The sequence below is a fragment of the Dermatophilaceae bacterium Soc4.6 genome, from assembly GCA_039889245.1.
GTDB lineage: Bacteria > Actinomycetota > Actinomycetes > Actinomycetales > Dermatophilaceae > Lapillicoccus.
Genome location: JAZGVH010000002.1, coordinates 1 through 55,756, shown reverse-complemented (window position 1 = coordinate 55,756; position 55,756 = coordinate 1). Strand labels below are relative to the sequence as shown.

At 72.1% G+C, this 55,756-nt stretch carries 58 protein-coding genes, 1 tRNA gene and 2 pseudogenes (1 of these 61 cut by a window edge); 13 read left to right on the top strand and 48 right to left on the bottom strand.

Features of this window, described 5'->3' with window-relative positions; all coding sequences use genetic code 11:
* The 3 genes from V3N99_00315 to V3N99_00305 all read right to left on the bottom strand — a co-directional run.
* Positions 1 to 488, bottom strand: the 5' portion of a protein-coding gene (locus tag V3N99_00315) for a CDP-alcohol phosphatidyltransferase family protein (protein ID MEO3935177.1). Its footprint begins 160 nt before the window's first position; only the first 488 of its 648 coding nucleotides appear in the window; it begins with the start codon at positions 486 to 488; its stop codon lies beyond the left edge, outside the window.
* Positions 489 to 515: 27 nt separating this feature from the next.
* A complete protein-coding gene (locus V3N99_00310) occupies positions 516 to 1,067 on the bottom strand; it encodes a DoxX family membrane protein (protein ID MEO3935176.1) in 552 nt (183 codons plus the stop codon).
* A gap of 87 nt (positions 1,068 to 1,154) precedes the next feature.
* A tRNA-Pro gene (locus V3N99_00305) sits at positions 1,155 to 1,228 on the bottom strand.
* 235 nt (positions 1,229 to 1,463) lie between these two features.
* Between V3N99_00305 and V3N99_00300 the strand changes: the two genes are divergently transcribed.
* Positions 1,464 to 1,847: a hypothetical protein gene (locus V3N99_00300; protein ID MEO3935175.1), complete on the top strand. Its 384-nt coding sequence runs from the start codon at positions 1,464 to 1,466 to the stop codon at positions 1,845 to 1,847.
* On the opposite strand, the gene der is transcribed toward V3N99_00300, so the two are convergent.
* From der to V3N99_00255, 9 genes are all read right to left on the bottom strand, one after another.
* Entirely contained in the window at positions 1,816 to 3,282 is a 1,467-nt protein-coding gene (der, locus tag V3N99_00295) for a ribosome biogenesis GTPase Der (GenBank protein ID MEO3935174.1), read from the bottom strand. The genes V3N99_00300 and der overlap by 32 nt on opposite strands.
* Before the next feature lie 191 nt (positions 3,283 to 3,473).
* On the bottom strand, positions 3,474 to 4,157 hold the full coding sequence (locus tag V3N99_00290) for a lysophospholipid acyltransferase family protein (protein ID MEO3935173.1): 684 nt from the start codon (positions 4,155 to 4,157) through the stop codon (positions 3,474 to 3,476).
* The gene (gene cmk, locus V3N99_00285; GenBank protein ID MEO3935172.1) at positions 4,144 to 4,851 is read right to left on the bottom strand and encodes a (d)CMP kinase; all 708 of its coding nucleotides are present in this window, start codon (positions 4,849 to 4,851) and stop codon (positions 4,144 to 4,146) included. Before cmk ends, V3N99_00290 begins: the two co-directional genes overlap by 14 nt.
* 64 nt (positions 4,852 to 4,915) lie before the next feature.
* Positions 4,916 to 6,034, bottom strand: a complete 1,119-nt coding sequence (locus V3N99_00280; protein MEO3935171.1) for a prephenate dehydrogenase — start codon at positions 6,032 to 6,034, stop codon at positions 4,916 to 4,918.
* Positions 6,035 to 6,038: 4 nt separating this feature from the next.
* A complete protein-coding gene (locus V3N99_00275; GenBank protein MEO3935170.1) occupies positions 6,039 to 7,064 on the bottom strand; it encodes a pseudouridine synthase in 1,026 nt (341 codons plus the stop codon).
* Positions 7,061 to 7,723: an SMC-Scp complex subunit ScpB gene (gene scpB, locus V3N99_00270; protein MEO3935169.1), complete on the bottom strand. Its 663-nt coding sequence runs from the start codon at positions 7,721 to 7,723 to the stop codon at positions 7,061 to 7,063. Before scpB ends, V3N99_00275 begins: the two co-directional genes overlap by 4 nt.
* On the bottom strand, positions 7,716 to 8,684 hold the full coding sequence (locus tag V3N99_00265) for a segregation/condensation protein A (protein MEO3935168.1): 969 nt from the start codon (positions 8,682 to 8,684) through the stop codon (positions 7,716 to 7,718). The genes scpB and V3N99_00265 overlap by 8 nt, the downstream gene beginning before the upstream one ends.
* A gap of 4 nt (positions 8,685 to 8,688) precedes the next feature.
* Positions 8,689 to 9,657 carry an AAA family ATPase gene (locus V3N99_00260; protein MEO3935167.1) on the bottom strand — a complete coding sequence of 323 codons (969 nt, stop codon included), beginning with the start codon at positions 9,655 to 9,657 and terminating at the stop codon, positions 8,689 to 8,691.
* Between the two features lie 127 nt (positions 9,658 to 9,784).
* Positions 9,785 to 10,795 carry a site-specific tyrosine recombinase XerD gene (locus tag V3N99_00255; protein ID MEO3935166.1) on the bottom strand — a complete coding sequence of 337 codons (1,011 nt, stop codon included), beginning with the start codon at positions 10,793 to 10,795 and terminating at the stop codon, positions 9,785 to 9,787.
* Positions 10,796 to 10,857: 62 nt separating this feature from the next.
* On the opposite strand from V3N99_00255, the gene V3N99_00250 reads away from it, so the two are divergent.
* Positions 10,858 to 11,343 carry a nuclear transport factor 2 family protein gene (locus tag V3N99_00250; GenBank protein ID MEO3935165.1) on the top strand — a complete coding sequence of 162 codons (486 nt, stop codon included), beginning with the start codon at positions 10,858 to 10,860 and terminating at the stop codon, positions 11,341 to 11,343.
* On the top strand, positions 11,340 to 11,963 hold the full coding sequence (locus V3N99_00245; GenBank protein MEO3935164.1) for a hypothetical protein: 624 nt from the start codon (positions 11,340 to 11,342) through the stop codon (positions 11,961 to 11,963). Before V3N99_00250 ends, V3N99_00245 begins: the two co-directional genes overlap by 4 nt.
* On the opposite strand, the gene hisS is transcribed toward V3N99_00245, so the two are convergent.
* On the bottom strand, positions 11,890 to 13,356 hold the full coding sequence (gene hisS / locus V3N99_00240) for a histidine--tRNA ligase (protein MEO3935163.1): 1,467 nt from the start codon (positions 13,354 to 13,356) through the stop codon (positions 11,890 to 11,892). The genes V3N99_00245 and hisS overlap by 74 nt on opposite strands.
* Positions 13,353 to 14,051: an MBL fold metallo-hydrolase gene (locus V3N99_00235; protein ID MEO3935162.1), complete on the bottom strand. Its 699-nt coding sequence runs from the start codon at positions 14,049 to 14,051 to the stop codon at positions 13,353 to 13,355. Before V3N99_00235 ends, hisS begins: the two co-directional genes overlap by 4 nt.
* Before the next feature lie 274 nt (positions 14,052 to 14,325).
* On the opposite strand from V3N99_00235, the gene V3N99_00230 reads away from it, so the two are divergent.
* Both V3N99_00230 and V3N99_00225 read left to right on the top strand, forming a co-directional pair.
* Positions 14,326 to 15,111: a peptidylprolyl isomerase gene (locus tag V3N99_00230; GenBank protein MEO3935161.1), complete on the top strand. Its 786-nt coding sequence runs from the start codon at positions 14,326 to 14,328 to the stop codon at positions 15,109 to 15,111.
* Between the two features lie 3 nt (positions 15,112 to 15,114).
* Positions 15,115 to 16,773, top strand: coding sequence for a DUF349 domain-containing protein (locus V3N99_00225; protein MEO3935160.1), 1,659 nt, complete (start codon positions 15,115 to 15,117; stop codon positions 16,771 to 16,773).
* Between the two features lie 26 nt (positions 16,774 to 16,799).
* Here the strand turns inward: V3N99_00225 and V3N99_00220 are convergent, their stop codons facing one another.
* The 10 genes from V3N99_00220 to pdxT form a co-directional block, all read right to left on the bottom strand.
* Complete coding sequence (locus tag V3N99_00220; GenBank protein MEO3935159.1) at positions 16,800 to 19,103, bottom strand: bifunctional (p)ppGpp synthetase/guanosine-3',5'-bis(diphosphate) 3'-pyrophosphohydrolase; 2,304 nt, start codon at positions 19,101 to 19,103, stop codon at positions 16,800 to 16,802.
* 44 nt (positions 19,104 to 19,147) lie between these two features.
* The gene (locus V3N99_00215; GenBank protein MEO3935158.1) at positions 19,148 to 19,696 is read right to left on the bottom strand and encodes an adenine phosphoribosyltransferase; all 549 of its coding nucleotides are present in this window, start codon (positions 19,694 to 19,696) and stop codon (positions 19,148 to 19,150) included.
* A complete protein-coding gene (gene secF / locus V3N99_00210) occupies positions 19,693 to 20,940 on the bottom strand; it encodes a protein translocase subunit SecF (protein MEO3935157.1) in 1,248 nt (415 codons plus the stop codon). Before secF ends, V3N99_00215 begins: the two co-directional genes overlap by 4 nt.
* Before the next feature lie 3 nt (positions 20,941 to 20,943).
* Positions 20,944 to 22,857: a protein translocase subunit SecD gene (gene secD / locus V3N99_00205; protein ID MEO3935156.1), complete on the bottom strand. Its 1,914-nt coding sequence runs from the start codon at positions 22,855 to 22,857 to the stop codon at positions 20,944 to 20,946.
* Between the two features lie 7 nt (positions 22,858 to 22,864).
* Positions 22,865 to 23,167 (bottom strand): preprotein translocase subunit YajC, encoded by a 303-nt coding sequence (gene yajC, locus V3N99_00200; protein MEO3935155.1) that lies wholly within the window; start codon positions 23,165 to 23,167, stop codon positions 22,865 to 22,867.
* Positions 23,168 to 23,389: 222 nt separating this feature from the next.
* Positions 23,390 to 24,523: a Holliday junction branch migration DNA helicase RuvB gene (gene ruvB, locus V3N99_00195; protein ID MEO3935154.1), complete on the bottom strand. Its 1,134-nt coding sequence runs from the start codon at positions 24,521 to 24,523 to the stop codon at positions 23,390 to 23,392.
* Between the two features lie 5 nt (positions 24,524 to 24,528).
* Positions 24,529 to 25,128, bottom strand: a complete 600-nt coding sequence (gene ruvA / locus V3N99_00190) for a Holliday junction branch migration protein RuvA (GenBank protein MEO3935153.1) — start codon at positions 25,126 to 25,128, stop codon at positions 24,529 to 24,531.
* Complete coding sequence (ruvC, locus tag V3N99_00185) at positions 25,125 to 25,673, bottom strand: crossover junction endodeoxyribonuclease RuvC (protein MEO3935152.1); 549 nt, start codon at positions 25,671 to 25,673, stop codon at positions 25,125 to 25,127. Before ruvC ends, ruvA begins: the two co-directional genes overlap by 4 nt.
* Before the next feature lie 148 nt (positions 25,674 to 25,821).
* Complete coding sequence (locus V3N99_00180; protein MEO3935151.1) at positions 25,822 to 26,583, bottom strand: YebC/PmpR family DNA-binding transcriptional regulator; 762 nt, start codon at positions 26,581 to 26,583, stop codon at positions 25,822 to 25,824.
* A 43-nt stretch (positions 26,584 to 26,626) separates the two neighbouring features.
* Positions 26,627 to 27,259, bottom strand: coding sequence for a pyridoxal 5'-phosphate synthase glutaminase subunit PdxT (pdxT, locus tag V3N99_00175; protein ID MEO3935150.1), 633 nt, complete (start codon positions 27,257 to 27,259; stop codon positions 26,627 to 26,629).
* A 53-nt stretch (positions 27,260 to 27,312) separates the two neighbouring features.
* On the opposite strand from pdxT, the gene kynU reads away from it, so the two are divergent.
* Entirely contained in the window at positions 27,313 to 28,557 is a 1,245-nt protein-coding gene (kynU, locus tag V3N99_00170) for a kynureninase (protein MEO3935149.1), read from the top strand.
* Positions 28,558 to 28,567: 10 nt separating this feature from the next.
* On the opposite strand, the gene V3N99_00165 is transcribed toward kynU, so the two are convergent.
* Positions 28,568 to 28,990: a MarR family transcriptional regulator gene (locus V3N99_00165; GenBank protein ID MEO3935148.1), complete on the bottom strand. Its 423-nt coding sequence runs from the start codon at positions 28,988 to 28,990 to the stop codon at positions 28,568 to 28,570.
* 131 nt (positions 28,991 to 29,121) lie between these two features.
* On the opposite strand from V3N99_00165, the gene V3N99_00160 reads away from it, so the two are divergent.
* The gene (locus V3N99_00160) at positions 29,122 to 29,298 is read left to right on the top strand and encodes a hypothetical protein (protein ID MEO3935147.1); all 177 of its coding nucleotides are present in this window, start codon (positions 29,122 to 29,124) and stop codon (positions 29,296 to 29,298) included.
* A gap of 155 nt (positions 29,299 to 29,453) precedes the next feature.
* Here V3N99_00160 and pdxS read toward each other — a convergent pair whose 3' ends face one another.
* The 17 genes and pseudogenes from pdxS to V3N99_00075 form a co-directional block, all read right to left on the bottom strand.
* Positions 29,454 to 30,362, bottom strand: a complete 909-nt coding sequence (gene pdxS / locus V3N99_00155; GenBank protein ID MEO3935146.1) for a pyridoxal 5'-phosphate synthase lyase subunit PdxS — start codon at positions 30,360 to 30,362, stop codon at positions 29,454 to 29,456.
* A gap of 115 nt (positions 30,363 to 30,477) precedes the next feature.
* Positions 30,478 to 31,029, bottom strand: coding sequence for a hypothetical protein (locus tag V3N99_00150; protein MEO3935145.1), 552 nt, complete (start codon positions 31,027 to 31,029; stop codon positions 30,478 to 30,480).
* Positions 31,026 to 32,207, bottom strand: coding sequence for a glycosyltransferase family 4 protein (locus tag V3N99_00145; protein ID MEO3935144.1), 1,182 nt, complete (start codon positions 32,205 to 32,207; stop codon positions 31,026 to 31,028). Before V3N99_00145 ends, V3N99_00150 begins: the two co-directional genes overlap by 4 nt.
* Entirely contained in the window at positions 32,207 to 33,184 is a 978-nt protein-coding gene (locus V3N99_00140; protein MEO3935143.1) for a phosphatidylinositol mannoside acyltransferase, read from the bottom strand. Before V3N99_00140 ends, V3N99_00145 begins: the two co-directional genes overlap by 1 nt.
* Positions 33,181 to 33,813 (bottom strand): CDP-alcohol phosphatidyltransferase family protein, encoded by a 633-nt coding sequence (locus V3N99_00135; GenBank protein MEO3935142.1) that lies wholly within the window; start codon positions 33,811 to 33,813, stop codon positions 33,181 to 33,183. The genes V3N99_00140 and V3N99_00135 overlap by 4 nt, the downstream gene beginning before the upstream one ends.
* 12 nt (positions 33,814 to 33,825) lie before the next feature.
* Positions 33,826 to 34,437, bottom strand: a complete 612-nt coding sequence (locus tag V3N99_00130) for an HIT domain-containing protein (protein MEO3935141.1) — start codon at positions 34,435 to 34,437, stop codon at positions 33,826 to 33,828.
* Positions 34,434 to 34,943 (bottom strand): XdhC family protein, encoded by a 510-nt coding sequence (locus tag V3N99_00125; GenBank protein ID MEO3935140.1) that lies wholly within the window; start codon positions 34,941 to 34,943, stop codon positions 34,434 to 34,436. Before V3N99_00125 ends, V3N99_00130 begins: the two co-directional genes overlap by 4 nt.
* A gap of 10 nt (positions 34,944 to 34,953) precedes the next feature.
* A complete protein-coding gene (mmuM, locus tag V3N99_00120) occupies positions 34,954 to 35,886 on the bottom strand; it encodes a homocysteine S-methyltransferase (protein ID MEO3935139.1) in 933 nt (310 codons plus the stop codon).
* On the bottom strand, positions 35,873 to 38,338 hold the full coding sequence (ppsA, locus tag V3N99_00115; protein ID MEO3935138.1) for a phosphoenolpyruvate synthase: 2,466 nt from the start codon (positions 38,336 to 38,338) through the stop codon (positions 35,873 to 35,875). Before ppsA ends, mmuM begins: the two co-directional genes overlap by 14 nt.
* Positions 38,335 to 39,219: a pyruvate, water dikinase regulatory protein gene (locus V3N99_00110; GenBank protein ID MEO3935137.1), complete on the bottom strand. Its 885-nt coding sequence runs from the start codon at positions 39,217 to 39,219 to the stop codon at positions 38,335 to 38,337. The genes ppsA and V3N99_00110 overlap by 4 nt, the downstream gene beginning before the upstream one ends.
* Before the next feature lie 108 nt (positions 39,220 to 39,327).
* A complete protein-coding gene (locus tag V3N99_00105; GenBank protein ID MEO3935136.1) occupies positions 39,328 to 40,368 on the bottom strand; it encodes an SGNH/GDSL hydrolase family protein in 1,041 nt (346 codons plus the stop codon).
* Positions 40,369 to 40,492: 124 nt separating this feature from the next.
* Complete coding sequence (locus V3N99_00100) at positions 40,493 to 41,221, bottom strand: peptidoglycan DD-metalloendopeptidase family protein (protein ID MEO3935135.1); 729 nt, start codon at positions 41,219 to 41,221, stop codon at positions 40,493 to 40,495.
* A 73-nt stretch (positions 41,222 to 41,294) separates the two neighbouring features.
* A complete protein-coding gene (gene thrS / locus V3N99_00095) occupies positions 41,295 to 43,328 on the bottom strand; it encodes a threonine--tRNA ligase (GenBank protein MEO3935134.1) in 2,034 nt (677 codons plus the stop codon).
* Between the two features lie 379 nt (positions 43,329 to 43,707).
* Positions 43,708 to 43,980, bottom strand: a pseudogene (locus tag V3N99_00090) (MaoC/PaaZ C-terminal domain-containing protein).
* 12 nt (positions 43,981 to 43,992) lie between these two features.
* Entirely contained in the window at positions 43,993 to 44,568 is a 576-nt protein-coding gene (locus V3N99_00085; protein ID MEO3935133.1) for a hypothetical protein, read from the bottom strand.
* Positions 44,561 to 45,916 carry a 3-oxoacyl-ACP reductase gene (locus V3N99_00080; protein ID MEO3935132.1) on the bottom strand — a complete coding sequence of 452 codons (1,356 nt, stop codon included), beginning with the start codon at positions 45,914 to 45,916 and terminating at the stop codon, positions 44,561 to 44,563. Before V3N99_00080 ends, V3N99_00085 begins: the two co-directional genes overlap by 8 nt.
* A gap of 58 nt (positions 45,917 to 45,974) precedes the next feature.
* Positions 45,975 to 47,284 (bottom strand): annotated as a pseudogene (locus V3N99_00075) (acetyl-CoA C-acetyltransferase).
* Between the two features lie 101 nt (positions 47,285 to 47,385).
* Between V3N99_00075 and V3N99_00070 the strand changes: the two are divergent.
* Positions 47,386 to 48,120: a TetR/AcrR family transcriptional regulator gene (locus V3N99_00070; protein ID MEO3935131.1), complete on the top strand. Its 735-nt coding sequence runs from the start codon at positions 47,386 to 47,388 to the stop codon at positions 48,118 to 48,120.
* Here the strand turns inward: V3N99_00070 and V3N99_00065 are convergent.
* A complete protein-coding gene (locus V3N99_00065; GenBank protein MEO3935130.1) occupies positions 48,048 to 48,398 on the bottom strand; it encodes a hypothetical protein in 351 nt (116 codons plus the stop codon). The genes V3N99_00070 and V3N99_00065 overlap by 73 nt on opposite strands.
* Positions 48,399 to 48,408: 10 nt before the next feature.
* Positions 48,409 to 49,047, bottom strand: a complete 639-nt coding sequence (locus V3N99_00060; GenBank protein ID MEO3935129.1) for a DedA family protein — start codon at positions 49,045 to 49,047, stop codon at positions 48,409 to 48,411.
* A gap of 324 nt (positions 49,048 to 49,371) precedes the next feature.
* Here V3N99_00060 and V3N99_00055 point away from each other — a divergent pair, with 324 nt between their 5' ends.
* The gene (locus V3N99_00055; GenBank protein ID MEO3935128.1) at positions 49,372 to 49,848 is read left to right on the top strand and encodes a hypothetical protein; all 477 of its coding nucleotides are present in this window, start codon (positions 49,372 to 49,374) and stop codon (positions 49,846 to 49,848) included.
* Between the two features lie 75 nt (positions 49,849 to 49,923).
* Positions 49,924 to 50,250 carry a hypothetical protein gene (locus V3N99_00050; GenBank protein MEO3935127.1) on the top strand — a complete coding sequence of 109 codons (327 nt, stop codon included), beginning with the start codon at positions 49,924 to 49,926 and terminating at the stop codon, positions 50,248 to 50,250.
* On the opposite strand, the gene V3N99_00045 is transcribed toward V3N99_00050, so the two are convergent.
* The 4 genes from V3N99_00045 to V3N99_00030 form a co-directional block, all read right to left on the bottom strand.
* Positions 50,154 to 50,504: a histidine kinase dimerization/phospho-acceptor domain-containing protein gene (locus V3N99_00045; GenBank protein MEO3935126.1), complete on the bottom strand. Its 351-nt coding sequence runs from the start codon at positions 50,502 to 50,504 to the stop codon at positions 50,154 to 50,156. The two genes, V3N99_00050 and V3N99_00045, sit on opposite strands and share 97 nt — an antisense overlap.
* A gap of 116 nt (positions 50,505 to 50,620) precedes the next feature.
* A complete protein-coding gene (locus tag V3N99_00040; protein ID MEO3935125.1) occupies positions 50,621 to 51,142 on the bottom strand; it encodes a hypothetical protein in 522 nt (173 codons plus the stop codon).
* A gap of 126 nt (positions 51,143 to 51,268) precedes the next feature.
* Entirely contained in the window at positions 51,269 to 51,436 is a 168-nt protein-coding gene (locus tag V3N99_00035; protein ID MEO3935124.1) for a hypothetical protein, read from the bottom strand.
* Positions 51,437 to 51,755: 319 nt separating this feature from the next.
* Entirely contained in the window at positions 51,756 to 53,225 is a 1,470-nt protein-coding gene (locus V3N99_00030) for a YncE family protein (protein ID MEO3935123.1), read from the bottom strand.
* Positions 53,226 to 53,486: 261 nt separating this feature from the next.
* Between V3N99_00030 and V3N99_00025 the strand changes: the two genes are divergently transcribed.
* The 3 genes from V3N99_00025 to V3N99_00015 all read left to right on the top strand — a co-directional run bounded on the left by V3N99_00025 (position 53,487) and on the right by V3N99_00015 (position 55,454).
* Positions 53,487 to 53,975 (top strand): sigma-70 family RNA polymerase sigma factor, encoded by a 489-nt coding sequence (locus V3N99_00025; GenBank protein ID MEO3935122.1) that lies wholly within the window; start codon positions 53,487 to 53,489, stop codon positions 53,973 to 53,975.
* A complete protein-coding gene (locus V3N99_00020; GenBank protein MEO3935121.1) occupies positions 53,972 to 54,631 on the top strand; it encodes a zf-HC2 domain-containing protein in 660 nt (219 codons plus the stop codon). Before V3N99_00025 ends, V3N99_00020 begins: the two co-directional genes overlap by 4 nt.
* 91 nt (positions 54,632 to 54,722) lie before the next feature.
* Positions 54,723 to 55,454 carry a hypothetical protein gene (locus V3N99_00015; protein ID MEO3935120.1) on the top strand — a complete coding sequence of 244 codons (732 nt, stop codon included), beginning with the start codon at positions 54,723 to 54,725 and terminating at the stop codon, positions 55,452 to 55,454.
* The last annotated feature ends 302 nt before the right edge of the window (positions 55,455 to 55,756 follow it).

The window sequence follows — 55,756 nt, the reverse complement described above, 5'->3', positions numbered from 1 at the left end:
AGCAGCAGGATCGGGAAGGCGTAGAGCAGGTTGAACGTCGCGGCCTTGCCGATGAAGCTGACGGGCAGACCCGTCTGGCCGACGCGCTTGAGCGCGAGCACGACCACCAGCATGACCAGGTCACGGGCCAGCAGGGCGACCAGCAACCACACGGGGATGATGTCGCGCCACGCGAAGGCCACGATGGTCGTCAGGGTGTAGAGCCGGTCGGCCGCCGGGTCGAGCAGCTCACCGACCCGGGACTCCAGACCGTAGCGTCGCGCGATCTTGCCGTCGAGGTAGTCGGTGGCGCCTGCGACGACGAGCACCGTGATCGCCCAGGCGTCGTGGCGCTGGAGCAGCAGCCACAGGAACAGCGGCACCCCGAGCAGCCGCAGGGCGGAGAGGGCGTTGGGCACCGTGAGCACCCGGTCGCTGACCGCGGCGCGGCCTGGTCCGGAGGGCGAGGGCCCACCGGTCGGCTGCCCCACCCCCACGTCGTCCACCACGGCCCCGACCCTATCCCGGTGCACCGGTCAGTCGGCCGAGGTGCCTCGGTGGCGCACGGCCCGGTCCAGCCCGAGGCCTCCACCGCCGAGACCGAGCAGGGCCACCCCGGCCCCCGCGAGGAGCAGCTGGAAGTCACCGTCGAAGCCCGGCACGTCCGCGACGAAGATCTGGGAGCCCGACGACCAGTTGACCAGCACCAGTGCGGTGACCGCGCTCGCGGCCACCCCGGCCCCCGCGACCCGCACCGCGAGACCCAGGACGAGCGCGACGGCCATGGCCAGCTGCACCGGCCCGAAGAGCATGCCGAGCACGTCGTAGGCCGGGAGCCGCACCGCCCGCAGCATCTGCGCCGTCTCGTCGCGGTGAGCGATCTTCTGCACACCGCGGGTGCCCACGACGGCCGCGACGACCAGGCGCAGCAGCAGCAGGCCGAGCGCGCCGTCGAACCGGTCGACGACGTGGTGGGTCCGGATGCGGGTCTGGGCGTCGCCGAGGGCCGCGAACGGCTCCCGCTCGTCGGTCTCGAACCCCGCAGGGCTCTCCACCGGGCTCTCGTGGGGGCTGGCTGCGGGTGTCATGCCTCCCATGCTGCCCCAGGCACCCGCGCCACCGGCAGCAGGAAGGCCGCCCCCGCGTGTCGCGGGGACGGCCTGCTGCCTGCTCTGTCGGGATGACAGGATTCGAACCTGCGACCCCTTGACCCCCAGTCAAGTGCGCTACCAAGCTGCGCCACATCCCGTGCCGATCACCCCAGGGCCGGTGAAGCCATCCCGCGGAGCGAACGAAACCTTATCGCACGCGTGACGGGGCACCGAAATCGGTGGCTCCCGGCGGGTGGTCCACGCGTCCGCACCGGGCTGGGCCGAGGCGCGCGAGGGTGGCGTCCCGAGCCCTCGCCCCCCAGTGTGGGAGAGGCACCGGCCTCGCGCCGCAACGCCAGACCCTCTCAGGAACGACGACGAAGGAGGCCCCCGATGGGGCACGACGGCGACAAGACCGAGCAGCCGACGGGCGGTGACGACCGGGGCGCGAGTGAGAACGGTCTCGTCGGCCCGGCCGACGAGACCGTGGACGCCGTCGATGTCGTCGATGTCGACGAGCCCCGCGTGCAGCGCCAGCAGGCGGTCGGTGAGCTGATCGAGGAGGCGATCGTGGCGGTCGCCCGGACCCACGCCGGCACCCACTCGCGCGAGATCGTGCGCGACGCCCTGCGCCGCGAGCTCGAGGCCCGCGGGCGCTGGCCGCAGCCCGAGACCTGGCTCGACGCCGTGGCCACCGAGCTGGAGGCCGGCAGCGTCTACACCATGGGCACCGAAACGCCCGGCGTCAGCGCCGGCGCCGCTTCTCCTTCACCCTGACCGACACCTCGATGGGCGTGCCCTCGAAGCCGAACTGCTCCCGCAGTCGGCGCTCGAGGAACCGGCGGTAGCCCGCCTCGATGAACCCCGAGGCGAAGATGACGAAGCGAGGTGGGCGGGTCGAGGCCTGGGTGGCGAAGAGGATGCGCGGCTGCTTGCCGCCACGCACCGGGTGCGGGTGCCCGGCCACGACCTCGCCGAGGAAGGAGTTGAGGCGTCCCGTCGAGATGCGCAGGTCCCACGACGCCAGCGCCACCTCGAGGGAGGGGACCAGCCGGTCCATGTGGCGCCCGGTGCGAGCGGAGATGTTGACTCTCGGCGCCCACGGGATCTGCACGAGGTCGCGCTCGATCTCGCGCTCGAGGAAGTGGCGGCGCTCGTCGTCGACGTTGTCCCACTTGTTGTAGGCCACGACCAGTGCCCGGCCCGCGTCGATGACCTGCTGGATGACGCGCACGTCCTGCTCCGCGATGCTCTCGCTGGCATCGACGAGGACGACGGCCACCTCCGCCTTCTCCAGCGCGGTCTGGGTGCGCAGGGAGGCATAGAAGTCGGCTCCCCTGGTCTGGTGCACCCGGCGGCGGATGCCGGCGGTGTCGACGAAGCGCCAGGTCTTGCCGCCCAGGTCGATCATCTCGTCGACGGGATCGCGGGTCGTGCCCGCCACCTCGTCGACGACGACGCGGTCGGTGCCGGCGAGCTGGTTGAGCAGGCTGGACTTGCCGACGTTGGGTCGGCCGAGCAGGGCGACCCGCCGCGGGCCGCCTCGCCGGTAGGCGTCCCCCACGGCGGACACGTCGGGGAGCACGGCGAGGACGGCGTCGAGCACGTCACCGCTGCCCCGCCCGTGCAGCGCCGAGACCGGGTAGGGCTCACCGAGCCCGAGGTTCCACAGGGAGGTCGCGTCGGCCTCGAAGCGCTGGTCGTCCACCTTGTTGGCCACGAGGACGACCGGCTTGCCGCTGCGTCGCAGCAGGCGCACGACGCCCTCGTCGGTGTCGGTCGCCCCGACGACCGCGTCGACGACGAACATGACGACGTCGGCGAGCTCGACGGCGATCTCGGCCTGCTCGGCCACGCGCAGGTGGATGCCCGTCGCGTCGACTTCCCAGCCTCCCGTGTCGACCAGGGTGAAGCGGCGGCCGGCCCAGTCGGCGTCGTAGGCGACGCGGTCGCGGGTGACCCCCGGCACGTCCTCGACGACCGCCTCGCGGCGACCGAGGATGCGGTTGACCAGGGTCGACTTGCCGACGTTGGGGCGGCCGACGACAGCGACCACGGGCAGCGGGCCCTGCTGGTCGTCCTCGCCGTCGTCCCCCTCGCCGCGCTCGAGCAGGTGCAGGTCGTCGTCGTCGAGCTCGAAGTCGTCGAGGCCGGCGCGCAGGGCCCGCTCGACCGTGAGGTCGTCGTCGTGCCCCGCCTCGGTCGTGGAGATGACGTCGGAGTCGGTGGAGATGACGTCGGAGTCGGTGGAGTGGGTCGGGTCGGTCACGAGATCGCCTGTCGCTGCTGGAGTTCGGTGCGCAGGTGATGGTGGTGGATGGCACCCGCAGCCACCCATTGTCCCCCAGTGCGGGCCCGGTCTGCGCCACACCGTGCCGAGCAGGGCCCGCGTCGTCCCCGAGCTCAGCCCTGGGGCTCGGCCTGCGACCGGACCCCGTCGCGCAGGCTCGCCGCGGCAACCTGGCCCGCCAGCCGGTCGCGCAGCAGGTCGGTGGCGGCTGCGAGCCGGGCCCGACCGGGCACGGCGCGGTCGCTCTCGAGCTCGAACGGCTCTCCGAAGTCGATCACGACCCGCGACCGCAGCCGCGGCAGCGCGTCGGCGCTCCGGTCGGGCACCCTCGTGCCGAGGACGCACACGGGCACGATGCGGGCTCCGGTCTGCAGGGCGAGCCAGGCGGCCCCCTGGTTGACCTGCTGCACGTCGCCCCGACCCCTGGTGCCCTCGGGAAAGACCCCGACCACACCGCCGTGGGCGAGGACGGCCCGAGCTGCCGCGAGCGCGTGACGGTCGCCCGTGGTGCGGTCGATCGGGATCTGCCCGACGCCTCGCAGCACCGACCCCACGAAGCCGTGGAACAGCTCTTGCTTGACCAGGAAGGTCACCGGTCGCGGGGTGACCGACATGACGAGTGGCCCGTCGAGCAGCCCGCTGTGGTTGGCGACGAGCACCAGCGGCCCGTGGCCGGGCACCCGCTCCACCCCTCGGACCACACAGCGGTAGGCCGCGGGAACGACCACGCGTCCGACCCGCCGCCCGAGGGCTGCGCGCCACGCTGGCGCCGGGAGGATGGGCTCAGCGGCGGGCACCGACGACCGCCTCGACCACATCGAGGACTGCGGCGACCGAGCCTCCGAAGTCGAGCTCGGAGGTGTCGACGGTGACGACACCCTCACCCGCGGTCAGGAACGTCGACACCGTCGAGTCGTCGCGGTCACGGCGGACGACCTGGTCGTGGGTGGCGGCGAGGGCCTCGTCGTCGGCCGCCCCGTGCAGCTGCGTGGCCCGTCGGGCCAGCCGGGCCTCCACGCTGGCGGTGAGCAGGATGCGCACGTCGGCGTCGGGCTGCACGACGGTGGTCACGTCACGCCCCTCGGCGACGCACCCGCCCCTGGCCGCGACCGTGTCGCGGATCAGCTCGCGCTGACGCCGCACGAGGATCTCGCGCACGTCGAGGTTGGTGGCGACGGTGGAGACCGCCTCGGAGACCCGCGACTCGCGGATCGCCGCCGTGACGTCGGTGCCGTCGACGACGACGGTCACCCCCTCGGGGTCGGTCGAGAGCTCGAGTGGCAGCGCGAGCGCCGCAGCGGCGACCGACCGCCGGTCCTCGAGGTCGATGCCGCGGTCGAGGCACCACCACGTGACAGCCCGGTAGGTGGCGCCCGTGTCGACGAACCCCACCCCCAGCTCGCGGGCGACCGCGCGCGAGACGCTCGACTTGCCCGAGCCCGAGGGCCCGTCGATCGCGACGACGAGGGCAGGTCCGGCAGGCTCAGTCACGGGAGCACACCCTACCGAGCCCCCGGCTCTCCGTGCGTCGCCACCCCGCGGGCCGCATGGGGCGTCAGTCGTGGACGCGCCAGCCGCGCGCCGCCAGCGCCGTCTGCAGGTGCTCGACCGCCGTCGGCAGCACGAAGACCTCGGCCAGTCCGAAGGGCAGCCCCAAGCCGTGGTCGAGGCGCAGGTCCTCGAGGTTGACGCCCGCAGCACCGACGTCGGACAGCAGGTCCGCCAGGGCCCCTGGGGTGTCAGGAACGACCACCACGACCGTGGCGTATGCCGTCGGGCCCCCGCCGTGCTTCCCGGGGATCCGGGCATGCCCGGTGTTGCCGTCGCTGATGGCCCTCGACACCGCGGCGAGCGCACCAGGGGCGTCGCCGCCGGCCGAGTCGTGCCCCTGCTCCGGCTGCCCCTGCTCCACCAGGCCGGACAGCGCCGCGATGACGGCGTCGAGGTCGGTGCGCACCTGGTGCAGCACCTCGCGGACGGCCTCGGCGTTGCCGGCAAGGATCTGGGTCCACAGCCCGGGGTCGCTCGCAGCGATGCGGGTGACGTCGCGCAGTCCCTGGCCGGCCAGGGCCACGGCGTCGTCGCTGAGGTCGCGCAGGCGACCGGCCACGAGGCTGGCGACCACCTGGGGCACGTGCGACACGACCGCGACCGCGGCGTCGTGCTCGTCCGCGTCCATCACGGTCACGACCGACCCGACGGCTCTGGCGACCTCACGGGTGAGCTCCACGGCATACGGGCTGCTCTCGGGGGTGGGCACGACGACCCACGCGCGCCCCTCGAAGAGGTCGGCGCGCGCAGCCATCGCGCCGCTGCGCTCGCGCCCCGCCATGGGGTGCGAGCCGACGTAGCGCGAGAGGTCACCCCCCTGCTGCCGCACGGCCCGGACGACCGCCCCCTTGACCGACGACACGTCGGTGACCACGGCGTCGGTCCACCGGCGCAGCGCGTGCGCCACCACCGAGCCGGCCACGTCGGGTGGGGCGGCGACGACGACGAGCTGCGGCGGCTGGCCGGCCTCGTCGGCCAGAACCCCTGCGCCCAGGTCACGAGCCAGGCGCATCGCCGTAGGGGACGGGTCGCTCAGGGTCACCTCGAAACCCTTGCGGGACAGGGCGATCCCGAGACTCGTCCCGATGAGCCCGGTGCCCACCACCCGCACCCTCGGCGTCATCGCCTCACATCCCGGCGGCGCCGTAGAGCTGCCCGACTTCCGCGGGGGTCAGGCGCCGAGTGCGGCCCGACTTCAGGCTGCCGAGGTGGATCGGGCCGACCTGGGTGCGCACGAGCGTGATGACGGGGTGCCCCACAGCCTCGAGCATCCGCCGCACGACGTGCTTGCGACCCTCGTGCAGCACCACCTCGACCATCGCGCGGCCGGGCTGGCTGTCGACGAGGCGGAAGGAGTCGACCGACACCGGCCCGTCGTCGAGCTCGATGCCCTCGCGGAGACGACGACCGAGGTCGCGCGGCACCGGCGCGGGGATCTGTGCGAGATAGGTCTTGAGCACCCCGTAAGCCGGGTGCTGCAGCCGGTGCGCCAGGTCACCGTCGTTGGTCAGCAGCAGCAGGCCCTCGGTGTCGGCGTCGAGGCGCCCGACGTGGAAGAGCCGCTCGGGACGGTCGCCGACGTAGTCGGCCAACGAGATCCGGCCGAGCTCGTCACTCATGGTGGAGACCACCTTGAGCGGCTTGTTGAAGGCGAGGTAGACCCGTGACTCGTCGAGGTTGACCCGTGTGCCGTCCACGTGGACGACCTGTCGGGTCGGGTCGACCCGCACCCCGAGCTCGGTCACGAGGTGGTCGTCGACCGTGACCCGGCCCTGGGTGATGAGGTTCTCGCAGGTGCGGCGCGAGCCCACCCCGGCCCCGGCGAGCAGCTTCTGCAACCGCACGCCGTCGGGGTCGTGCACGTCGACCTTGGGCGCCGTGGGGCGCTGCGGCAGGCGGGTCGGCTGCCCGGGCCGGGTCGACCCCGCGAAGCTCGGACCCTTGCTGCGGCTGCGACCCGTCGGCGCCTCACCCTGGCCTGCTCTGCCGTCGCGGGCATCGCGCCCCTCGCGGCCAGCTGGCTTACCGCGACCAGCAGGCTTGCCGCTCGACCCGGCGCCGCGACCGCCACCGGCGGAGCCGCCCCGGCCGCTGCCGCCCCGGCCACCGGAGCCACCTGAGCCGCCGGAGCCGCCGCGTTGCGCGGGGCTCATGACCGCCCCTGCTCGACGAGCTCGTCGAGGGTGTCGACCTCGGGCAGGAACGGCGCGAGGGCGGGCAGGTCGTCGAGCGACCCGAGACCCATCCGCTGGAGGAAGTACGGGGTCGTGCCGTAGAGGATCGCCCCCGACTCCCCCGCCTCGTCGACCTCGGTGACCAGGCCGCGCGACAGCAGCGTGCGCACCACGCCGTCGACGTTGACCCCCCGCACCGCACTGACCCGGGCCCGGGAGACGGGCTGCCGGTAGGCGATGACCGCGAGGGTCTCGAGGGCGGCCTGGGTCAGCTTGGCCTGCTGCCCGTCGAGGAGGAACTTCTCGACGACGCCGGCGTGGTCCCCGCGGCTGTAGAAGCGCCACCCACCGCCGAGGCTGCGCAGGGTGAAGCCGCGGTCGGCGGCGGCATACTGCTCCTCGAGGGCGATGAGGTGGCCGACGACCTCGTCGACCGGCAGCTCGAGGGCCGACGCGAGGGTGACCTCGCTGATCGGCTCGTCGACGACCATCAGTACCGCCTCGAGGGCTGCGGCGGCGCCGCCGGGCAGGTCGGCGACCGAGAAGCCGCGGCTCTCCGGCTCTGCCGGGTCGCCGGGTGGGTCGCCGGGGAGGACGCCCGCGGGCGCCTCCGTCGTGAGGGTGTCGTGGTCAGCCATCGTGCGCTCCTGGCTCGGGTCCTGCGTCGGTCGGTGCTTCGGGGTCGGGCTGCTGCCCGGGTGGGGGGTCGCTGGTCGCGGCCAGCTCGTCGAACTCGTCGAACTCGTCGACCAGCACCACGTCACCGTCGTCGCGGCCGGTCCACCTCACGGTGAGCTCGCCGAGGGCCTCGGTCTGCTCGAAGACGATCGCCGCGTCCTTGAAGAGCTCGAGGAGCGCGAGGAATCTCGCGACGATGACCAGGGTGCTGTCGGCGTCCGCGACGAGCGAGCGGAAGGTGGCCGTGCGGTCGGCCCTCAGCCGCTCGACGATCAGCGCAGCCTGCTCGCGCACGCTCACCTGCACCGAGTGCAGGTGCTCGAGCCCGACCGTGGGAGCCACCTTGGGCGCGAGGGCGCGGGCCGCGACCATCGCCAGCTGGTCCGGGGTGATGCCCATGATGAGCTCGGGTAGCAGGGCGGCGAAGTGGGGCTCGAGACCGGCCTGGCGGGGCGTGAGCCGGCCCGCCGTCAGCATCTGCGCGGCGAACGCGCCGGCGACGTCCTTGTACGCGCGATACTGCAGGAGACGGGCGAAGAGCAGGTCGCGGGCCTCGATGAGGGCAAGGTCCTCCTCGTCCTCCGGCCCGCTGTGCGGCAGCAGCCGCGAGGCCTTGAGGTCGAGCAGGGTGGCGGCGACGAGGAGGAAATCGGAGGCCTGCCCGAGGTCCCACTCCGTGCCGGACCCCTGCGCCGCCTTGAGGTGGGCGATGAACTCGTCGGTTACCTTCGCGAGGGCGATCTCGGTGATGTCGAGCTTGTGCTTCGAGATCAGCCCGAGCAGCAGGTCGAAGGGACCGGAGAACACGTCGAGGTGCACCTCGAAGGTGGTCGACACCGTCCGACGCGTGAGGATGCCGCCCGGCACGGCAGCCGGGGCTGCCCCGTCGACGTCGAGGTCGACGGGCCCTGCCTGAGCCATGGCCTCAGGCCGCCCCGCCCCGCGCAATGAGCTCGCGGGCCAGCTGGCGGTAGGCCATGGACCCACCGTGCGTCGGGGCGTAGGTCGTGATCGGCTCGGCCGCCAGCGTCGCGTCGGGGAACTTGACGGTGCGGCTGATGACGGTGTGGAAGACCAGCTCGCCGAAGTGGTCGACGACCGAGCGCACCACCTCGCGGCTGTGCAGGGTGCGGCTGTCGTACATCGTGGCGAGGATGCCGTCGGTCTGGAGCCGCGGATTGAGCCGGTCGGTGATCTTCTCGATCGTCTCGACGAGCAGGGCCACACCACGCATCGCGAAGAACTCGCACTCGAGCGGGATGAGCACCCCGTGGGCGGCCGTGAGCGCGTTGACCGTGAGCAGGCCCAGCGAGGGCTGGCAGTCGATCAGGATGAGGTCGTAGTCGTCGAGGACCGGGCGCAGCACCCGGGCCAGGATCTGCTCCCGGGCGACCTCTCCGACGAGCTGCACCTCGGCGGCCGAGAGATCGATGTTGGCCGGGACGAGGTCGAGGTTGGGGGTGGCGGTATGCACGATGATCTCGCGGATGTCGCGGCGGCGGCCCGGCGGCTCGACCAGCAGGTCGTAGATGGTGGTGTCGAGCTCCTGGGCGCGCACGCCGACCCCGACGGACAGCGCCCCCTGCGGGTCGAAGTCGACGAGCAGCACCTTGCGCCCCAGCTCGGCCAGGGCCGCACCCAGGTTGATGGTGGTGGTCGTCTTGCCGACCCCGCCCTTCTGGTTGCACATCGCGATGATGCGCGCCGGACCGTGGGTCGCGAGCACCGCCGGCTCGGGGAAGTGCGGCGTCGGGCGACCGGTCGGGCCGAGCTCGCCGAGACCGACCCGCTCGGTGCCGGGCAGGACCGACCCGTGGTCACCACGGTCGTCGCCCCGCTCACCGAGGCCCTCGTCAGTCAGGGCCTCGTGCGTGGGGTTCACCTCGGCGGTCACGTGCTGGTCAGCTCTCGGTCGTCGGTCGCGCGGTCGGTCAGCATCACGCTGATCACCTCGACACTATCAGCGGCAGGGCCCCCCGCCGGGACGTCACGGCGTGCGCGCCATCGGGTCGACCAGCGGGTCAGCGGGCCCGGGGGTGGGACACGGCATACACCTCGCGCAGTCTCTGGACCGAGACCATCGTGTAGATCTGGGTGGTCGTCACCGACGCGTGCCCCAGCAGCTCCTGCACCACCCGCACGTCGGCCCCGCCGTCGAGCAGGTGCGTGGCGAAGGAGTGGCGCAGCGTGTGGGGAGACAGGTGACCCGCGAGGCCGGCGCGGGCGGCCGCCGACTGGATCACCGCCCAGGCGCTCTGGCGAGACAGCCGGTCACCGCGCTGGTTGACGAAGAGGGCTGGTGTCCCGCGGCCCCGGCGCACGAGCTCGGGTCGGCCTCGGACGCGGTACGCCGCCACGGCCTCCTGCGCGTAGCGGCCGACGGGCACGATGCGCTGCTTGTCGCCCTTGCCGTGCAGGCGGACCGAGCCCGTGCCGGCTGCTGGTGCGGGGTCGTCGAGCTGGTGAAGCTGGTCGAGCGGGTCAAGCTGGTCGAGGTCGTCGAGGTCGAGGCCCACGGCCTCGCTGATCCGGGCCCCCACGCCGTAGAGCACCTCGATCAGCGCCCGGTCGCGCAGCGCGAGCGTGGGCTCTCCCCCGGACGCCCCCTCGAGCAGGCGCTCGACGTCGTGCAGCGGGATGGCCTTCGGCAGGCGCGACGGGGGGCGAGGGGGGCTGACGTCGCCCGCGGGGTCGGTGCTCGTGGTCCCCTCGAGGGCGAGGAAGCGGTGCAGCCCGCGCACCGCGACCAGGGTGCGTCCCGCCGACGCGGTCGACAGCGGAGCCCGGTCGGGCGACCCCTCCCGCAGCGAGGCCAGGAAGTCCGTGACGTCGCGCTCGGTGACCCCTGCGGCCACGACGATGCCGCGCTCGGCGAGGAACGCGGCATACCGGCGCAGGTCGCGGCGGTAGGAGCTGAGGGTGTTGACCGCGGCCCCCCGCTCCACCTCCAGGTGGTCGAGCCAGCCTCGTACCTCACGCTCCAGGGCTGTGGGGACGGAGGCCTCGACGGGCACGGGTCGCGTCGAGGGCACCTCTCGAGGCTAGCGTGACGGCTGCGGCCCCGACCGCTCCCCCACCACACCGAGGAGCCCCGATGACCCCCCTCTCGCAGGAGACCGACGCGGTGCACGAGATCCCGGCGCCGGTGCGTGCCTGGCACGCCGTGGTCGACGCCGTGGACCCGACCACCCGCGACGCCCTGCTCGCTCGGCTGCTCGCCCCCGAGGTCGTCTTCCGGTCGCCGGCGGTGCACGCACCGGCGCAGGGCCGTGACCTCGCCACGGCCTACCTGAGGGCGGCGATGACCGTGCTCGGCCCCACCCTGCACTACGGGCGGCAGCTGCTCGGTCCGCGCAGTGCGTGCCTCGAGTTCCGCGCCGACCTCGACGGCGTGCAGGTGCACGGGGTCGACCTGCTGGCCTGGGACGAGGGCGGTCGACTCGTCGAGTTCACCGTGATGGTGCGCCCGCTGCGCGGTCTGCAGGCGCTCGTCTCCCGGATGCAGACCCAGCTGAGCGCCGGTCCCGACGCCTCCGAGGCCCCCGGGGCCCACGACGCCCGCCGGGAGGGCCCCGCGTGAAGGTCTACTCCGACCTGCCCCGGCGCCGGGCCGCGCAGGTCGCGTCCGATGCGCTCACCCTCGGGTGGGTCGCGGTCTGGGTCGAGGTGGGGCGCACCGTCCACACCAACATCCTGTCGCTGCAGGGCACCGCCGACCAGCTCACTGGCGCCGGGACCTCCTTCGGCGCGAACATGAGCGGTGCGGCCGAGCAGCTGGCCAGGGTGCCCTTGCTCGGCGACGGGGCGCGCAGACCCTTCGACGGGGCCGCCACCAGCGCCGCACAGCTCGCACAGGCGGGACGCGACATGCACACGGCCGTCGACCGGATGGCCGTCGTCCTCGGTCTGACCGTCGCGCTGGTGCCGATCCTGCTGGTCGTCGGCACCTGGCTGGCCCTGCGCGGGCGCTTCGTCTGCCGGGCGAGCGCCGCCCAGCGCCTCATCGACGCCGACGCCGACCTCGACCTCTTCGCCCTGCGGGCGATGGCGCGCCAGCCCATGCACAGGCTGGCGGCCATCAGCGACGACCCCGCAGGAGCGTGGCGCGCTGCCGACCCCGAGGTCGTCAGGCGCCTGGCTCTGCTGGAGCTGCGCTCGGCGGGTCTGCGCCCGCCGGCCCCGGCGCCGGGGCGCGGATGACCTCGGGGCGCAGGTCTGCCGCCGGGCACTGCCACGTGGCGGCCTCGGCGGGTACCTGGGCGCCGGAGCGGATGTCCTTGACGGCGTCGCCGTCGCCGCTCTCGTCGCCCGGGAACCAGACGTAGGGGATGCCGCGACGCTCGGCATACCGGATCTGCTTGCCGAACCGGGCCGCGCTGGGGGCCACCTCGCACGGGATGCCGCGTCGACGCAGCTCGGCCGCGACCGACGCCGAGCGCGGCCGGTCGGCGTCGGTGTTCAGGGCGACGAGGACGGCGGCCGGCGTCTTGCGCGACGAGGTCAACAGCCCCTTGCCGATCAGCAGGCCGAGGATGCGCGAGACCCCGATCGAGATGCCCACCCCCGGGTAGGTGGTGCGGCCGTCGCTCGCCAGGGCGTCGTAGCGCCCGCCCGAGCTGAACGATCCCCACGCCTCGAACCCCACCAGCTGGGTCTCGTAGACGGTGCCCGTGTAGTAGTCGAGACCCCGGGCGATGCGCAGGTCGGCGACGATCCGCCCCGGGGCGTGCTCCATGCCCTGGATGATCACCGCCGACAGGGCGGCGAGGCCGAGGTCGAGGGTGGGGTGAGTCAGGCCCAGGGAGCGCACCCGCTCGACGAAGCCGAGGTCGGGGGTGCGGATCTCGGCCAGTGCCAGGGCGGTCGTGGCCTGCTGCGACGTGGCGCCCGCCTCGATCAGCAGCCGGCGCACCCCCTCGACGCCGATCTTGTCGAGCTTGTCGACGATGCGCAGGGTCTGGGTCACCCCGACCGACTCGTCGAGCCCCACAGCCCGGTAGATCCCCTCAGGGATCATGCGGTTGTTGACCTGGATGACGAAGTCGCCGACCGGGAACCGCGAGAACACGTCGGCGATCACGAGCGGCATCTCGGCCTCGAAGTGCCCGGGCAGCTCGCCGACGTCGACCACGTCGATGTCGGCCTGCCAGAACTCGCGGTAGCGGCCCTCCTGCGGGCGCTCGCCCCGCCACACCTTCTGCACCTGGTAGCGCCGGTAGGGGAAGTCGAGCCGCCCGGCGTTCTCCAGCACGTAGCGGGCGAACGGCACGGTGAGGTCGAAGTGCAGGCCCAGCTCGCTCTCGGCCGCAGCCCGCTCGTCGCCGCGGGACGCGAGCCGGGTGACGCCGTAGATCTCCTTGTCGGCGTCGGTGCCCTTGCCGAGGAGACGCTCGACCGGCTCGACCGCTCTGGTCTCGAGGGACGAGAAGCCGTGCAGCTCGAAGGTCTCGCGGATGACGTCGAGGAAGCGCTGCTCGATGATCCGCTCGGCGGGCAGCAGCTCGGGGAAGCCGCTGAGCGGGAGCACCTTGGTGACCCTCGCCGGCTTGGGCTTCGCGGACCTGGCGGGCTGGTTGGGCTGGTTGCCGGTCATGCCGTCAGTCCTTGCAGGTAGGGGTTGCTGGTGCGCTCTCGCCCGATGGTGGTGGCGCTGCCGTGACCGGGCAGGACGAGCACGTCGTCGCGCAGCGGCAGGACGACGTCCCGCAGCGAGCGCGTCATCGCGCCCGGGTCGCCACCCTCGAGGTCGGTCCGCCCGATCGAGCCGGCGAAGAGCACGTCGCCGCTGAGGCAGGTCGAGGCCACCTCGGCGCCCTCGAGGCCGTCGGGGACGCCGGGCAGGGCGAACATCACCGAGCCCTCGGTGTGCCCCGGTGCGTGGAGGACCTCGACGTCGAGCCCGGCGAGCTGCAGACGCTCGTGGTCGTGCAGGTCGACGACCCGCTCGGGCGACCGCCAGGTGGCCGCCGCGCCGAACTGGCGCTCGAACATCGCGATCAGCGGAGGGGACACCGTCGCCATCAGGTCACCGAGGCGGTAGCGGTCGTCGGCGTGGATGTAGGCCGCCGTCGCACCCCCGCAGACCGGGGTCACGGACCACACGTGGTCGATGTGGCCGTGGGTGAGCAGCACGGCTGCCGGCCGCAGGCGGTGCTGGGCAAGCACCTCGGCGAGCTGCTCCTCGACCCCGATACCGGGGTCGACGATGAGGCACTCCTCTCCGGGGGCCGGCGCGAGCACGTAGCAGTTGGTGTCGAAGGCGGCGGCCGGGAAGGCGACGGTGAGCACGGGCCCGAGGATAGTGACCGTGGCCGACAGGCTGACCTGCACCCTGGGCGCAGGCCGCATCGTCACGCAGTCGTGATGCCCGTCTCGACCCCAGCCGCTGCGCACCACCGAAGGGCCTGCCTAGACTGGCGCCCGTGTCCGGCGCCGTGCGCCGCGCCCGGAACGCGAGGCGGACACGGCAGGGTAGGGCAGGTGGGTGTGGCCCAGGACGGGACACGGTCGCCGAGGCAGGACAGGCGCGGGCACGAGGCCCGCGCAGAGGAGAGGCCAGTTCGTGCGTGACAAGCAGGCGATCTTCGCCGTGATCGGTGTGGTCCTCGTGGTGGCGGTCTTCATCGTCGGTGCCAACGTGCTGACGAACCGCACGTCGCCGGCGGCCACCGCTGACCCGACGACGTCCGCGACGTCGACACCGACCGGGGGGGCGACCTCGGCGACGCCGACACCCACCGCGACCCCCAAGGTCCTCGCCGGGTGCACCGCCGTCCCCCCGGCACTGACCGCTCCCAAGAAGCTCACCGGGACGCCGGACCTCGGTGCCGCCAAGGGCAAGATCTTCACCGCCACGCTGAGCACCACCTGCGGACCGATCACGGCCGAGCTCGACGGCACGAAGGCCCCGATCGCGGTCTCGTCGTTCCTCTTCCTCTCGCAACAGGGCTACTACGCCTCGAGCCCGTGCCACCGCCTGACCGGCAAGGCGCAGGGCATCTACGTACTGCAGTGCGGTGACCCGACGGGCACGGGCAGCGGCACCGGCCCGGGCTACCACTACGGCGTCGAGAACGTCCCGGCCAACGACGTGTACCCCGCGGGCACCCTCGCCATGGCTCGCAAGTCGGGCGACCCCAATAGCAACTCCGACCAGTTCTTCATCGTCTACAAGGCCACGACGCTCCCGAAGTCGGGCGACGGCAGCGGCTACACCGTCTTCGGCAAGGTGACGGCCGGGCTCGACATCGTCACCAAGATCGCTGCCGCGGGGATCAACCCCGGCGACCAGACCTCGCCCCTGGCTCCCATCAGCCTCACCGGCACGTCCGCGAAAGTGAAGGGCTGACCCGTGACCGACGCCATGTCGACCGACGAGACACACGCCGAGCCGGAGGCGGAGACGCCGACGGAGACGCAGCCCGTGACCGAGACGGAGACCGTGCCCGAGCCCGACGTACCGGCGGAGGCGGCGGTCCCGACCCCGGCCGAGCCGGAGGCGGCCGTCGAGCCCGCGCTCGAGCCCGAGCCCGCGGTCGAGCCCACAGTCGAGCCCGAGCCCGTAGTCGAGCCCGAGCCCGTAGTCGAGCCCGAGCCCGAGCCCGAGCCCGTGCCCACAGTCGAGCCCGAGCCGGCCCAGGTCGACGTCCCGGCGGCGGCGGTCCCGACCCCGGGCGAGCTGGTGGCGTCGCACCCCACCCCCTCCGCGGGTCCGGTGCCGAGCCCGAAGATGTTCGCCCGACCGCACGCCGCTGCCGCTCTGCGCCAGTTCGGTCGCGTGGCCGACGACGGCGTGGTCTTCGTCCTCCTGCCCGGCGGCGGCGAGCGGGAGGTGGGCTCCTACCCGGGCGCCAGCCCCACCGACGCCCTGGCCTACTACGGGCGAAAGTACGACGAGATCGTCGCGGCGGCCGACCTGCTGCGCCTGCGCCTGGCGCAGGCCGAGGTCTCGGCGAAGGACGCCGAGGAGAGCTACGCCAAGCTCGTCGAACAGGCCCACGAGCCACGCGCGGTCGGTGACCTGGTGGCCCTGGAGGCCGCGGTCGCCGAGATCGGCGAGTCCATCGCCGGTCGCAAGGAGGTCGAGACCGCCGCCCGTGCGGCGGCCCGCGAGGAGGGCCGCGCCCATCGTGAGGCCCTGGTCACCGAGGCCGAGCAGATCGCCGGCCAGCCTCTCGAGCGCATCCAGTGGAAGAGCAGCGGAGCGCGTATGCGCGAGCTGCTCGACGAGTGGAAGCAGCACCAGCGCAGTGGCCCCCGGCTCGACCGCACCTCGGAGTCGGCGCTGTGGCAGCGCTTCAGTGCGGCCCGCAACGGCTTCGACCGGGCGCGTCGTACGCACTTCGCGCAGCTCGACGGACAGCAGTCCGAGGCGAAGACGGTCAAGACCCAGCTCGTGGCTGATGCCGAGCGACTGGCGTCGAGCAAGGACTGGGCTCCGACTGCCACCGCCTTCAAGCGCCTGATGGACGACTGGCGTCAGGCCGGACGCGCCGGCCGGGCCGACGACGACGCGCTCTGGGAGCGGTTCCGTACGGCCCAGGACGCCTTCTTCGCGGCCAAGGACGCAGTCGTCGCCGCCGAGGAGGAGTCGTTCCGCGGCAACCTCGAGATCAAGGAAGCGCTGCTCGTCGAAGCCGAGCAGATCCTGCCGGTCTCGAACCTCGACCGGGCCAAGGCCTCTCTGCGCAGCATCCAGGACCGCTGGGACAAGGCGGGCAAGGTGCCCCGGGCCGACCTCGAGCGCACCGAGAAGGCGATGCGTCGCATCGAGTCGGCCGTGCGCGAGGTCGAGGACCGCAAGTGGTCGTCGAGCAACCCGGAGGTCGCCGCCCGCGCCCAGTCGCTCGTCGTGCAGCTCGAGGCCGCGGTCTCAGGTCTGCGGGACGACCTCGCGAAGGCAGAGGCCTCGGGCAGTGCCGGCAAGGTCGAGAAGGCCCGGGCGGCCCTGGAGGCCCGTGAGGCCTGGCTCGCGCAGGCGCGCGCCGGTGTGGAGGAGTTCGGCGGCTGATCCCCTCCCGCCGGCCTGGGGAGGGTCTAGGAGGGGACGGTGGCCTTGCCGCCGGTGATGCGGTAGACGTCGAAGACGCCGTCGATCTTGCGCACCGCGCGGATCACGTGGTCGAGATGGCTGGGCTCGCCCATCTCGAAGGTGAAGCGCGACAGCGCCACCCGGTCGCGCGAGGTCTGCACCGAGGCCGACAGGATGTTGACGTGCTGGTCGGACAGCACCCTCGTCACGTCGCTGAGCAGGCGCGCCCGGTCGAGGGCCTCGACCTGGAGCTGCACGAGGAAGATGCTCGAGCTCGACGGAGCCCACTCGACGTCGATGAGCCGGTCGGGCTGAGCGAGCAGGGTCTCGATGTTGGTGCAGTCCCGACGGTGCACGGACACCCCGCTGCCGCGGGTGACGAAGCCGAGGATGGGATCGCCCGGCACGGGGGTGCAGCACTTGGCCAGCTTGACCCACACGTCGGCCGTGCCCACCACCACGACACCCGGGTCTCCGCCGCGCCGCGCCCGCGTCTTGCTGGGCAGGGTGACCTCCGCGAGGTCCTCGCTGGCTCCCTCCTCGCCCCCGAGCGACGTGACGAGGCGCTCCACGACGTGCTGAGCCGAGACGTGGCCCTCGCCGACGGCGGCATACAGGCCGTCGATGTCAGGGTGGCGCAGCTCGGTGGCGATGACGGTGAGGCTGTCGGCGGTCATCAGCCGCTGCAGGGGAAGCCCCTGCTTGCGCATCGCCTTGGCGATGGCCTCCTTGCCGGAGTCGATGGCCTCCTCGCGGCGCTCCTTCGAGAACCACCCGCGGATCTTGTTGCGTGCCCGTGCGCTCTTGACGAAGCCCAGCCAGTCCCGGCTGGGACCGGCGCCATCGGCCTTGCTCGTGAGGACCTCGACGACGTCGCCGTTCTCGAGCGTCGACTCCAGCGGCACCAGCCGGCCGTTGACCCGGCCGCCGATCGTGTGGTGGCCGACCTCGGTGTGGACGGCATACGCGAAGTCGACGGGGGTGGAGCCGGCCGGCAGCGAGACCACCTCGCCCTTCGGGGTGAAGACGTAGACCTCACCGCCGTTCATCTCGAAGCGCAGCGAGTCGAGGAACTCACCCGGGTCCTCGGTCTCCTTCTGCCAGTCCATGAGCTGCTTGAGCCAGGCCATGTCGTTGGAGGGGTCGTCGTCGCGACCGCCCGGCTCGCCGTCTTCCTTGTACTTCCAGTGCGCAGCGACGCCGTACTCCGCCCGGCGGTGCATGGTGTGCGTGCGGATCTGGATCTCGACGGGCTTGCCGCCGGGACCGATGACCGTCGTGTGCAGCGACTGGTACATGTTGAACTTCGGCATCGCGATGTAGTCCTTGAAGCGCCCCGGCACGGGGTTCCACCGCGCGTGCAGGGCCCCCAGGGCCGCGTAGCAGTCGCGCACGGTCTCGACGAGCACGCGGACGGCGACGAGGTCGTAGATGTCCTCGAAGTCGCGGCCTCGCACGATCATCTTCTGGTAGACCGAGTAGTAGTGCTTGGGACGGCCGGTCACCGCGGCCTTGATCCGCGCCCCGCGCAGGTCCTCCGTGACCTGGCTCCGGACACCCGCGAGGTACTCCTCGCGCGCGGGTGCGCGCTCGGCCACCAGCCGCACGATCTCGTCGTAGACCTTGGGGTAGAGCTGCGCGAAGGAGAGGTCCTCGAGCTCCCACTTGATGGTGTTCATGCCGAGCCGGTGCGCCAGCGGAGCGTAGATCTCGAGGGTCTCGTGCGCCTTGCGCTCGGCCGACGCCCGCGAGACGTACCGCCACGTGCGCGCGTTGTGCAACCGGTCGGCCAGCTTGATCACCAGCACCCGGATGTCACGGGCCATCGCGACGATCATCTTGCGCACGGTCTCGGCCTGGGCGGCCTCCCCGTAGGTCAGCTTGTCGAGCTTGGTGACGCCGTCGACGAGCACCGCGATCTCGGTGCCGAAGTCACCCCGCAGCTGCTCGAGGCTGTAGGACGTGTCCTCGACCGTGTCGTGCAGCAGAGCGGCAGCCAGCGTGGTCGGCGTCATGCCCAGCTCAGCGAGGATCGTCGTGACCGCGAGGGGGTGCGTGATGTAGGGGTCGCCGCTCTTGCGCATCTGGCCCCGGTGCGCCAGCTCGGCGACCGTGTAGGCGCGCTCGATCACTGACACGTCGGCCTTGGGGTGGGTGCTGCGCACCGTCTGGAGGATGGGCTCCAGCACGGGGTTGCCCGCGATCCGGGGGCCGCCGAAACGGGCCAGCCTGGCCCGCATGCGCAGTGGCGACGCCCCCGACGTCGTGGACGTCGTGGGCGGCGTGTCGGAGCGGACCTCCTCACTCATGAACGAAGTGTAGTCGGCCTGCTGCTCCGCCCGGACGGGTGCCGTCAGCTGGTGACGAGCGAGTGGACCTCGCGGCCCGGCAGGGCCGCGCGTCCGGGCAGGAATCCGATCTCGAGCACCACGTCGACCGCCACGACGACGGCGCCGGTGCGCTCGACCAGCGCACAGGCTGCGGCAGCAGTGCCACCGGTGGCGAGGACGTCGTCGACGACCAGCACCCGCTGGCCGACGCCGAACGAGCTCGTGGCCACCTCGAGGGTGGCCTCGCCGTACTCCAGGGCGTAGGACACCGCGTGGGTCTCGGGCGGCAGCTTGCCGGCCTTGCGCACGGGGACGAACCCGATGCCGAGACGGTAGGCGACGGCGGCCCCGAGGACGAAGCCACGGGCCTCGATCCCCGCGACCGCGTCGACCCTGCCGTCGTAGCGCCCGGCGATGTCGTCGACCAGGGCCCGCAGGGCGTCGGCGTCGGCCAGCAGGGGCGTGAAGTCCTTGAAGAGGATGCCGGGGGCCGGGAAGTCCGGCACGTCGCGCAACAGCGCCCTCACCCGCCCCGCCAGCTCGTCGTGGGGGTCGGGAGGCGGCGTGGTCACCGCTTGGACTTCGGGGGGCGCTTCGGCTGGTTGCGTGGCCCGGCCTGCGCCCACTTGTGCACCTGGCGACCCGCGCCACCGCCTGCCGGAGCATCCTGCCTGGTACCGCCGCCAGCGACGTCTTGCGGGTGGTCGGCGGGCGCAGTGTCCCCGCTGTCCCCGCTGTCCTCGGTGAGCGCCGGGTCCGGCAGCGTCGCGACGCCAGCCCCGCGTGCCGCCGAGGAGCCGGCAACGGCGCCGGCCGCCACGGTGGTGCGCTGGCCAGTGGTCCGGCCGCTCGTGCGCGCCACGAGCTTGTCCAGCTCGGTGATGTCACGCTCGTGCCGACGCAGATCGACCAGCAGCGGGGTCGCGATGAAGATCGACGAGTAGGCCCCCACCGCGATGCCCACGAAGAGCGCGAGGCTGAGGTCGAGCAGGGTGCCCGGACCCAGGGCCACGAAACCGACGACGAGGATGGCGGCGATCGGGAGCAGCGCCACGACCGTGGTGTTGATCGAGCGCACCAGGGTCTGGTTCACCGCGAGGTTGGCGGCCGCGCGATAGGTCGTCCGCTTCGACGACAGGGCGGCCGTCGTGTTCTCGCGCACCTTGTCGAAGACGACCACGGTGTCGTAGAGCGAGTAGCCGAGGATCGTGAGGAAACCGATCATCGACGATGGTGTGATCTCGAAGCCGAAGAGCGCGTAGATCCCGACCGTGATCACGAGGTCGTGCACCAGCGCGACGAGGCCGGCGACAGCCATCGTCCAGGTGCGGAAGTAGATCGCCATGAAGATGGCGACCAGCACGAGGAAGATCACCAGGCCCTGGATGGCCTTCGCGCTCACCGACGCCCCCCAGGACGGGCCGATGGACGACTTCGAGATGTTCTGTACCGGGACACCGAAGGTGGAGGCCAGCGCGGTCGCGGCGGCGTCGTTCTGCTCCCCGGCCGACTCGGTCTGCACCCGGACGGTGTCGCGACCGATGACGGTAGCGACGATGTTGCCACCCACGCCGGCGGTCGCCATGGCCTGCTGGGCCCGCTGCTCGTAGGCAGCGGTGCTCGAGACCCCGGGCACGCGGAACTCGGAACCACCGCGGAACTCGATCCCGAAGTTCAGCCCACGGGCGAAGACACCGATGAGGGCCAGGGCGATCAGCACCCCCGACACGACATACCAGACCTTCTGGCGACCGATGAAGTCGATGGAGCGCTTACCGGTGTAGAGGTCGTTGCCGACCTCGGCGAAGTTGACCATGGCTCAGGCCTTTCCTTCAGCTGACGCGCCGCGGACGACGGATCCGGTGGCGGGTTCGACCCCACCCGGGCGAGAGGACGCCGGCCGGGCGCCCGGGCCGGAGAACTGGCCCCGCCCGACGTAGCGGACCTTGGAGCCGAGCCGCTCGGGATCGAGCCCCGATAAGCGGTGCCCACCCCCGAAGAACTCGGTGCGGGCGAGGAGGGCCACGACGGGATGGGTGAAGAGGATGACCACGACGAGGTCGATCAGCGTCGTCACCCCGAGGGTGAAGGCGAATCCTCGCACGTTGCTCGCGGCGAGCAGGTAGAGCACGACGGCAGCGAGGAAGTTCACCGCGTCGGCGGCGAGGATGGTGCGCCGGGCACGAGCCCAGCCGGCCTCGACCGCCGCCACCAGCGGCCGACCGTCACGCACCTCGTCGCGCACGCGTTCGAAGTAGACGATGAACGAGTCGGCGGTCACGCCGATGGCCACGATGACGCCGGTGACGCCGGCCATGGTCAGTCGGAAGTCGTAGGACCAGCCGAGCAGCACCAGGGCGAGGTAGGTGATCACCGACGCGACGACGAGGGACGCCACCGTGACCAGACCGAGCAGCCGGTACTGCAGCAGCGAGTAGACGACCACCAGCAGCAGGCCGGCCAGCCCGGCGAGCAGGCCGAGCCGCAGCTGCTCGGAGCCGAGGGTCGGGCTGACGTCGTCCTGGGTCTGGAGCTTGAACGACAGGGGAAGCGCCCCGAACTTCAGCTGCTGGGCCAGGTCACGGGCACTGTCGATGGTGAACGAGCCGGTGATGCTGGCCCGGCCGGTGGTGATCGCGGCCTGGGTGGTCGGCGCGGAGATCACCTGCTTGTCGAGGACGATGGCGAACTGGTTCTGTGCCCCCTTGAGCCCGAGCAGCCGCGTGGTGACGTCGGCGAACTTCTTCGTGCCCTCACCGGTGAAGGTCAGGGCCACCTCGACCACGGTCGTCGGCTGTCCGTTGGGGCCTGCCTGGTAGCCCGAGGTGGCGTCGGAGATGTCGGTGCCGTCGACCTCGACCGGGCCGAGGACGTACTTCGCCTGACGGTTCGCCGAGCAGGCGACCAGCGGCTTGGCCGGGTCGTCGACCGTGGCCGAGGCCGTTTCGGGCTTGGAGCAGTCGAGGGCGCTGAAGGCCTTCGCCAGGTCGGGCGTGATCCAGGCGATGTCGCTGGCACTGGTCGGCTTGGCCGTGGGGGTGTCGGTCGGCTGGTCGAGGACCGGCGCGGACGAGCCCGGGGTCGCCGTGGTCGCGGTGCTGCCACCGGTGCTGGTGGCACCCGTGGCGCCGGTAGTACCTGTGGTTCCCGTGGTGGACGGCGTCGGGTCGGCAGCGCGCAGAGCCTCGGGGACCGCAGCGTTGGCCGACGTCTGCGGGGGGTCCGGTGTGAAGGCCGGAGCGCTCGTCGAGGGCGTAGCCGACGCGCTGGGTCTCGGTGTCGGCGTACCTGATGCCGCGGCAGTCGCACTCGCCGCGGCGGCGGCGGCCTGCGGCGAGCCGGCACCCTCTGCGAGCACGGCCCGGAACCGCAGCTGGGAGGGCTTCTTGATGGCGTTGAGCGTCGCCGGCGACGCGACCCCGGGGATGTCGACGACGATGTTGCGACCGCCCAGGGTCGAGACCTCGGCCTCGCTCACCCCGTAGGCGTTGACCCGGTTCTCGATGATGTCCCGGGCCTTGTCGATCTGACCCTGGCTGACCTGGGAGCCGTTGGCGACAACCGGCTCGAGCACGATCTCGGTGCCACCCTCGAGGTCGAGACCGAGCTTCGGGGTCCACTGGCCGCCACCCCAGGCGGCAGCAGCTGCGCTGCCGCCTACCAGCAGGGCAAGGAGCACGACGAGGGCCGCCAGGACCTGCCGGGGGCGTTTGGTGCGGGGATCGCGGGCCACAGGTGTCCTACTTCTCGTCGGTCGGGGAGGTCGGGGAGGTCGGGAGGGTGGGAAGGGTGGGCACGGCGAGGGCGACTGCCCGACGATCGAACTTCACCACGGTGCCCGGAGCCACCTGCAGGTGCGCCACCGTGTCGTCGAGCGCCGTGATGACGCCGTAGAGGCCGGAGGTCGTGCAGACCTCGGACCCGACCTCGAGCCCCGCCTGCAGCTCGAGGGCTGCCCGCTGGCGCCGTCGCTGGCTCCAGAACATGAAGCCGACGAGCAGCAGGAGCAGCAACGGCAGCAACAGGCCGCTCAGGTCAGTCATCGGTGGGTGGTCCTCGATCGGTGGTCCCCGCACGGGGAGGCGGGTGCGTTGGTGGGCTCAACGAGCCGGGGTGCGCACGAGTGCCGGCGACGGTGCCGGTGTGCCCGCGGAAGTCTAGGTGAGCGTCGGGGGTGGGACCAAAGGCATGTCGTGTGGCGGCTGGCTGCCCGGCGCGCGCCACCCCATGGGTGCCACCCGTGTGGGCCCCCTGCGGACGGCCGCTCAGCCCCGGAAACGCTCCTCGTCGTCGAGCGGAAGCGGCGCCTGGCCGGCGAGCAGCCCGGGTGCCGAGGCCGGCGGGGTGATCTGCAGGTGCCGCCACGCGTCGGGGGCCGCGGCGCGACCGCGGGGGGTGCGCACGATGAACCCCTCCCGCACGAGGAACGGCTCCGCGACCGTCTCGACGGTGTCGGCCTCTTCACCGACCGCGACGGCGAGCGTGCTCAGACCGACCGGACCACCCCCGAAGCGTCGGCACAGGGCCTCGAGGACGGCCCGGTCGAGCCGGTCGAGCCCACGCTCGTCGACGTCGAAGAGGGCGAGCGCCGTGCGGGCGGCCAGGAGATCGGCCACGCCCTGGCCGTGCACCTGCGCCCAGTCACGCACCCGACGCAGGAGCCGGTTCGCGACGCGCGGCGTGCCGCGCGACCGCAGGGCGATCTCGCGCACGGCGTCGTCGTCGGCGTCGATGCCCAGCAGGCGGGCCGAGCGTCGCAGGATGGTCACGAGGTCGTCGGTGGCGTAGAAGTCGAGGTGGCCGGTGAAGCCGAACCGGTCGCGCAGCGGTGCCGGGAGCAGACCCGCGCGAGTCGTCGCCCCCACCACGGTGAAGGGGGGCAGCTCGAGCGGGATGGCGGTGGCTCCCGGCCCCTTGCCGACGATGACGTCGACCCGGAAGTCCTCCATGGCGAGGTAGAGCATCTCCTCGGCCGAGCGCGACATGCGGTGGATCTCGTCGAGGAAGAGCACCTCGCCCTCGGCGAGCGACGACAGGATCGACGCGAGGTCGCCGGCGTGCTGGATGGCCGGGCCCGACGTGATCCGGATCGGCTGCTGGAGCTCGGCAGCGACGATCATCGCCAGGGTCGTCTTGCCCAGGCCGGGTGGGCCGGAGAGCAGCACGTGGTCGGGGGGGCTCCCCCGGCGGCGGGCCGCCTCGAGCACGAGGGCGAGCTGGTTGCGCACCCGCGGCTGCCCGGGGAACTCGTCGAGGCGACGCGGTCGCAACGCCGCCTCCACCTGCCGCTCCCCCTCGTCGCCCACGGGGTCGACGAGGCGCGCGGTCGCGTCCCAGGAGCCGTCGACGGCGGTCGCTGAGGACACGGCATCCGGGTCACCGTCCGGCTGCTCGGGCACCGCGCTCACCGTCCGAGCACCTGCAGCGCGGTGCGCAACAGCGCGGAGACGGACGTGTCCGGGGCCGGCGCGGTGGCCGCGACGGCGACGACGGTGTCGTCGGCCTGCTTGGCCGTCCAGCCCAGCCCGACCAGGGCGTCGCGCACCTGGTCCTGCCACGGCGCCGGCGCAGGTCGCCCACCCGTGCTCGCGGTGGCACCGACCACACTCCCGATGCGGTCGCGCAGCTCGAGGACGAGCCGTTCGGCACCCTTGCGACCGATGCCGGGCACCTTGGTGAGCGTGAGCACGTCGCCGCCGGCGACCGCCCGTCGCAGGGTGTCGGGCGCGTGCACCGCCAGCATGGCCAGCGCGAGCCGAGGCCCCACTCCGGAGACCGTCTGCACCGTCTCGAAGATCGCCCGCTCGTCGTCGTCGGCGAAGCCGTAGAGCGTCAGGGAGTCCTCGCGCACCACGAGGCTGGTCGCGAGCGAGGCCTCGACCCCGGGGCGCAGCGAGGCGGCCGTGGCGGGCGTCGTGTGCAGGAGCATGCCCACCCCGCCGACCTCGACGACCACGCGGTCCAGGCCCGCCCGCACGACGAGCCCACGGACACTGGCGATCATCGGGCCACCGCCCGGCGCGCAGCGAGGACGGCCTGCTGCTTGGCGGCGGCCTCGGCGAGCCTGGTCTGGGTGCTCCCGCGCCAGATCTGGCAGATGGCGAGGGCGAGCGCGTCGGCCGCGTCGGCCGGCTTGGGTGGGGTGTCGAGCAGGAGCAGCCGGGTCACCATGACGGTGACCTGCGCCTTGTCGGCCCGGCCCGACCCGGTGACCGACGCCTTGACCTCGGTCGGCGTGTGCAGCTGCACCGGTATGCCGCGCCGGACCGCAGCCAGCATGGCCACGGCCGAGGCCTGGGCCGTGCCCATCACGCTCGCGACGTTGACGTCGGCGAAGACGCGCTCGATGGCCACCACGTCGGGTCGGTGGCGCTCGACCCACTGCTCGATCTCGACCTCGAGGGCGAGCAGCCGCCGGGGGGTGTCGTCGCTGGCCGGGGTGCGGGCGACGCCGACGGCGACCATCGTGAGCCGGCGACCCGGCTCGCCCTCGACGACCCCGAGCCCGCACCGGGTCAGACCGGGGTCGACGCCGAGGACGCGCGTCACGGCCTACCTCCAGGAGTCGGGCGGCGAGCCGTCACGAGGACGACCCGTCCGAACAGGTGTTCGGGAGGAACGCTACCGCGTCGGGACGAGCGAGCGGTCACGGCGCGCCGACGGCGCGGCGCACGTCGTGGGCTGGGTGCCCGAGCGCCTACTCGTCGTCGTCGTCGAGCTCGGCCAGCACGTCGTCGGGCACGTCACCGTTGGCGTAGACGTTCTGCACGTCGTCGGAGTCCTCGAGGGCCTCGATGACGCGGAACATCTTGCGGGCCCCGTCGGCGTCGAGCGGCACCTGCAGATCGGGCACCCACGAGGCCTCGGCCGAGTCGTAGTCGATGCCGGCGGCCTGCACGGCGGTGCGGATCGCGACGAAGTCGCTGGCGCCAGAGACGATCTCGAAGGAGTCGCCGAGGTCGTTGACCTCCTCGGCGCCGGCGTCGAGCACGACCTCGAGCAGGTCGTCCTCGGTCAACGTGCCCTTGGGCACGACCACGACACCCTTGCGGTGGAAGACGTAGGACACGCTGCCGGGGTCGGCCAGCTGGCCACCGTTGCGGGTGAGCGCGGTGCGCACCTCGGCGGCCGCCCGGTTGCGGTTGTCGGTGAGGCACTCGATGAGCACCGCGACACCGTTGGGCGCGTAGCCCTCGTAGGTGATGGTCTGCCAGTCGGCGCCACCGGCCTCGGCTCCGCTCCCGCGCTTGACCGCGCGGTCGATGTTGTCGTTGGGGACCGACGTCTTCTTGGCCTTCTGCACCGCGTCGTAGAGCGTGGGGTTGCCGACGACGTCACCCCCACCGGTGCGGGCGGCGACCTCGATGTTCTTGATGAGCTTGGCGAAGAGCTTGCCGCGCCTGGCGTCGACGACCGCCTTCTTGTGCTTGGTGGTGGCCCACTTGGAGTGCCCGCTCATGCGCGTCCCTTCGATAGCACTGCACCCCGACAACCAGTGCAGTTCACAGATTCTTCACCATGTCGACGAACAGGGCGTGGACCCTCCGGTCACCGGTCACCTCGGGGTGGAAGGAGGTGGCGAGCAGCGCGCCCTGTCGAACGGCGACGATCCTACCCGCGGCGGGCCCAGTCTCGACACGGGCGAGCGTCTCGACCGCGTCGCCGGCGCTCTCGACCCACGGCGCACGGATGAACAGCGCGTGCACGGGGGTGTCGAACCCACTGAAGGCGAGATCCTCCTCGAACGAGTCGACCTGGCGCCCGAAGGCGTTGCGCCTCACGGTGATGTCGAGCCCGCCGACCGTCTGCTGGTCGGGGCGGCCATCGGTGATGCGGTCGGCGAGCAGGATCATCCCGGCGCAGGAGCCGTAGACCGGCAGGCCCCCGGCGATCCGCTCGCGCAACGGCGCCTGCAGCTCGAAGGCGCGCAGCAGCTTGTCCATCGTCGTCGACTCGCCCCCGGGCAGGACCAGCCCGTCGACGGCTGCCAGCTCGGTGGGGCGTCGGACGGTGACGGCGCGCGCGCCGCAGGCCTCCAGGGCCTGAACGTGCTCGCGCACGTCCCCCTGGACCGCGAGGACGCCGATGGTCGGCCCGGTCGTCGGGGAGTGGACTGGTCGCAGGGTGGTTGTCACGACAAGGACGCTACGGGGTGCCCCGCCGTCGGCCCCGATAGGATCGACATCTCATGCCGACCCACCCCGCCCTCGTCTCCCGGGCGGCGGCGCTCGACGCCGAGCACGCCGCCGCCGACCGGTCCTCCCGCTTCGTCCTGCCCGAGGGGCTGGTCTACCTCGACGGCAACTCGCTCGGAGCCCTGCCCGTGGGGGTGGCCGAACGGGTGTCCGAGGTGGTCACGCGGGAGTGGGGCCAGGGTCTGGTGCGGTCGTGGAACGACGCTGCGTGGTGGCCCGCCGCCGAGCGGGTGGGCGACCGCATCGGCGCCCTCGTCGGAGCCGCCTCCGGGCAGACCGTCGTCACCGACTCGACGACGACCAACATCTTCAAGGTCGTCGCCGCTGCCGCGCGGATGCGTCCGGGCCGCGCCCGGGTGCTCGTCGACACCGACTCCTTCCCCACCGACCTCTACGTCGTCAGCTCGGCCGCCGATCTCGTGGGCCTGACTGTCGAGCGCGTGCACCCCGCCAACGCGGCGACGCGTGTGCGCGAGCTCGGCGACGACGTGGCCCTGACCGTCTACTCGTCGCTCGACTACCGCACCGGCGAGCTGTGGGACCTCGACGAGATCACCCGCGCCGTCCACGGGGTGGGTGGCCTGTCGTGCTGGGACCTCTGCCACAGCGCGGGAGTGCTCGACCTGCACCTCGACGACGCCGGCGCCGACTTCGCCATCGGCTGCGGCTACAAGTACCTCAACGGCGGCCCGGGGGCGCCGTCGTTCGTCTACGTGCGCCGCGAGCACCTCGAGCAGTTCCACAACCCGCTGGCCGGGTGGAACGGCCATGCCCGCCCCTTCGGTATGGAGCCCGACTACGTCCCCTCCCCCACGATCAGCCGGGCGCGCACCGGCACCAGCCCGATGATCAGCCTGCTGGCCCTCGAGGCTGCGCTCGCCGCCTACGACGGGGTGGAGGTCGCTGCGCTGCGCGCCCGCTCCCTGTCGCTGACGGCCTTCTTCGTCGAGTGCCTCGGCGGGCTCGGCGTCGACCTGCCGCTCGCGACGCCGATGGACGGTGACCGCCGCGGGTCGCAGGTGTCACTGCGCCACCCCGCGGCGTATGGAGTGGTGCAGGCCCTCATCGCCCGCGGCGTGATCGGCGACTTCCGCGAGCCCGACATCATCCGGCTGGGCTTCGCGCCGCTCTACGTCAGCCACGCGGACGCCCTGGCCGCCGCCGAGCACCTGGCCGCCGTCCTCGCCGGGGCCGAGCACGAGAGCCCGCAGAACACGCGCCGCGCGCTGGTGACCTGACACCGCCCGCTCAGGTGCCGAGGCCCTCGCGCAGCTGGGTCAGCGCGCCGTCGAGCTGGCTGCGCTTCGTCTCCGGCAGGGACAGGCCCTCGTCCAGCGCCGCGGCGACGCTGGTGCTCGCCTTCGCGAGCTGACGCCGGCCGGACGCGGTGAGGGAGACGGTCGCCGAGCGTCGGTCCTCCGGGTGCGGCTTGCGCTTGACCCATCCGGCCTGCTCCAGCCGGTCGACCGCCTTGCTGGCCCCGCCGACCGAGACGCCGAGCTCGCTCGCCAGATCCTGCACGCGCGTGGCCTCGAGCCGGCCGATGGCCAGCAGCGGGAGGTACGACGAGACCTCGGGCCCGCCGTCGGCCCTCAACCGGCGCTCGACGAGGTCAACCAGTCTCAGCTGGACGAAGACGAGGTCGGAGAAGAAGCCAGTCACGTCGCTCACCTGTCGATCATAGGTCCCAGGAAGTCGTCACCCGGATGACCGGTTCCCACGACACGACCTCCCATGGACGCCTGCACCGGTTAGCCTTCGCTGACCCGGGGCGGCAGCCCCACTCCACAGGAGGCTCAGCCATGGTGTTCTGGATCGCGATCGGTTCCCTGCTCGTGCTCACCCTCGCCGGGGCGTGGGTGCTCGACCGTCGCCACGGAGGCGGACGGCTCAGCCCCCACGCGGTGGACGACCACACCGCAGCCGTGGCCACGGTGGAGGTCAACCGCCTGCACCAGAACGGCGGCTGGGCCGGCTGACCCCCCCTCCCCTCCCCCCACCCAACCCACCCAACGCCTGCGTTCCAAACTAGGGAAACCCTTGGTTCTGACGTCTGGAGGGCGCCGAACCAAGGGTTTCCCTAGTTTGGAACGCGCGGGGGGTGGGGCGACGGTGGGGGGTGGGGGGTGGGGGGTTACCAGCCGCGCTCGGCGAGCCGGTGGGGCTCGGGGATCTCCTCGACGTTGATGCCGACCATGGCCTCGCCGAGGCCGCGCGAGACCTTGGCCACCATGTCGGGGTCGTCAAAGAAGGTCGTGGCCTTCACGATGGCCTCGGCGCGCTGTGACGGGTTGCCGGACTTGAAGATGCCCGAGCCGACGAACACGCCCTCGGCTCCCAGCTGCATCATCATCGCGGCGTCGGCGGGGGTGGCGATGCCACCGGCGGTGAAGAGCACGACCGGCAGCTTGCCCGTGCGGGCGATCTCCTTGACCAGGTCGACCGGGGCCTGCAGCTCCTTGGCGGCGACGTAGAGCTCCTCGTCGCGCATCGTCGTCAGGCGCCGGATCTCACCACCGATCTTGCGCATGTGGGTCGTCGCGTTGGAGACGTCACCGGTGCCGGCCTCGCCCTTGGAGCGGATCATGGCCGCACCCTCGGAGATGCGGCGGAGCGCCTCACCGAGGTTGGTGGCCCCGCAGACGAAGGGGGCCTGGAACAGCCACTTGTCGATGTGGTGGGCGTAGTCGGCCGGGGTGAGCACCTCGGACTCGTCGATGTAGTCGACCCCGAGGCTCTGCAGCACCTGGGCCTCGACGAAGTGGCCGATGCGGGCCTTGGCCATCACGGGGATCGACACCGCGGCGATGATGCTGTCGATCATGTCGGGATCGCTCATCCGCGAGACGCCGCCCTGGGCCCGGATGTCGGCGGGCACGCGCTCGAGAGCCATCACCGCGACGGCTCCGGCGTCCTCGGCGATCTTGGCCTGGTCGGCCGTCACGACGTCCATGATGACGCCGCCCTTGAGCATCTCGGCCATGTTGCGCTTGACGGGCGTCGTGCCGGTCAGGGGACCTGGGTCGGGGGTCTGCTGCTCCACTGCGGTTCCTTGCTCTGGGTGGTGGCGGGCCCCGGGGTAACGAGGGCCGATGAGCCCATCGTAGTTCGGACCGGCCCCACCCCTCCCGCGTGGTCGGGCGGTCTCTGGGGTCGCGTCAGTCACGCAGCGGCGAGGGCAGGGCGTCGTCGAAGTCGATGCTGTCGGGCAGCTCGGCGCGCCCGGCCAGACGGAAGACCCGCACGACGCCCTTGCGGCGCACCCGGCGCACGTCACTGACGGCGTCGTTGTGGAACCGGCGGGCCAGCTGCACCCGCGTGCCGGCGGCGCCGATGCGGTCGAGACCGTCGTGAGGCACCCCGTCGACGGCCCGCAGCTCGTCGACGACCTCGGGCGTCAGCACCGCAGCCAGCGCCTCGGTGACGTCGGACTCGACGGCTGCCCGCTCCCGCTCGTCGCTGTCGTCGGCATGGGCCAGGGAGTCGGCCGCGGCCGCCGCGAGCACCAGCCCGGAGGCCGGGTCGAGCAGGCCCGAGGTCGCGAGCTCGAGGGTGGCCTCGGCGCGACGCACGAGCTGGGCGTCGAGGGCGGCATACGTGGCCTCGACGCGGCCGTGCAGCCGGTCGAGGCGGGCCGCGCTGTAGGACAGGAACCACGCCAACGCGATGAGGACGACCGCGGCGAACGCGATGACGTCGAGGGTGGTCACGACCTGCTCCGGCCGCGCAGCAGGCGGGCCCAGCGCGGCGAGGAGCCGCCGGAGGAGTGGACGATCGAGGCTCCTGCGGTGACGGTCTCGTAGACCGCCATGATGTCGGCGGCGACCACCGACCAGTCGAAGGTGTCGGCCCGGCGGCGTCCCCGCGCGGCGACGGCCGCCCGGGCGACCGGGTCGTGCACCATAGCGAGCAGGGCCCGGGCCAGGTCGTCGGGGTCCTCGTTGCGGAAGGTCATGCCGGCCTGACCGTCGTCGAGCACGCGCACGAACGCCGGGAGGTCGCTGGCGAGGACCGCCGCCCCGGCGCTCATGGCCTCGATGAGGATGATGCCGAAGCTCTCACCCCCGGTGTTGGGCGCGACGTAGGCGTCGACCGAGCGCAGGAGCCGGGCCTTGTCCTCGTCGGTGACGGCGCCGAGGAACTCGCAGGCCGCGGCGATCTCGGGGGGCAGGTCGGCCCGCACCTCGTCGGCGTCCCCCGGCCCCGCGACGAGCACCCGCAGCCCCGGCACCGCCGCGAGCACGGTGGGCAGGGCCCGGGCGAGCACGGGCAGCCCCTTGCGTGGCTCCAGCATGCGCCCCAGGAAGGCGATCGTCGGGCGCTCGGAGGTGCCCTGCCACTCGGGCCTCGGCTCGGCCAGGTCGAAGCGGTCGACGAAGACGCCGTTGGGGATGACGACGGCGTCACCGCCGACGTGGGTCGTGACCGTGCGGCGGGCATCCTCCGACACGGCGATCCGCCCGGTGATCTTCTCCAGGCTCGGCCGCACGATGGGGTAGGCCGCCTGCATCACCCGTGAGCGCAGGTTCGAGGTGTGGAAGGTGGCGACGATCGGGCCCTCGGCCGCCCACATCGCCAGCATCGAGATGCTCGGGGTGATCGGCTCGTGCAGGTGCAGCACGTCGAAGTCGCCGTCGTCGAGCCAGCGCGAGACCCGCGCGGCGCTCACCGGGCCCATGTTCAGCCGGGCCACCGACCCGTTGTAGCGGATGGGGACCGCCCGTCCGGCGCTCACGACGTAGGGCGGCAGGACCGTGTCCTCGTCGGAGGGCGCCAGCACGCTGACGTCGTGACCCTGCGCGAGGAAGACCTCGGCCAGGTCGCGCACGTGGAACTGCACGCCCCCGGGCACGTCGAAGGAGTAGGGGCAGACCAGCCCGATGCGCATCAGGGCCCCGCCGGTGCGGCGACGGGCGGCTCCGCCTCGGTGAAGACCCGCTGGAGCATGTGCCAGTCGCTCGTGCGCGAGCGGATCCCCTCGCCCAGGTGGTCGGCGCAGGCCTGCGTCATGGCCGCGACCTTCTGCGTGGTCGTGCCGGAGGTCGGCACCTCGATGAGCGCGGAGAACTCGCAGACCACGCCCCAGCCGCTGCCCGGCACGACGGAGTTGCGCTCGTAGTGGATCGACACCGCATACAGCGGGGCGCCGGTCACCAGGGCGAGGGCCGCCGGCCCCTTGGCCATCTTGACGGGGTGGCCGCACAGCTGCACCGGCACGCCGCTGCCGCTCAGGTCGCGGTCGGCCAGCAGGCAGATGAACTGCCCCTGCGTGGCGGCGCGACGCAGCCCGGCGAAGGTCTCGGCGCCGCCGTCGAGGGGCAGGATGCTCATCCCCAGCGAGGTGCGGAAGTCGAGGAACTCGTCGAAGACCTCGGTCGGCCGCAGCCGCTCCGCCACCGTCGTCACCGGCGCCAGCTGGCTGGTCGACCAGGCCCCCGCGAGGTCCCAGTTGCCCAGGTGCCCGAGGAAGGCGACCACCGATCCGCCGGCGTCGAGCACCTCGCGGCAGTGCTCGTCGCCGGTCAGCCGCACCGAGCGGGCGAGCACCTCGGGCGCCAGGTCAGGCAGCCGGAAGGAGTCGCAGTAGTAGCGCAGGTAGGAGCGCATGCCCTCGCGCACGAGGGCGTCGAGCCCTGCGCCGTCGAGCTCGGGCCGCACCAGCGCGTAGTTGGCGCGCAGGCGTTGCACGCCCCTGCCCGCACGCGCGACGGTGCGGTCGGCGATGACGTCGAAGATCCGGTATGCGGCCCTCGCCGGCAGGGCGCGCACCGCGCCCCACCCGAGCCGGTAGCCCAGCACGACCGCCCGGTCGACGACCCGGGCGCGCAGCCGCGTCAGGTGGCCGTCGCGGGCGCGGTCGGTCACGGAGCCGGGCGCTCGAGAGCCGCGAAGGCCTGCTGGCGCACCGTGAGCATCCGCTGCACCACGGTCACCAGGCTGGCGACGGCGAGCAGCCCGAGCACGAACCCGAGCACGGCGACCGGCAGCCCGAGACCGACCAGCCCGGTGGCCAGCAGCACGGCGAACAGCCGGTCGGCCCGCTCGGCGATGCCGACGTTGGCCGTCATGCCGAGCCCCTCGGCGCGGGCCTTGGCGTAGCTCACCACCATGCCGAAGGTGAGGCAGGCGAGGGCGAGGGCGGCATACAGGAGGTTGTTCTGGGGGCCGCTGCGGGCGAAGCCGATGACCAGGCCACCGAAGATGGCCGCGTCGGCGACCCGGTCGAGGGTCGAGTCGAGGAAAGCACCCCACGGGCCCTGGCGGCCCTGGAGCCGCGCCATCACGCCGTCGACGTTGTCGCTGAAGATGAAGAGCACCACGACGAGGGTGCCCCAGAAGAAGTGCCCGAAGGGGTAGAAGACCAGGGCTCCTGCGCACACACCGAGCGTGCCGACGACGGTGACGACGTCGGGGCTGATCCCCATCGCGAGGAACAGCTTGGCGGGCGGGGTCATGACCTTGGTCCAGGACTCGCGCAGGGCTCGGTTCAGCATGTCCAGCCCAGCCTAGTGGCCGTGGGCCACCTCGCTGAGCCCCCACGCTGCGGCGAGACGGGAGCGGGCGTCCTCCAGCAGCATCGGCAGGGCCCTGGTCTGGGCCACGACGGGGAGGAAGTTGGCGTCACCACCCCAGCGGGGGACGACGTGCTGGTGCAGGTGCGCGGCCACGCCCGCCCCGGCGACGGCCCCCTGGTTCATGCCCAGGTTGAACCCGTGCGGAGCCGACACCCGCTCGAGCGCGCGCAGGGCCTGCTTGGTCAGGCGGGTGAACTCGTACGTCTCGTCGTCGGTCAGGTCGACGTAGAGCGAGACGTGGCGGTAGGGGCAGACCAGCACGTGGCCGGCGTTGTAGGGGAAGAGGTTCATCACCACGAAGCAGTGGTCGCCGCGGTGGACGATCAGACCCTGCTCGTCGGTGCGGGTCGGCGCGAGGCAGAAGGGGCACCCGTCACCCGCCTCGTCGCTCGGCCGGTCGCCGCCGATGTAGACCATGCGGTGCGGGGTCCACAGCCGCTGGAAGCCGTCGGGATCGCCGGCGAAGTCGCGCTCGTGCTCGGTCGCGGGACCAGCCCCGGGCTGCGGCCGTGGCCCAGGCCCGTCGGGTGCGTGGTCGCTCACGGCGCCGCCAGCCCGCTGCGGTCACCGGCCCGCACCAGCTTGCCGTTGGCCCAGGCCACCACCTCGGCGACGACCGACAGGCCCATCTCCCCTGCCGTGCGCCCTCCGGTGTCGAGCCCCACGGGCACGTGGAGGTGCTCGAGGGCCGGGTCGGTCTGCCCCTCGGCCCGCAGCGCCTCGAAGACGCCGCGCGCGCGCGAGCGGCTGCCCATCATCCCGACGTAGCCCGCACCGGACGCCAGCGCGGCGCGGATCACCTCGGCGGTCCCGGGCGCGTCGTGGTCGGTCAGGACCACGGCGTGACGCGGCCCGGGCGCCAGGGCGGCGAGGGCCTCGGCGACCGGGCCGTCGTGGTCGTCGAGCACCTGGGTGGTCAGACCCACCGTGGCGGCGAGGGCGACGACGGCGTCGGCGATCACGGTGCGGGTGACCACGACGAGGGTCACGTCGGGGCCGGTGGCCCCCTCGAGGACGGACTCGGGGACGCTGCTCAGGCCGCTGCTCATGCCGTGGACGCTACCCGGACGTGCCTCGCAGTGGTGAGAGGGCCACCGCCAGCTCGGCGATGTCGGCCGGTCCGACCCGGCAGCACCCGCCCACGAACCCTGCCCCCGCTGCCACCCAGGCCCGAGCGAGCTCGGTCGGCGAGCTGCCGTCCCCGAGCCAGGTGCGGGTGGCGGCGTCCCAGGTCTCGCCCCGGTTGGGGTAGGCGACGGCGGGCCGCCCGGTGGCGGCGACAGCCGTGGTGACGGCGTCCAGCACGTCGGCGGGAGCGGAGCAGTTGACGCCGGCGGCGACCACGGCGGTGCTGCCGGCCAGCACGTCGTACGCCTCCTGCAGGCTCTGCCCCGCGCGGGTCCGTCCGCCGTCGACGGAGTAGGACACCCACGCAGGCAGGCCGAGCTCGTCGAGCAGCGGCACGAGGGCCTCGGCCTCGCGCACGTCGGGGATGGTCTCGACGGCGATGAGGTCGGGGCCGGCTGAGGCGAGGAGCTCGAGGCGGGGGCCGTGGAAGTCGCGCAGGGCCGCAGCGCTGAGGCCGTAGTCCCCGCGGTACTCGGACCCGTCGGCCAGCACCGCGCCGTAGGGGCCGACGGAGGCTGCGACGAAGAGGCGGCGACCGTCCTGGGCGGCCTCGTCGCGGGCCTGCCGGGCCAGGCTCACGCTGGCCCGGATCAGCGCCTGCGCCTCCTGCTCGTCGAAGCCGGCGGCCACGAGGCTCGGCACGCTCGCCTGGTAGCTGGCGGTCGTGGCGACGTCGGCCCCGGCCGAGAAGTAGTCACGGTGGACGGCCACGACCTCCTGCGGGTCGTCGCGCAGGAGCCGCGCGGTCCACAGCGCCGACGACAGGTCGGCGCCGCGGTCCTCGAGCGCGTTGGACAGGCCCCCGTCGAGGACCAGCAGGGACGGCAGGGTCACCCGCGACACCACGGGGTCAGGCGTCGACACCCACACCGCCCAGACGCAGCCAGGTGTCGACGACGGTGTCGGGGTTGAGCGACATGGACTCGATGCCCTGGTCGAGCAGCCACTGGGCGAGGTCAGGGTGGTCGGACGGGCCCTGGCCGCAGATGCCGACGTACTTGTCGAGCTTCTTGCAGGCCGTGATGGCCAGGCTCAGCATGTGCAGCACAGCGGGGTCGCGCTCGTCGAAGCCATCGGCCACGAGGGCCGAGTCGCGGTCGAGCCCGAGGGTCAGCTGGGTCATGTCGTTGGAGCCGATCGAGAAGCCGTCGAAGTGCTCGAGGAACTGCTCGGCGATCACCGCGTTGGACGGCACCTCGCACATCATGACGACCTTGAGGCCGTTCTCGCCGCGCACCAGGCCGTTCCTGCCGAGCAGCTCGATGACGCCCTTGGCCTCCTTGATCGTGCGGACGAAGGGGATCATGACCTGCACGTTGGTCAGGCCCATCTCGTCACGCACGAAGCGCATCGCCTCGCACTCCATCGCGAAGCACTCGGCGAAGTCCGGCGAGAGGTACCGCGAGGCGCCGCGGTAGCCGATCATCGGGTTCTCCTCGTCGGGCTCGTAGCGCTCACCGCCGACGAGGTTGGCGTACTCGTTGGACTTGAAGTCCGACAGCCGCACGATGACGGGGTGGGGGGCGAAGGCCGCCCCGATCATGGCGATGCCCTCGGCGACCCGCTGGACGAAGAACTCGCGCGGCCCGGCGTACGCCGCCGTGATCTGCGCGATCTCGTCGCGCAGGGCGTCGGGCAGCGAGTGCGGGTCGGCCGCGAGGTCGAGCAGCGCCTTGGGGTGGATGCCGATCTGGCGGTTGATGACGAACTCGAGCCGGGCCAGCCCCACACCGGCGTTGGGCAGGGCGGCGAAGGCGAAGGCCTGCTCGGGGGTGCCGACGTTCATCATGATCTTGACCGGCAGCTCGGGCATCGAGTCGAGCTCGGTGCGCTCGATGTCGAAGGGCAGGATGCCCTCGTAGACCAGGCCGGTGTCGCCCTCGGCGCAGGTGACGGTGACCTCGCGGCCGTCGGCGAGGTCCTTGGTGCCGCTGCCCGTGCCGACCACCGCGGGGATGCCCAGCTCACGGGCGATGATCGCGGCGTGGCACGTGCGGCCGCCCCGGTTGGTGACGATGGCCGAGGCCCGTTTCATGATCGGCTCCCAGTCGGGGTCGGTCATGTCGGCGACGAGCACCTCACCCTCCTGGAAGTCGTGCATCTCGTCGATGGAGCGCATGACCCGCACGGCGCCGGCGCCGATCTTCTGACCGATGGCGCGGCCCTCGACGAGCACCGACGCCGCCTTGGTCACCCGGGGGTCCATCCGGAAGCGCTCGAGGGCCCCCGTCCGACGTGACTGCACCGTCTCGGGGCGCGCCTGCAGCACGTAGAGCCGGCCGTCGATGCCGTCCTTGCCCCACTCGATGTCCATGGGTCGGCCGTAGTGGTCCTCGATGACGAGGGCGTGGCGGGCCAGCTCCTCGACCTCGGAGTCGGTGAGGCTGAAGCGCGCGCTGTCGGCCGGGTCGACCTCGACGAACTCGGTGGTGCGCCCGACGGTGGTGTCCTGCGTGTAGACCATCTTGGTCGCCTTGCCGCCGATGCCGCGCTTGAGCACGGCCGGGCGCTCCGCGCGCAGGGCGGGCTTGTAGACGTAGAACTCGTCGGGGTTGACCGCGCCCTGCACGACGCCCTCGCCGAGCCCGAAGGCCGAGGTGACGAAGACGGCGTCGGCGAAGCCCGACTCGGTGTCCATGGTGAACATCACACCGGACGAGCCGATGTCGGAGCGCACCATGCGCTGCACCCCGGCCGACAGGCCCACGTCGCCGTGCGCGAAGCCATGATGCACGCGGTAGGCGATGGCGCGGTCGTTGTAGAGCGACGCGTAGACCTCGCGGATCGACTGCAGCACGGCGTCGATGCCCCGCACGTTGAGGAAGGTCTCCTGCTGGCCGGCGAAGGACGCGTCGGGCAGGTCCTCGGCCGTGGCGGACGAGCGCACGGCGAAGGACGGCTCCTCGGAGCCGTCGCCGCCGGACGAGGCCTCGGCCACGAGCTGCTCGAAGGCCGTGCGGATGTCGGCCTCGAGGTCTGCGGGGAAGGACTGGGCCACGACGGCCTCGCGGATCTCGCGCCCGACGACGGCCAGTCGTCGCACGTCGTCGGTGTCGAGGTCGTCGACCAGGGCCGAGATGCGCTGCGCCAGACCGGTGTCACCGATGAACCGGTGGTAGGCGTCGGCGGTCGTCGCGAAGCCGTTGGGGACCCGCACCCCGAGGTCGGTCAGGTTGGCGACCATCTCACCGAGGGAGGCGTTCTTGCCCCCGACCTGGTCGAGGTCGCCCATGCCCACGTCGGCGAACCACCGCACATTCGGGTGGGTCGGGCTCGACGCCGAGGTCGGGCTCTCCGTGGTGGGGGCGTGGGTCATGACGTGCCTCTCTGGTACGGGGTGCGGCGGCTACCGGTGCTGCCGGGTGACTTCTTGAGCGACTGGATGACCAGGGTCGAGATCTCCTCGACCGAGCGGGCCGACGAGTCGATGACGGGCACGTGGTGGGCGGCGAAGATCTCGCCGGCCCGACGCAGCTCCCAGCGGCACTGGGCCGGGCTGGCGTACGTCGACCCGGGTCGCCGCTCGTTGCGCACGCGGCTGAGCCGGTCGACGGTCGTCGTGATGCCGAAGCACCGGTCGGCGTAGTCGCGCACCGGTCGCGGCAGGTCGTGCTCGGCGAGGTCCTCGTCGACGAGCGGGTAGTTGGCGACGAAGAGCCCGTGCTGGAGCGCCAGGTACATGCTCGTCGGGGTCTTGCCGCAGCGTGAGGGCGCCAGCAGGATGACGTCGGCCTTGTCGAGCGCACGCAGGCTCTGCCCGTCGTCGTGCTCGATGGTGAACTCCACCGCCGCCATGCGGTTGTTGTAGCGCTTGATGTCACCGACGCCGTGCAGCCGCGACGGCTCGCGCACGCCCCGGCGACCGAGGACCGCCTCCACCGGCTGCATGTGCTGCTCGAAGAAGTCGATCACGGGCGCCGAGGTGCGGCGCAGCTCGACGCGCACCGACTCCTTGGCCGCGGTGCAGAACACGAGCGGGACCACCGGCCCCCGCATCACGTCGTCGAGCATCGCGACGACCTCCCGGGCCTGCTCCACCGTCGTGATGAAGGGGATGACGGTGCGCTCGAAGATGACGTCGGGGAACTGGATCAGCAGGGCGTTGCCCATCGTCTCGGCGCTGATGCCCGTGCTGTCACTGAGGAAGAAGACAGGGACCACCCCGTCGTCGTCGCTGCCCTGCCTGGTCTCCTGCATGGTCCTCCTCGCCCCCTTGGCAGGCTAGTGGGTCAGGAGGCGGTTGAAGGCCGCCCTGCGTCAGCGGTCACATCCGCCGCCCCTCCCCCGCCCGGCACCCAGGGCAGGTCAGCGCACCTCAGCGAAGCGCAGGTCGGCTGCGCGGATGCTCCGCGGGTCGGACAGGTCGACCCCGGCCGCGCGGGCGGCCGCCTTGGCCTGCGGTGTCGTGAGGTCGGGCAGGACGAACGGCTGGGGGGTCACCGTGGCGTCGCGCGCGGCATACCGGGCCGACTGGGCGGTGAGCTCCGGAGCCATCGCCTCGGCCGCGCGCACGACGGCGGTATCGGCCGCGACCGGCGTCCCCAAGATGGTGGACACCACCGGCGTGTAGCCGGAGGCGTGGCCCAACCGGTTGGGGTGATAGCTGTCGGTCACGGGGTTGGACAGCCCGTTGAGCCACTCCGGGCTGCCACAGACGGCGTGGCCGACGAAGGCAGAGGTCGGTGAGGAGTAGCGCACCCCCGTGGCCGCTGCCGCGGCGGCGATGACGCCGTCGAGCTGGTCGGCGGTCTGGTTGAGCCGCGTCTCCTCGGCGGGGGAGAAGAAGGTGAGGGCGTTGCAGTCCTGCCCGTTGAAGACGCGCGGGTAGCCCGACACCACGACGACCGCGTTGGGTGCCTTGGTGCGGATGCTGGAGTAGAGCGCCGACAGCCGGGCCGGCAGGGTCCCGGCGATGAACGCCTGCGCGGTGTCGACGGCCTTGGTGCAGTTGGTCAGCCAGCTCGGTGCGGCGCAGGTCGTGAGGACGGAGGCGAAGCCCGCGTCGTTGCCGCCGACCGTGAGCGTCACGACCCGGGTCGAGGTCGTCAGCGCGTCGAGCTGGGTGCGGGAGACGTCGCTGCTCGTCGCCCCCGAGCACGCGCGGAAGGTCAGGCTGTAGCCGCGGGCGGCCGCGATCAGCGACGGGTAGGCGTAGACCGAGCGCTGGCAGCTCGTGCCGTCGGAGAGGTAGGCCCGGGTGCCCACTCCCGAGGAGTACGAGTCGCCGAGCGCCACGTACGCGAGCCCGGCAGCCTGCGCCGGCACCCCGTATGCCGCGCCCGCGGCCAGCGCGGTCACGCCTCCTGCCAGGGCGGTCAGGCCCCTCCTGCTCGGGCTGGCGGACATCGCGTGCCTCTCCCGGCCGACCGACCCGGCTGGCCGTCACGTCTCCCGCGCACGGCGGGGGCCCTGGACCGTCCTGGGCCGTGCCCGGATCGTCCCACTCCGGGGGCGGTTCGGCACGCCGAGATCAGGGCCGTTCCCAGTGCACGTCGTAGGGCGGCGTGGGGAAGAGCCGCCTGACCGAGACCTGGCCGCTCGACCGTCGGCTCGGCACGTAGAGCAGACCGTCGGCGTCGGCGCCCTTCCACCCCTGGCGCTGCTGGAACGCGCGCACGGCATCACGGGTCAGGTCGAGGTAGGCGCCGGTCACCGGCAGGTGCGCCCCGAGGGCGTTGAGCCGTCGCTGGAGGGCGCGCACGCTGTCGGAGTCGCGCGTGCCGTAGGTCAGGCGCTGCCACCACACGGCGGTGGTGCCTGCGGCGGGCTGGCCGGGCTGGCCGGGCTGGCCGGGGCGGGCCGGGCTCAGCAGGGAGGTGGCGACGTCGAACTCGGGCCGGCGGTGGTTCATGTAGGCGAAGGGCGACACCCGCTCCTCGTAGTGCAGGTGCGGCCCGAACGCGTTGCCGGTCGCTCCCGACAGGCCCAGGCGCTGGCCCGCGGCCACGGCCTGCCCGCGCCGGACCTGGGCGCTCGACAGGTGCGCGTAGAGGTGGTGGACTCCCCCGCTGTCGACGGTGACCGAGGTGCCGTAGGAGCGGTCGGAGCCGACCGCGACGACCGTCCCGGCCCGGGTGGCCCTGACCGGTGTCCCGACGGCCGCCGCGTAGTCGCGTCCGGTGTGGTAGCCGGCCGACCAGTGGTGGCCGGGAACGTGGAAGTCGCAGGTGACGACGGGGTGGGTGACAGGGGCAGACATCGGTGGGCTCCTCACGGGTGGACGACACCCGTGAGGAGGCGGCAGGGGCCGCCGCTGATACCGAGGTGGGCGCCTACGTGGTCGGCCCACCGACGACGGGCGAGGTGGAGACCTGGGCCCGCGCGGCGATGGCGGCGACGATCTCGTCGACGGCCTCGTCGATCGGCACACCGTTGCGCTGGGAGCCGTCGCGGTAGCGGAACGACACCGCGCCGGCCGCCCGGTCGTCCTCGCCGGCGATGAGCACGAAAGGCACCTTGCCCTTGCTCGCGTTGCGGATCTTCTTGGGGAACCGGTCGTCCGAGTCGTCGAGCTCGACGCGAACTGCCTTGCGCTTCAACGTCTCGAGCACCGACTGGAGGTAGTCGGCGTACTCGTCGGCGACGGGGACGCCCAGGACCTGCACCGGCGACAGCCAGACCGGGAAGGCCCCGGCGTAGTGCTCGGTGAGCACACCGAAGAAGCGCTCGATCGAGCCGAACTTCGCCGAGTGGATCATCACCGGCTCCTGCCGGGTGCCGTCGGCGGCCTGGTACTCCAGACCGAAGCCCGCGGGCTGGTTGAAGTCGTACTGGATGGTCGACATCTGCCAGGTGCGCCCGATGGCGTCGCGCGCCTGCACCGAGATCTTCGGGCCGTAGAAGGCGGCCCCGCCGGGGTCGGCGACGAGCTCGAGCCCGGAGGCGGTGGCGACGTCGGCGAGCACCCGGGTCGCGACCTCCCACTGCTCGTCGGAGCCGAGGAACTTGTCCTTCTTGTCGCCCTCGGTCGCCCGGGTCGACAGCTCGAGGTAGAAGTCGTCGAGCCCGAAGTCGCGCAGGAGCGACAGCACGAAGTCGAGCAGGTGCTGGATCTCACCGGGGGCCTGCTCGGCGGTGACGTAGGAGTGCGAGTCGTCCTGCGTCATGCCCCGCACGCGAGTCAGGCCGTGCACGACGCCCGACTTCTCGTAGCGGTAGACGGAGCCGAACTCGAAGAGCCTCAGGGGGAGCTCGCGGTACGACCGCCCGCGCGAGCGGAAGATCAGGTTGTGCATCGGGCAGTTCATGGCCTTGAGGTAGTAGCTCGCGCCCTCGAGCTCCATGGGCGGGAACATCGTGTCCTTGTAGTACGGCAGGTGCCCGGAGGTGTGGAAGAGCCCCTCCTTGGAGATGTGCGGTGTGCCGACGTAGGAGAAGCCCTCCTCGATGTGCCGACGACGGACGTAGTCCTCCATCTCACGCTTGATGATGCCGCCCTTGGGGTGGAAGACCGGCAGGCCCGAGCCCAGCTCGTCGGGGAAGGAGAAGAGGTCGAGCTCGGCGCCGAGCTTGCGGTGGTCGCGGCGCTCGGCCTCGGCGAGCCGGTCGAGGTATGCCTTCAGCTCGTCCTTGCTCGGCCAGGCCGTGCCGTAGACCCGCTGGAGCTGCGGGTTCTTCTCTGACCCGCGCCAGTAGGCGGCGGCCGAGCGGGTCACCTTGAAGGCGTTGCCGATGAGCTTGGTGTCGGGCAGGTGCGGCCCACGGCACAGGTCGCGCCAGGCCAGCTCGCCGTCCTTGCGGTGGTTGTCGTAGATCGTCAGCTCGGCCCCGCCGACCTCGGCGTCGGCGCCCTCCCCGAGCTCCTGGGCCTCGGCGACCTCTCCGCCGCCGCCCTTGAGCCCGATCAGCTCGAGCTTGTAGGGCTCGCCGGCGAGCTCTTCGCGGGCGGCGTCGTCAGTGGTGACGCGCCGGCTGAAGGTCTGGCCCTCGTTGATGATCTTCTGCATCGCCCGCTCGAGGGCCTTGAGGTCGTCGGGGGTGAAGGGGGTCTCGACGTCGAAGTCGTAGTAGAACCCGTCACGGATCGGCGGGCCGATGCCCAGCTTGGCGTCGGGATGCACCTGCTGCACGGCCTGGGCGAGCACGTGAGCGGCACTGTGCCGCAGCACGTCGAGGCCGTCGGGCGAGTCGATGGCGACGGGCTCGACGGCGTCACCCTCGTGCAGCACGTGGGTCAGGTCGACGAGGTCGCCGTTGACGCGCGCGACGACGATGCGGCGCTCGCCCGCGAAGAGCGCACCGGCCGTCGTGCCCTGCTCCACCGATCGCTCGTCTCCGACGACGTGGACGGTGAGGGTGGCAGGCACGGGGTGGCTCCTTGAGGCGGGGGTCGGCCGCGGGATGCGGCCCCGGCAAGGCTATCCGTCGAGGCGCCACGCCCGCGACGCCATTGCGGGTGCGGCGGGGTGCGCCCCCGGACATGCGCCAGTGCCCCGTACAGCGTGAGTGGGCGGGTCGTGATCCACGGCGCATGTCGGGCGGCGCGGCTACTCACTCCGAGACGGCGGCCCCGTGTCATCACTCGTGTTGAAGGCGAGCCACCAGTGCTCGCTGGGCGGCAAGCCGGTCAAGGCGCGGGTGTGCGGCACGATGCGCGTCGCCCCCTGTGCTCCAAACCAGGGAAACCCTTGGTTCTGGGCTCGTTCGGAGCCCGGAACCAAGGGTTTCCCTAGTTTGGAACGGGGGTCAGGCGGCAGTGGTGCGCACGACGAGGTGCTCGCCGGGCTTCTTCGCCGGACGGACCAGCGCGGTATGCCCGTCGGCCGACACCTTCGGCAGCACCGTGCTCGGCAGCGTCACCGGTGCATTGAACCACACGTGCGACTCGCCCGCCGCCGGCACCTTCGGCCCGAGCGCGGCGACCACCTTGGCGTAGGTGAACATGCCGTGTGCGATCGCGGTGGGGAACCCCAGGGCTCGTGCGCTGAGGGCATGCAGGTGGATCGGGTTGACGTCGCCGGAGACTTCGGCCTACCGACGGCCGGTGTCCTCGGGCAGCCGCCAGGTGGCCCCGCCGGCGAGCCCCGCGAGGTCGCTCGTGTCGGACGCCTCCGCCGTCGGCGCCGAGTTGTCTCCCCTGCCACGGGCGAGGTAGGTGCTCACCGCGGTCCAGACCGGCTCGCCGTCGACCGTGACCTCGTTGACGAGGTCGATGAGCCGGCCCTGGCGGTGCGAGCGCATCGACATGGCCGAGACCCGCAGGTCGAGCACGTCCGCGGGGCCGATCGGCCTGGTCCACGTGAGGGTGTTCTGCACGTGCACCAGGCCGACCAGGGCCACCGGGAAGTCACGTCGCGACATGAGCGCCACCTGCAGCGGGAACGCGAGCACGTGCACGTAGGTCAGGGGCAGGCTGCTGCCGACGGTGAAGCCGCACACGCAGGCGTAGTCGACGACGTGGCCGAGGTCGACCACCACCCCGCGGCGCTCGGCCACCGTTTCGGGCAGCATCTTCGCGGTGCACCGACCGTTGAGGAGGGCCTTGACGAAGATCGGCCGCAGGTCGGGTGACTGCTCGAAGCTGAGCACCTGCGCCATCTCAGGCACCCAGCATGCTCTGACCACAGACCCGGAGGACCTGGCCGGTGACCCCGGCGTTGGCGTCCTGCGAGAACCACGCGATGGTCTCGGCCACGTCGACGGGCAGCCCACCCTGAGCGAGGGAGTTGATGCGGCGGCCCATCTCGCGGGTGGCGAAGGGGATCTTGCTGGTCATCTCGGTCTCGATGAACCCCGGGGCCACGGCGTTGACGGTGATGCCGCGCTCGCGCAGGTCGGTGTCGCGCCCCAGCGCCTCGACCATGCCGATGAGCCCGGCCTTCGACGCGGCGTAGTTGCTCTGTCCACGGTTGCCCGCGATGCCCGACATCGACGAGAGGACGACGACGTGTCCGCCGTCGTCGAGGGCACCGGGCGCCAGGAGGGCCTCGTCCATGCGCAGCACCGACAGGAGGTTGACGTCGAGCACCGAGTGCCAGCGCGCGGCGTCGGTGTTGGCGAGCAGCCTGTCGCGGGTGATGCCCGCGTTGTGCACGACGATGTCGAGGCCGCCGTGGCGGGTGCGGGCGTGCTCGACGATGCGCGCCCCGGCGTCGGGCGAGGTGACGTCGAGCTGGAGGGCCGAGCCGCCGTTGCGGTTGGCGACGGTCGCGAGGGCCTCGCCCGCCTGGGGCAGGTCGACGCAGACCACCGTCGCGCCGTCGCGCGTGAGCACGTCGGCGATCGACGCCCCGATGCCGCGGGCGGCACCGGTGACGACGGCCACCTTGCCCTGCAGCGGGCGGGCCTGGTCCGCGGGCGCGGGAGCCACTCCCGTGGTGAGCGGCCCGACCGACACGATCTGGGCGTCGACGTAGGCGGAGCGGCCGGAGAGGAAGAAGCGCACGGCCGCATCGACATTGACCTCGCCACCGTCCTGCACGAGCACGAGGTTGGCGGTCGCGCCTCCACGCAGCTCCTTGCCGATGGAGCGCACGATGCCGGCCAGCGAGCGCCGCACCGCGCCGAGCGCGGGGTCGGTGCCGGCCTCGTCCGACGAGGCCCCGATCACGAGGACCCTCCCCGACGGAGCCAGCACCTTCAGGGCCGGCGCGATGATCGCGCGCAGGGTCTCGAGGTGCTCGGGCGACGTCGCCGCGCTGAGGTCCGCGACGACCGCGGCCACCCGGCCGGAGCCGGGCGTCTCGCTGAGGGTGCTGAGGCCCTCGGCGTCGAGCATCGCGGTGATCCGCTTGGCCACGGGGGCGTCGCCGTAGCCCGCGACGACGACGGGGCCGTCGACCAGCGGGCCGCCGGGGGTGTATCGCCGCAGCGACACCGGGCGGGGGATGCCGAGGCGGCTGGCTACCTGCTTGCCCACGGGGCTGTTGACGAACTGCGTGTAGGTGTCACTCATGACGGATTTCCTTGTCTGAAAACGAGATCGGTATGGAGCGCTGGCGCGACAGGGTCGGTCAGGCGCCCTCGAGGATGGCCATGACGCCCTGGCCGCCCGCGGCGCAGATGGAGATCAGTCCACGCGAGCCGGTGCCCTTCTCGTGGAGCATCTTGGCCAAGGAGGCGACGATGCGCCCACCGGTGGCGGCGAAGGGGTGACCGGCAGCGAGTGAGCTGCCGTTGACGTTGAGCTCGCTGCGGTCGATCGACCCGAGCGGCGCGTCGAGGCCGAGCTTCCCCGTGCAGAAGTCGGGATCCTCCCACGCCTTCAGGGTGCTGAGGACCGTCGGGGCGAAGGCCTCGTGGATCTCGTAGTAGTCGAAGGCCTGCAGGGTCATGCCGACGCGCTCGAGCAGCATCGGCAGGGCGTAGGCCGGGGCCATCAGCAGGCCCTCGGCGCCGTGGACGTAGTCGACCGCTGCCGTCCGACCGTCGACGACGTAGGCCAGCGGCGCGAGCTGGTGGGCGGCCGCCCACTCGTCCGTACCGAGCAGCACCGTCGAGGCGCCGTCGGTCAGCGGTGTCGAGTTGCCAGCGGTCATGGTCGCGCCCTCGCCCTTGCCGATGGCCGGCGACAGCGTGGCCAGCTTCTCCACCGAGGAACCGGGCGCAGGTTGTTGTCGCGGGTGAGGCCGACGTAGGGCGTCATCAGGTCGTCGAAGAACCCCCGGTCGTAGGCCGCGGCCAGGTGCTGGTGGCTCAGGGCGGCCAGCTCGTCCTGCGCCTCGCGGGTGACGCTCCACTCCTTGGCCGTGATCGCCATGTGCTCGCCCATCGACAGACCGGTGCGGGGCTCGACGTTGCGCGGGATCTCGGGGGCGAGATGGGTCGGTCGCACCCCCGCGAGCGCCTTGATCTTCGCGCCGGTGGTCTTGACGTTGTTGGCTTTGATCAGGGTCTGGCGCAGGTCCTCGTTGAGGGCGATCGGGGCGTCGCTGGCCGTGTCGCTGCCGCCGGCCAGGGCCGAGTCGACCTGCCCGAGGGCGATCTTGTTGGCGACGAGGATGACCGTCTCCAACCCGGTGCCACAGGCCTGCTGCACGTCGTAGGCGGGCGTGGTGGGGTCGAGCGCCGACCCGAGGACCGCCTCGCGGGTGAGGTTGACGTCGCGACTGTGCTTCAGGACCGCGCCGGCGGCGACCTCGCCGATGCGCTCCCCGGCCAGGCCGTAGCGCGCCACGAGCCCGTCGATCGTCGCGGTGAGCATGTCCTGGTTGCTGGCCCTGCCGTAGGCCCCGTTGCTCCGGGCGAAGGGAAGGCGGTTGCCTCCGAGGACGGCGGCGCGGCGCGGGCTGCTGGGCGTCTGGGCAGAGGCACTGCGGGCCACGGGGGGTCTCCTTCAGGAGGGTGGGTGACGCCACGAACGGCTCGGATACTTATCAGTACCGAAGGTAGCGGATATTCCTGGTACCTGCTACCTTCTCGAGCGTGACGAGCGACGGACGCAGCACCCGGTGGGCCCAGCACCGCCTGGAGCGACGCACGGAGCTGGTCGAGGCCACCCTGCGCGCGATCCGCGCCCACGGCGCCCGGGTCGGGATGGACGAGATCGCCCTCGCCGCTGGCACCAGCAAGACCGTCTTCTATCGCCACTTCACCGACCGCAACGGGCTCTACCAGGCGGTCACCGAGCGGGTCGACGCACTGATCCTGCGCGACCTCGGCCGGGCGCTCGGCGAGGCGGGCACCCCCCTGGTCGCCCTCCACGCCGCGCCGGCCGAGATCGTGTCGGCGGCCATCGACTCGTACCTCGCGCTGGTCGAGAAGGATCCTGAGGTCTACCGCTTCGTCGTGGCCGCGCCCATCCTCGATCGCGGCGACCGGCACGCGGTCGGTGACCCAAGCTCGAGCGTCACCGGGCACGTCGCCGCCCAGCTCGAGATCGTGCTCCACGAGGCGCTCCGAACCTCGGGCTACGACGTCGCACCGGCGCCGGTGTGGGCCCGTGGGGTGGTCGGCATGGTGCGAGCCGCCGCCGACGCCTGGCTCGCCGAGGAGGCCGGGCTCGCCGGCATGCCGCGGGCCGAGCTGACCCGCCACCTCACGGTGCTCGCGTGGACCGGCCTCGCGACAGCCTGGCCCGGGGGCGCTCAGGAGGCCGGGCTGCCGACCGTCACCTCGTCGCCGACGGACAGCGTGCCGGGCACCGGCACGTCGGCGTAGACGCCCGGACAGCCGCGGGCCGGTCCGGTGACCTCGAGCTCGACCTCGCCGATGCGCAGCCGACAGCCCACCAGGGCCTCGAGCCCGACCGTGTCGATGTCGATCACGAGGTTGGCCCGAGGGTGCGACAGCACGTAGTCGGACGCGGTCACGAGGTGCACCGGTGACCCCTTGCGACGGTCGCCGTCGAGACCCTCGACCCCGACCGCCACGCTGTCGAGCGACTGACCCGGCTCCTCGGCCACGGGGTTGATGAGGATGCTCGAGACGGTCGCCATGCCGGGGAGCCTAGGCCTGTCCGGTCCGGCCGGCCGACTCCTCGGCCTGGGTGTGGCGGTGCTCGCGCACCCGCCACACGACGAGGGCGACGACGACCACGACACCCACGGCGATCGCTGCATACCGGCCGAAGGTGCCCTCGACCTTGGCGTACGAGGCCCCCGCGACGTAGCCGATGCTGACGACCACAGCGCCCCACAGGATGCCGCCGGCGGCATTGAAGGCGAGGAAGCGCGGATAGCGCATCTGCGAGGTGCCCGCGAGGGCGGGCATCACGGCCCGGAAGAAGGCGGTCCACCGGCCCAGGAAGACGGCCCAGCCGCCGCGCTCCTTGAGGAAGTCCTGCGCCTTGCCCAGGCCCTCGCGACGCTTGTCGAAGAGCTTCGAGCCGAGGATGCGCGGGCCGAAGTGCTTGCCGACCTCGTAGCCCACCGAGTCGCCCACGATGGCGGCCGCGATGACGACTACGAGCACCGCCCACAGCGGCACGTGTCCCGTGTTGGCCGCGACCCCACCGAGGACGGCGGCGGTCTCGCCAGGCAGCACGAAGCCGACGAAGAGCGCGTCCTCGGCGAAGACGATCGCCCCGACGACGAGCAGGACCACCCAGGCGGGGGCGTTCAACAGGGGATCAAGGAGGCTCGACACCACCGAATCGTATGCGTTGCTCGCCGGGAGGGTGGACGTGAAGGGACTCGAAGACGGGGTTGGGTGATTTCCGATCTCGGGTAACGTGTTCACCCCCACCGAATCCCGTTGCCCTGTAACCTTTTTGGACGACCTGGTTGGGTGACACGAGGTGACAGGTGGAGACACGGCATGACCCTCATCTGACACGAATCTGACACGACTGACGAGGCTCGTCGACCGCCCGAGCATCGGGACGAAGGAGACCACCGATGGCCAAACGCAGCTTCGGGTCGATCTCGCGCCTGGCCAGCAAGCGCTACCGGGCACGCTCTACCGGCCCCGATGCCCGGTGGCACAACGCCCCGAGCACCTTCACGACCCGTCTCGACGCCGAGGCCTGGGTCGTGGACGAGCGACGCCTCCTCGACGCCGGCACCTGGACCTCCCCCACCGCCCGGCGCGAGAGCCAGCGACTGGCCGAGGGCCCATCGGGTCGGCAACACCTTCGGAGCCTTTGCCCGCACCTGGCGCGCCGCCCGCCACGACCTGCGCCCCACCACGCGCGCCAGCTACGCCACCGCCATCACCCCTCACCTCGAGCCCCTCTTCGGCGCGACCCCCCTGACCGAGATCACGACCCTGGCCGTGCGGAAGTGGTTCGCCACCTACGGCGACCTCGACCTCGACCTCGACGCGGGCGCCCTGCGTGTGCGCCAGGGCGCGATCCGCATCAAGGGCGCCCTGGTCGCCGGACCACCCAAGACGGCCGCTGCCGTCCGCGACGTCGCCATGCCCGCCCTGGTCGTCATCGCCATCTGAGACCACCTCGCCACGACCGCCCGCACCACCGTCGCCCGAGACGACCTCGTCTTCTCCGGCCGCGACAGCCAGCTGATGGCCGCCACGACCTTGTACGGCGGCGTCGCCCGCACCGAACGACGCGGCGGCAACACCTACCAGAAGGGCGCCTACGGGTTCTTCGCCGCCCGCGAAGCCATCGGCCGACCCCAACTGCACTGGCACGACCTGCGCCGCACCGCCGCCACTCTCGGACCCCAGTCCGGCGCCAGCGTCCGCGAGATGCCACACCGACTCGGCCACACCACACCCGCCATGGCCCTGCACTACCAAGCAGCCACCGCCGACCCCGATCGCATCATCGCCGACCGCCTCCAGGACGCCGTCGACCGGCTGACGGCGGGACCGTCGATGGCCGTCTGAGTTCCGTACGCCACGTGCAGGGTGAGCTGCAGCCGTCCTTGCTCGGCGCTGGAGACCTCGTCGATGTTGTCCGCCAACTGCGCGAGCCGGTCGGTCTGCTCGGCCAGGACCGCGCGGGACTCCGGCCCGAGGGTCGCCACACAGTGGTGCAGCCCTTCGTGGAAGGCGCTGAGGGTCGCGATGGGCGTAAGGAGCTCGTGGGCCAGGTCGGAGAGAAGCCGCCGCCTCGTGTCCTCGACTCCCTCGAGGCGGATGGTGCGTGGGCCGAGTCGGCCGTCCCCGGAGGTAACGGTCGGCGATGCGTGGCCGGAGAGTTCGCGTGCTGACCCCGTACGGTCTGCGGCTGCAGCGGTCGACTGGTAGGACGGGACTACTTGACGGTCACGGTGATCTTCTTCATGACGACCATTCCGCCGGACATGGCGGGCAGGTCGGCTCCGGTGACCTTGGGGAACTCGTAGGTGCCGATGGTGTGGTCGTCGACGTGCAGCATGGGCCAGTAGTCACCGGTGGTGATGCCTCCGGGGGTCGGGATGACGACCTTGGTGGAGGGGCCGGCGGGGACGGCGGCGTAGTACTTCACCGGACCGGGCTTGCCTCCGGCGTCGGCGTGCAGGGCGATCCAGCCTCCCTTTCCGGCGGCGTCGAGGGTGACGGTGGCCACGACGACGGATTTGCCGTCGCTGGTCTGGTTGGCGGCGTCGAGTGAGCCCGAGGCTGCGGCGGCCGGGCTCGTGGATGGTGCGGGCGAGGTCGAGGCATCGGCGGACGCGGTGCTCGAGACCGGGGCGGCCGCCGGTGGTGCGGTGGTTCCGCTGGAGCCGCAGGCGCTGACGGTGACGAGGGCCACGGCGACTGATGCGACCGTGAGGGTGGCGCGGAGGGGGTTCATCGGGGATCTCCTGGAGGTGAGGGGTGTAAAGGGTGCGGGAGCGGCTTCAGTGGACGGTCAAGGTGCCGTGCATCGAGGGGTGCACGGTGCAGTGCACCGGGTAGACGCCCGGTGTGGTGGGGACGGTCAGGGTCCCTGGGGTGGTGGTGTCGAAGTCCCGGAGTCGAAGGAACCGTCGTCGGCGGTCACGGTGTGTGGCTCGCTGTCCTCGTCGCGAAGGGTGATCGTCTGCCCGGGGGAGGCGGTGAAGGCGGGGAAGGCGTAGGTCTTGATGGTGGAGGGGGCCACTGACACCGGGCCGGCCGCCGCACTCGAGACCTGGGGTGACGCCCCGGGTTCAGCGGCCGATGTCGAATCAGGGGCATGGGCGCCTGAGCTGCAACTCGACACCGCCAGCACGACAGCGGCCAGCACGGGAAGAACGCGGATGACGCGAAGCGCGCGGATCACGCTACGCGGCGACGTCATACCCGGGGATACGCACCCCGCCCGCGATCGGTTCACCCGGGCGCGAGGTCACCCGTCGGAGCCGTCCCGCCAGCGCCCTCTCGCGAGGACGCCGGGGTTGTTCCGCACGGGCCGGACCCGGCTGGTGGTCCCGGCCGCCAAGAGGTCACTGCCCGGGACGGATCTGCACGGTGGTGATGTCGTAGACGCCGAGGAACTTCACGAAGGCCAGGACCTGCGGTGCTGCCCCTTGTGCGTCGGCGGTGAAGGACATCAGGGGGACCCGGTCGTCGCCTCGTCTCGCGTATGCGGTGTAGGTGGCGTTGGGGGTCAGGCCGCTGCCCTGGAGCTGGACCATGTCGAGACCCTTGACCCCCCGCACGGTGACCAGGACGTGGCCCGGGCCGGCGGTGACGGTGGCCGCGGCGTTGCGGACCGGCTGGCCCAGGCCCTGGCGGACCAGGTTCTGGGTGCCCGGGCCGGTGGGGACGGCGCCGGCGACGTAGACCAGGGCCTGGCCCTCCTGCCCGACACGCAACGTGGTCGTGCGCGTGCGGGTGGCCGTGTCGATGATGTCGACGCTGTCCGAGTGCTCGTTGACGACATAGACGGTGGAGTTGTCCGGGCTGGGCCAGATGCCGTGCGGCTCGACCCCGCTGGAGGGGACGCGACCGACCAGCACGGGGGGGTGGCCGGGGCGGCGTCGGTAGATCTTCGTGGTGTTCTCGCCCCCGATCGTCAGGTAGACGTAGCCGGCGCCTCGGGTGGTGACGAACGCGGGGTGGTTCGTGTCCGCCCCGGTCGTCAGGACGCTGGTGACCGTCCCGGAGCGCAGGTCGACGACGCTGACCTTCCCGACCTTCTTGTGCGCTGCCCACAGCTCACCGCCATCGGGTGAGAGGGCCATGTCGGAGCAGAACACGTCGGCCAGGCCGGTGATGCGCTGGACGACCTTGCGTGACGACACCTGGATGACGTCGATGGTGGCCGAACGAAGGTGGTTGACGTAGGCGTAGCGCCCGTCGGGGCTGAACAGCACCTTGGAGGGTCCGTCGTCGGTCGCCACGTGCCCCACGACCCCGCCGTGGAGGGCGTCGACGATGTCCAGCTGGGCCAGGGCGCGGTCGGCAACCCACACGGTGGCTCCGTCGGGGGAGAAGAAGCCCTCGTGCGAGGCCCGCCCGACGGACGTCTGGGACACCACGGAGTTGTCGACCGTCCGCAGCACCGTGACGGTGTTGGTGGTCACCGAGATCACATCGAGGTAGCGCCCGTCCCGGGAGAAGCCGAGGCCGTGGACGTCGACGTCGCGCAGGTACTGCGGCCCGAGGTCACCGCCCAGACGCTGGTCCCCCAAGGCGATCGTCCCCAGCACCGTGCGGGTGCGGGGGTTGATCACGGTGACCGTGTTCGAGGTCTGGTCGGCGGTGTACACGCGGTCGGCCCGCCCGATCGGCGGCGCACCGGGCAGGGCCGGAGCCTGGATCGGGTCCGCCGCCCGAGGCTGGTGGGCCGGCTGAGCCTGCGTGGGTCCGGCTCCGACGCCCAGCGACAGCGCACAACCCACACCCACCGCGGTGACGAGTGCCCCAGCCGCGGTGACCCGCCGGGACAGGGATCGATGGACAAGGCGCATGACGTCTCCTTCAGAGGGAACAGCGGGCAGGGGTCCTGCCCGCTCGGATGCCACCGGGGCCGTACTCGTCCCGACATGGGTGACACCGTCTCGGTGTGACACGGTGGACGAGCCCGGATGGTTCACGCCTCGATTCCACCCGGTAAGCCGACGGGCTCGAGCGAGGTGGTGAACCGCTTGACGACCCTCGTCGTGTACCCAGGCATGCGGGACGCCAAGCAGACGGTAAGGAGCCCGCAGGCACCGTCGGACGAGCAGCTGATGACCGCACTGCACGACGCCCACGCCGGCGCGCTGTTCGCGTTCGCCCTGCGCTACGTCGACGACCGCGACCAGGCGCGGGACGTCGTGCAGGAGACCTTGCTGCGGGCTTGGCGCAACCTGGACAAGATCGACCCCGCACACACCAACCCCCGGGCCTACCTGTTCACCGTCGCACGGAACCTGCTGACCGACCAGTGGCGGGCCGCCCAACACCGACCCCGACTCGTCAACGACGATGCCCGGCTCGAGGCCCACCAGGCACCTGAGGAGCTCGACGGTGCCATCGAGGGATGGCTGGTCGTGGCCGCGTTGCAGCGGCTGACACCCCAGCACCGTGAGGTGATCGAGGCCTTGTACTACCAGGGCGACAGTGTCGCCTCGGCCGCCGCCAAACTCGGACTTCCCCCGGGCACGGTGAAGTCGCGGACCTACTACGCCCTGCGGGCACTGCGCGTGATCGTCGACGAGATGGGAGTGACCCGATGAGTGAGAACCACCAGGACGTGCGCCTGCTGCTGGGCGCGTACGTGCTCGGGGCCCTGGACCGGCCCGACGTCCTGCAGGTGGAGGAGCACCTGTCGGGGTGTCCGGCCTGCCAAGACGAGGTCGCCGACCTCGCCACCTTGCCCGAGGTGCTGCGCCGCCGACCCCCGACGGACGCCGCGCCCCCCCGGCCGCCCACCCCCACCGAGCTCCTGCCCGCCCTGCTGCACCAGATCGCTGACCAGCGACGCCGCCAGCGGAACCGGTGGGCCCTGGGGGCGGCGGTGGCGGCGTCCGTGGCGGCGCTCGCCGTCGGCGGCGGGGTGGCCCTGCTGACCCGGGAGCCCAGCCCCACCGGTCAGCAGATCGCCCTCAGCGCCACTGCTGGATCCGCCGTCGGGCACGTGCAGCTGACGGTCAAGCCCTGGGGAAGCGCCCTCACCGTCGACCTGTCGGGCCTGCCCGTACGGGGCCCGTTCGTCCTGCAGACCACCGCCCGCGACGGCCACCACGAGCAGGCCGCCACCTGGGCCGCCACCGGCACCGGCACCGTGACAGTCGTCGGCGCCACCTCGGTGACCCCGGCCGACGTGACCCGGATCACCGTCCTCGGCCCCGACGGACAGGAGCTGGCCCACACCACCACCCTGCCCGGATGAACCAAACCCGCACCGCTTCCGTACACACCTCCGTACACGCCTACGTATTCGGCGTCACCAGTCACCAGCCACCTCGAGCCAGGAGCACCCCGTGAAGATCACCTCGCCCCGCCGCCACACCCTCATCCTGTCCGTCGCCGCCCTCGTCGGCGTCGCCGCCCTCGCGCCGGTCCTGCCCTCAGCCTTCGCCGGCACCACCACCGGCACCACCACCGGCACGGCGGCCTCCGGCAACGGCGACTCCCACTCCCAGCCCGTCCACATCGACGTCCAGGCCCCCAGCTCGGGCGACAACGCCGGCACGGAAGGCAAGGGCTGGTTCGTCGACCTCGACATCGACTACCCCGCCACCGGCCCCGACGGCCTGACCGCCTCCGGCTTCACCGGGTTGCAGCTGACCGGCCCGGCCGCCCACAACAACATCGCCCCGTTCCCCGGCACCTTCTCCACCGGCCAGGACGACCGGCTGCCCGGGCTCGTGGTCCTGACCTCGACCACGAACCGCACCGTTCCCGGCTTCTCCGGCCCCGGCACCAACCTGGCCAACCTGTTCAACCTCACCGGCATCACCAACCGGAGCGCCGAAGAGACCGAGATCTGGGACACCTGGATCGTCGGCGCCGCCATCGCCGGACAGAACATCAACACCACCGTCACCGTCGCCGTCGTCGCCGACCTCAACCACAACGGCATCTACGACGACGCCCCCGCCGTCGTCACCGACATGAACGGCGACGGACTCGTCAACGCCAAGGACCTCGCTGCCCTCGGTGTGGCCAGCAACATCAAGACCGTGACCTTCCACCTCAACGGCGCCAAGTAGGCAGCCAGTACGGCGCTCGGCCGGAGTAGCACCGCGTTGACAACCGTGAGGTGGCCTAGCTCGGGTTAACCAGCCCATTGGCTCCGGCGGCGACACCGTCCTCCTGCGCTGCATCCGTCGCATGACCCACGCCCAGCAGTCCCGCAGGGCAAGAGGTCTGCAGCGAGGCGGGGTCGCTGGCGCGGGTGCCAGATCGCGTGCAAGGTGCGGGGCATGCTGAGGTCGCGGACCGTGATGCGGGCGAGTCGACCGGTCGCCAGATCTCCTTCGATGGCGAGGAACGACTGGATGGTGGGAATGCC

Coding starts and splice junctions, on each gene's coding strand:
- V3N99_00310 (MEO3935176.1), bottom strand. CDS start 1,067: ATGACACCCGCAGCCAGCCCCCACGAGAGCCCGGTGGAGAGCCCTGCG.
- V3N99_00300 (MEO3935175.1), top strand. CDS start 1,464: ATGGGGCACGACGGCGACAAGACCGAGCAGCCGACGGGCGGTGACGAC.
- V3N99_00280 (MEO3935171.1), bottom strand. CDS start 6,034: ATGACGCCGAGGGTGCGGGTGGTGGGCACCGGGCTCATCGGGACGAGT.
- V3N99_00275 (MEO3935170.1), bottom strand. CDS start 7,064: ATGAGCCCCGCGCAACGCGGCGGCTCCGGCGGCTCAGGTGGCTCCGGT.
- scpB (MEO3935169.1), bottom strand. CDS start 7,723: ATGGCTGACCACGACACCCTCACGACGGAGGCGCCCGCGGGCGTCCTC.
- V3N99_00265 (MEO3935168.1), bottom strand. CDS start 8,684: ATGGCTCAGGCAGGGCCCGTCGACCTCGACGTCGACGGGGCAGCCCCG.
- V3N99_00250 (MEO3935165.1), top strand. CDS start 10,858: ATGACCCCCCTCTCGCAGGAGACCGACGCGGTGCACGAGATCCCGGCG.
- hisS (MEO3935163.1), bottom strand. CDS start 13,356: ATGACCGGCAACCAGCCCAACCAGCCCGCCAGGTCCGCGAAGCCCAAG.
- V3N99_00220 (MEO3935159.1), bottom strand. CDS start 19,103: ATGAGTGAGGAGGTCCGCTCCGACACGCCGCCCACGACGTCCACGACG.
- secF (MEO3935157.1), bottom strand. CDS start 20,940: ATGGTCAACTTCGCCGAGGTCGGCAACGACCTCTACACCGGTAAGCGC.
- yajC (MEO3935155.1), bottom strand. CDS start 23,167: ATGACTGACCTGAGCGGCCTGTTGCTGCCGTTGCTGCTCCTGCTGCTC.
- ruvA (MEO3935153.1), bottom strand. CDS start 25,128: ATGATCGCCAGTGTCCGTGGGCTCGTCGTGCGGGCGGGCCTGGACCGC.
- V3N99_00180 (MEO3935151.1), bottom strand. CDS start 26,583: ATGAGCGGGCACTCCAAGTGGGCCACCACCAAGCACAAGAAGGCGGTC.
- kynU (MEO3935149.1), top strand. CDS start 27,313: ATGCCGACCCACCCCGCCCTCGTCTCCCGGGCGGCGGCGCTCGACGCC.
- V3N99_00160 (MEO3935147.1), top strand. CDS start 29,122: ATGGTGTTCTGGATCGCGATCGGTTCCCTGCTCGTGCTCACCCTCGCC.
- V3N99_00145 (MEO3935144.1), bottom strand. CDS start 32,207: ATGCGCATCGGGCTGGTCTGCCCCTACTCCTTCGACGTGCCCGGGGGC.
- V3N99_00135 (MEO3935142.1), bottom strand. CDS start 33,813: ATGCTGAACCGAGCCCTGCGCGAGTCCTGGACCAAGGTCATGACCCCG.
- V3N99_00125 (MEO3935140.1), bottom strand. CDS start 34,943: ATGAGCAGCGGCCTGAGCAGCGTCCCCGAGTCCGTCCTCGAGGGGGCC.
- ppsA (MEO3935138.1), bottom strand. CDS start 38,338: ATGACCCACGCCCCCACCACGGAGAGCCCGACCTCGGCGTCGAGCCCG.
- V3N99_00110 (MEO3935137.1), bottom strand. CDS start 39,219: ATGCAGGAGACCAGGCAGGGCAGCGACGACGACGGGGTGGTCCCTGTC.
- V3N99_00105 (MEO3935136.1), bottom strand. CDS start 40,368: ATGTCCGCCAGCCCGAGCAGGAGGGGCCTGACCGCCCTGGCAGGAGGC.
- V3N99_00100 (MEO3935135.1), bottom strand. CDS start 41,221: ATGTCTGCCCCTGTCACCCACCCCGTCGTCACCTGCGACTTCCACGTT.
- V3N99_00080 (MEO3935132.1), bottom strand. CDS start 45,916: ATGAGTGACACCTACACGCAGTTCGTCAACAGCCCCGTGGGCAAGCAG.
- V3N99_00065 (MEO3935130.1), bottom strand. CDS start 48,398: ATGGCGACCGTCTCGAGCATCCTCATCAACCCCGTGGCCGAGGAGCCG.
- V3N99_00055 (MEO3935128.1), top strand. CDS start 49,372: ATGCCCGGTGGCACAACGCCCCGAGCACCTTCACGACCCGTCTCGACG.
- V3N99_00050 (MEO3935127.1), top strand. CDS start 49,924: ATGGCCGCCACGACCTTGTACGGCGGCGTCGCCCGCACCGAACGACGC.
- V3N99_00040 (MEO3935125.1), bottom strand. CDS start 51,142: ATGAACCCCCTCCGCGCCACCCTCACGGTCGCATCAGTCGCCGTGGCC.
- V3N99_00030 (MEO3935123.1), bottom strand. CDS start 53,225: ATGCGCCTTGTCCATCGATCCCTGTCCCGGCGGGTCACCGCGGCTGGG.
- V3N99_00025 (MEO3935122.1), top strand. CDS start 53,487: ATGACCGCACTGCACGACGCCCACGCCGGCGCGCTGTTCGCGTTCGCC.
- V3N99_00020 (MEO3935121.1), top strand. CDS start 53,972: ATGAGTGAGAACCACCAGGACGTGCGCCTGCTGCTGGGCGCGTACGTG.